The organism is Rhizobium cerradonense, from assembly GCF_030182455.1.
In the GTDB taxonomy this organism is placed as follows: domain Bacteria; phylum Pseudomonadota; class Alphaproteobacteria; order Rhizobiales; family Rhizobiaceae; genus Rhizobium.
This window is the reverse complement of record NZ_JAQJCK010000006.1, coordinates 1-55,725: the sequence shown is the minus strand read 5'-3', so window position 1 is coordinate 55,725 and position 55,725 is coordinate 1. Positions and strand designations below refer to the sequence as shown.

Below are 55,725 nucleotides of genomic sequence, written 5' to 3'. Positions count from 1 at the left end.
TCCCGACCACTCGCTCGCCTGCCATGGAGTCCATCGCATCCATGCCGTTGCGAATGAGATTGATCAGAACCTGCTGGATCTGAACGCGATCGATTGCGATGAGCGGAAGGCTGCCGTCAATCTTCACGTCCATCCGAACGCGATGCCGCAACGCTTCGTCGGCCATGAGGTTGCGCGCTTCGTTGATGACGCTCGCGAATGCCGTATAAATCCTCGTATCTATGGATTGCTTGAACAAGGCGCGTATACGGCTGACGACGTCAGCAGCCGAGTTGGCGTCCCGGATGATGCGCTCTACCGTTTTTTCCGCCCGCTCGATATTGGGCGGTTCGGCCATGAGCCAGCGCTGGCAGGCGTGCGAGTTTGCCACGACAGCCGCCAAGGGCTGGTTTACCTCGTGCGCAATGGAAGCCGAAAGCTCGGCAAGGCTTGCCGCCTGGCTCGCGCGCGCGAGGCCCTCTCGTGCCCGCTGCAGCTCTTCCTGTGCGCGAACCTCGCCGTCGATATCGATGCAGATGACATTCCACTGCACGATGGCGCCTTCGGGATTGCGCATCGGTGCGGCGCGTGTCTCGATCCAGCGATATTCGCCATCGAACCGCCGCAGGCGATGCCTGCGCGCATACGGCTCGCCGGTGGATAAGGAATGGGCATAATTCTCCTTGACGCCCTGGAGGTCATCGGGATGAACGCCGGCGTCGAGTGTGCCGGCCAGCCGGGATTTTCCAGTTCCGTCCAGGTCTTCAAGCTTATAACCAAGGAAATCACGGAGCTGGGGATTGCGATAGACCGGCTCCCCATCGGGTGCCGCACAATCGATCATCGCGGGCAGCGTTTCGACGAGCTGCCAGAGCGAGCGCTCCCGCGTGCGCAATTCCTCCTCGATGCGCAGTTGATCATCAATATCATGCGAGAGACCGTACCATTGGATGATTTTTCCGCTTTGATCGCGCAGCGGCTCCGCGCGGCCCGACATCCAGCGATAAACCCCGTCGGCACGACGCAGGCGATAGTTCAGGGAAAAGGTCTCGCCGGTGGCGAGCGAGCGGTCGAGCGCCTCCGACAGTCGCGCCGCATCATCCGGATGGACGAGAGACGCTATCGCGGCGGCGAGGCCACTCATTGTCAGCCCCTCATAAGCCTCGCTGTCCAAACCGAAAAACTCGATGGTGCGTTTGCTGAAGTAAACCGGCTCGCCGGTTGGACTTAACCGCCAGAGCAGGCTCGGAACCATGTCGGCGAGCTGCGAGAACTCCCGCTCCCGGTTGCGCAACGCCTCCTCGGCCTTCTTGCGCTCAGTGATATCGATAAAGCCAACCAGGCTCTTGTCGGCCACGGCGCCGGGGCGGGCGGTTGTGAAAAGGACGTCGATGACGCTGCCGTCCATTCGGGCCACCTTGGTCTCTTCCTGAAAGATCTCCTCACCGCGATAACGCGCCTCGATGGAACGGCGTATGGTGGCAATCCCCGGCTGCCAGTACCGGGTAATCGGCCCCCGCATCTCCCCGGTATCCTTTGCGCCGAACATCTCGATGATATGCCGGTTGACTTCTTCAACCTCCAGCGCTTCCAAGGCGCGCGGCAGGAATTCGGGGTGCTCGTCTATATAGGTTCTGAGTTCCGTCACGCCCTGCGCCCGCAACTCCTTGAACAGGGGTATCAACTTGCCGGCATCCACCTGGGCCAGCCCGATCGGCATATAGTGGAACAGGTCTCGGTAGCGGCGCTCGCTTTGCCGCAAGGCCTCCTGCGCGGTCACGAGGTCATCGATATCGAGGCAGACGCCATACCATTCCACGATCCGCCCCTCCGGATCGCGTAGCGGCTCTGCGCGCCCCTCGGTCCAGCGATAGGCTCCGTCGGAGCGATGCTGACGATACTTCATTGCAAAAGGGGTACCCATCTCGAACGAGTGTGCGAGTGCCTGCTTCACCGCCTGTCTGTCTTCCGGGTAGACATCGGCCAGCGACAGCGATCCGTCCGGCGCGACCAAGTCTTCCAGAGTGACCCCAACCGTATCCATGAGCCGCTTGTTGATGTAGGACGGCACTCCTTCAGGCGTCGCGCTCCAGATCAGAGCGGGTACGGCGTCGATGAGCTGCCGCAACTGCCGTTCACTTTCGCGCAATGCGTTCTGCGCACGCACTTCATCGTCGATGTCGATGGAGATTGCGAACCACTGCACAATCGCTCCGCTTTGATCCCGCAGCGGCTCCCAGCGGCCGTCCACCCATCGGTAAGCGCCGTCCGCGCGGCGCATGCGATATTTCATCGAGTAGGGCTCACCGGTGGCGAGGGAGTGGCGGACCGTCTCCAATAGGCGGGCCGAATCTTCGGGATGGACGAGAGTCGTAATGGCTGCCGCCAGCCGGCTCATGTTAGGCTTGTCCAATTGCGCTATGTCGTCCAAACCGAAGAAATCGAGCAAGCGCTTGTTGAAGAAGGTCGGCTCGCCTTCAGGTGTCAGACGTCTGATCTGGACGGGCACCATGTTCACGAGCTGCGAAAGCTCGTTTTCGCGCTCACGCAATGCCTCAACGCTTTGGCGTAATGTGGCCACCGCAAGCTGGTGCTGTCGCGATATGGCGGCCACGATGAGCGCTGAACATGCCGAGATTGCCAGAAAAAGCTGCAGCATGATCTGGTTGTGCTTCTGAGACCCGGGATCACCGACAAATTGGCCGGCGCCGGATATCGTGAATAGCGCCGTGATCAGGGCAAGAAGTGTCAGGGTCACGGCGGCGCCTTTGAATTCGAAACGCACCGCGGCCCAAAGAAGAGGGGGCATGACAATGTAGCTGAAGGGCAAGGCGCCGCTCAAGGAAAGGGCGGCGACACCGAGAAAGATCAGCCCCAGGAGGCAGGCTTCCAGCCATCGCGCGGGCGAGAGCTGGGCCTCACCGCGCCAGTTCTGGAACACGACCAACGCCAGCGGCGCTACGATCAAGACCCCGGTGGCATCCCCGATCCACCATAAGGGCCACGCCGTCGTGAAGGATTGCGATTGCATGTCGAACCAGGCAAGCGTCGCACTTCCGATCGTGGCACTTACGATCGGCGCGATGACAGCGGCAAAGACGACGAATGAGAGAACTTCCTGCAAGGTTTCCAGCCGAACCGGACGGCCACAGGTCCGATTCACAAGCCATGCGCCGACCACCGCCTCAAGAGCGTTGCCGGCATAGATCAGGAAGGCCGCGGGCAGCGGACTTTGGAACCAAAGGTTGCTGAACAATTCAGCCAGACACCCCGCCACTATCCACCACGGCCAACTTTGCCTGGGGGCGAGGACAAGCGTGGCGATGAAAAGCCCGCTCGGAGGCCAAATGGAAATACCGGTTCCAGGGACGATTGCGAGCGATTGAGCGAATCCGCAGCCCAAGACATAAGCCGCGATAAAAAGCCCTAAGTGCAGGAATTGAGGGCGGTACGACCAGACGCGCATCATGGGCTGCTCCTGCGGGGCAAAGAAAGCCTGGGATCGTCAGTGCTTCGAGCGGCTTCTTCTCGATATCGGGACTGGCGAGCCCATGCAGCACCCTAGTCTCGTGACAACAGCGCTGCAACTTATGGAAATCCATGTATTGATGGACACGTAGCGGCTTTGCTGCTCGCCGACACGCCGCATCTGGCGGAATGTGTGTCGAGAGCGGCTTGTCAAATAATATGAAGCCGCCATCTTTATTTTAGTGCCCATCGCCAGTCTCGCTCGCCTTTCAGGCTGGTGAAATCTGGTTAAGCAATCCGACGTTTATCTGAGGACGAGAACGTCAACATGCGAATACTTCTAACCAGGGAAAGATTTCCTCGATGATGTTGGAAGACCTGTATCGCTTACTGAGAAGCAGCCACGTCCAAGCCCAAGGTGTCGTCGATACGATGACCCAGCCGGTGGTCGTCCTGGATCAGGGGTTTTGCGTGGTGACTGCCAACAACGCTTTCATCCGCACCTTTAAAGTCGAGCGGGATGACATCTTGGGGCGCAGTTTCTTTGATCTAGGCAATGGCCAGTGGGACATCGAAGAGCTTCGGCAACTCATAGCTTCGGTAATTCCCAAGGCATCTGCCGTGATCGGATTTGAGGTGACGCACGACTTTCCTGCGATCGGTCGGCGGACTTTTCTCGTCGATGCCCGGCGCCTCGTTCATCCCGACGACAACAGCACCAACGTCCTCGTTCTTTTCGACGATGTTACCGAGCGCCAGCGCCACGAGGCCGAGCAAAACTTCATCATCTCCGAAACCCGGCATCGGATGAAGAACCTGTTTGCGGTCGTGCGCGCGATCGCGATGCAAACGGGGACCGAAGGCCGGACCGCAGAGGAGTATCGCGACGCCTTCCTTGGACGGTTGGAGGTCACTCTACGTGCCCAGGAGCTCGTTTCAAACAAGGGAACGGCTGATCTTGCCGTTTTGCTGAAAACTACAATCAGCGAAATTGGCGTGGATCGGCTTCATTTTGAGGGGCCGACAGTGCAACTATCGAGTTCAAAGGTCCTTCCGATCAGCATGATGATCCATGAGCTGGCCACCAACGCGGTAAAATACGGCGCCTTGTCCGTTCCTGAAGGCGAAATCCATGTGAAGTGGTCGCTGGAAGCCGGGCCAAAAGAACGAAAATACCTGAAATGCGAGTGGCGGGAAGAGAAAGGCCCGGGCTTGGCACCGCCGACACGCAAAGGCTATGGAACGGAATTGATCGAGGGTACTGCTGCCCATTTGGGCGGCGAGGTGGAGCTTGCCTATGGCGGCCGTGGTTTGACTGCAACGATCAAACTCCCTGTGTGAGGATGTGATGAGCGGACATGCGAGAGAGAGAGAGAGAGAGAGAGGATGTACGCGGGAACCTCGTCCTCATAGTCGAAGACGAGTTCTTCATAGCGATGGAACTGAGGGAAGCGTTGATCGAGGGAGGTTTTCGCGTGCTCGGACCGGTCGGCTCGGTCGAGGATGCCCTCGATCTCCTGCAAGACGAACGTCCGGATGCAGCAGTCCTGGATGTCAATCTTGACGATGAAAAGGTGACACCAGTCGCAATTCTATTGAAGTCGCTGGGCGTGCCCTTCGTCCTCGCGAGCGCATGCGAAAAGTCCGAACTGGCCCAGAATGCAATCCTTGCCAATGCTGTCAACGTGGGAAAGCCGACCGATATGAAAGGCCTGCTCGGTGTGATCCAGGCTCTCACGATGTAGGCCTGCAGCCGAATGCCGTCACGCATCGCTCCGGGGATGCGGCCGCCTATTCACCCCAGCCAATATCTCGGCCCTGGCCCCTTGCGTCCCGCCACATCGGCAGGGTTGGCGAGGCTGCATCGGTCGATCGACAGGCAGCCGCAGCCGATGCATTCGGTAAGCCCCGACCGCAGCCGCTGCAGCTCGGCAATGCGCTCATCGATGCGCTTTGCCCATTCGCCCGATAACTCCGACCAATCCCGACGCGATGGCATACGGTCGGCCGGCAGCTTGTCGAGTTCCGCGCCGATCTCCTCAAGCGTCAGCCCGATCCGCTGCGCAAAGATGATGAAGGCGATCCGGCGCAATATGGATCGGTGATAGCGCCGGTGCCCCGAGCCGGCGCGCTCTGAGGCGATCAGCCCGCGCTCCTCGTAGAAACGCAAGGCAGATGAGGCAACGCCGCTGCGCCGCGATACGTCCGTGATGGTGAGCATCGGATCCATGCGTAAACAAGAGCACGATTCCCGCTTGACTTCAAGTTAACTTGAACTTGTAGCAGTTGTTGGTACCCATTGAAGGAGCACCAGCAATGCAGATGAATATCGATCTTCAGGGACTTCGCGTGGCGATCACGGGCGGCACGTCGGGGTTGGGACTGGCCCTCGTGCGCCAGCTTGCGGCGAAGGGGGCGCGTGTCGCCTTCGTCGCTCGCACGGCAGCGAATGTCGAACGCATCGCAGCCGAGACGGGCGCGCACGGCATCGTGGCCGACATCGGCAAGAAGGGCGATATCTATCCGGCCGCGATGCAGGTCACCGCCAGCCTGGACGGGGTCGATGTCCTGATCAACAATGCGTCGAGCCTCGGCCCTGTCCCACTGGCGCTTCTGGCCGATACCGAGTGCGAGGAGCTGGAGGCGGCGCTTGCGGTCAATCTCCTTGGTGCGTTCCGGCTGACGAAGGCGCTGTTCGGCGCGCTTGCCGCGTCTGCACGCGAGGGCCGCGGCTCACTGGTGATCAACATCTCCAGCGATGCGGCGGTCAATGCCTATCCCGGCTGGGGAGTGTATGGCGCGAGCAAGGCCGCTCTTGCCCATCTGACGGCGATTTGGGACGAGGAAGCGAAGCCCGACGGTATAAGGTTCCTCGCGCTTGACCCTGGCGATATGGACACCCCGCTTCACGCACTGGCACTTCCCGACGCCGATCCGTCGACCTTGAAGGCTCCCGAGCTCGCCGCTGCCGAGATCATCGAGAAGATGCTCACCGCGTTGCCGGTCCGTGCCGCGCTTATAGCCGGAGGACAGGCATGATCGCCGATGACCAATCCGACCGCCACTCCGCCAAGCTGCTTGTCATCGAGGCGGATGGCACGATGCGCGACATGCCGCGCAGCAAGCTCGCGGCGCTGTTCAATCCCGGCGATCTTGTTGTCGCCAATGATGCCGCGACCTTGCCTGCCAGCTTGCACGGAATCCATGCGCCAAGCGGGAAGGCGGTCGAGATCCGCCTCGCCGGCTGGCTATCACCTCCCGATCCTACTCGCTTCGTGGCAATCGCCTTCGGCTCGGGCGATCATCGGGCACGCACGGAAGACCGGCCGGCACCGCCACCGCTGTCGCCGGGCGATCAGCTTCGGCTCGGCCCGCTCGAGGTCGTCATAGAGCGCCTTTTCGACCATCCTCGCCTTCTTGAACTGCGTTTCCTCAGCAACCAAGCGGCGGTGTTTGCCGGTCTGGCGCAATATGGCCGGCCGATCCAATATGCGCATGTTCCCGAACCGTTGGCGCTGTGGGATGTATGGACGAAGATTGCAGCCCGACCGTTCGCCTTCGAGGCGCCGTCGGCAGGCTTTGCGCTCGACTGGCGCACGCTTCAGGCATGGCGCCGGCGCGACATTGGCTTCGCGTCGCTCACGCATGCTGCGGGCATTTCCTCGACCGGCGATCCCGCACTCGACTCACGTCTTCCCTTCGACGAGCCTTACAGCATCCCCGAGCGCACCGCAGAGCAGATCGCGCGGGCGAAGCTCCAGGGCAGGCGCATCATCGCGATCGGCACGAGCGTCGTGCGCGCCCTCGAGGCGGCGGCCAATCCCGACGGCAGCGTTCGCGCCGGAAATGGCGTTGCGACGGGGCGCATCGCCCAGGGCACGCCGCTCCGCGTGGTCGATACGATTTTGACGGGCGTCCACCAGCCCGGAGAAAGCCATTTCGAGCTTCTGCGCGCCTTTGCGGATGATGCCCTGCTCGCAAAGGCCTCCGCAGCGCTTACCGCAGGGCGATATCGCACGCATGAATTCGGCGATTCCGTGCTGTATAATTTGCCAGCCGCCGCTGCGGCCGGTTCGGACAGAACCTGACCGAAACGCTCACGACGAAGCCCCCGGGGAGATCGCCATGATCCTCGGGCATCCCTGCTGTAAAATAATATTCAGCGCCAGAACTTCTTCGCGTCCAGCACCTCGTCAAGCGAAACCTGCGCGTCGTCTATCAGCGCATCCTTGTCCGCATGGGAAATAACGCTGTCGGCAGCCGGATGGTTGGTCAGACCATGCTTGCTCAGTACGTTGGGCCCGGTTGCAAGATCGTTCAGCAATCCAAGATGGTCCTGAAGCCTCCCCATTGCGCCGATAAAACGCCGGTGAAGGCGCACGCCGCGCTTGTTGTCGAACAGTGACCCGAAGAACTCGGCCGCATAACGCAGCTTCTTCGCGTCCTTGCGAGCCTCGTGGCGTTGACGATCGTCGACCTTGGCGAGCGCCTGCCCGTGCTTCTTCAGCTTCTTGCGCATTCGGTTGAGCGCCATTTCGGCAAACTCCAACGCCGACAGGCCCCGCACGTCCTCAGTCTCGGGAAGCGAAAGATATTCGCCGCACCGAAGCCATTCGTTAAAATCCAGCATGAGCGCGCGGGCACGACTGGAGTTCAATCCCTCAACCACGTCGTCGTATGCAGCCTCCCGGGCATCCGTCAGCCGGCTCCGCAGGTCTGAGTCCGTCGCCTTTGTCAGCAGCACATCCAGATTGCGCGCCTCTCCGAGGACCCCGGCCAGCCAGCGCAGCTCGTCCTTCAGTCGTTGCGGCTCATCGCCCGGAAGCATTCGCTTGAACAGCGAGAAGTCGGAGCGCAGGCGACGCAGCCCTACGCGGGCCTGGTGCAGCGTTTCAGCATTTCGCTGCCGCAGCAGGACATCCTCGTTCAAACGAAACTGCCGGAAGCACGAGGCGGCAATTGTTTGAAAGGCATCGGATGCGTGCATATTCTGATCGAGGCGAATATCCTCCGCCTTGAAAACGGACTTCTGCTGCTCGATCAGCGCGAAGCCCCTTTCCGCCTTGGAGCGAACGCCAAAACGAATGGGCGCGACCGCTTCGATCTTGCGTGCGAATACGAATAGGTCCTTCTGATTGCCATCCTTCAGCTCAAGCTCGGCTTCCCGCACGGCGGTGTTCCGGTCACCAGAGACGACCGATCCCTGGTCGATGACCACCTCAATCAGGGAACCGTTTTCCTTCACGGTCCAAACGCGCCTCTCGATTTCCACGTTGAAGGCGGGCGACACGGCAAGTTCCTCACCGAACTCGGTTTTGAGCGGATTGGAATCGTCGACGACCGGCTTGTCCCCTTCGATGGGCGTCTCCCATTCCGAACGGGCAAAAAGAGATTGGCTCTGGCCCACCGCTTTCACGGTCTGGACATGAACATCGCCGGTCTGACGGACACGGAGGGTGAACCCGTTCTGAAAAAGCTTGTGATCGTCGGTATCAAAATAGGTTGAAGTTTGTTTCAGGACCTTTTCAGGGTTGGTAAGGGGGGTGAACCGCGACAGCCGTTTTGCGGCCTCCGTGGAAAGCTCAAGCTTCAGTTCGACTTCGGGTGACATCGAAGACCTCCGGCGCGTACGCGTATTAGACTACCCCATAAGACATTATAACGCCTCAAGGGTCTGATGGTTCGGTCCAATCACCCCCTATGAAACAATAATGATGTCAGCCTGCGACATGGGTTTGCGGATGCCTGCGCGAGAGGTCGCTTCGGCGGTATGGGCTCGCCTCGCCACTATCATCTTCGCCGGCGGCGCAGATAAAATTCGCGTCTCATTCGGCCCCGGCACTCCATTCCCGGTAGGCCAGATGGAGCTTCGCTCCGATCGTGGTCAGCGGCTGCGGCGGCAGCGCAACCGGTGCTGCCAGGCGATTATAGACACGGCCGAGTTCGGACTCGTGCCCGAGCACGCGCTCGGCCGCGGCTATGCCGGCAGCGGTCGAATTCGACGCGCCTAGTCCGTTGCAGCCGCAGGCTGCGAAGACACCTCGTTCGATTTCTCCGAAGGCCGGCACATGGTTCCGCGTCAGCGCCATCGCGCCTCCCCAGCGGTACTGCATGCCGACGCCGGCAAGCGTGGGGAAACGATGTGAGAACTTGCCGTCATGCAGGCGGCCGGCGCTGCGGATCGCGGCATCGCTGATCTCAATGCTCGGATTGTAGCTGTAGCGCGAACGTATCAGAATGCGGTCGCCGCCGCGGGTATTGATGCGCCGCACCGTCGTTCCCATCGGCAGCGCAGGCGTCGCCGCCCACTTTCTTTCTCCGCCTAGCCTTGCCGGATCGAATTCCTCCGTCAGCGATGCATAGGTGAAGACGTGAAGGAGGCGTCCGCGGAAAAAGCCGAAGCTTTCCGCATGGCCGTTATTGGCCATGATGATCCTGCCCGCCTGCACCGAGCCCTTCGGCGTTTTCACCAGCCAGCCGCCGCCGAAGCGCTCGAAGGAAAGAGCAGGTGTCTGCTCGAAAAGCCTCACCGGCTCCTTCAGACAGTCGGCCACTCCGCGGATATAAGCGGCCGGCTGGATGATGATCGTGCCGGGCGAGAACAGGCCGGAGGTGAAGGCCTTCGATCCCGTCACCGCTTCGATCTCGCTGGCTTTGAGGAGCCGATGGGCTTCGCCCATTTTCGAAAGCTGCAGCGAATAGGCTTCGAGATGCTTGTCGCCTTCGGCGCTCATCGCGACGCTGTAGCGGCCGCAGGGATCGAACAGCTCCTGTCCCCAGCCGTTCTCTGCAGCGAGTTTGGTCGCGAGCGCGATTGCCGAACGCTGCAGGAGCACGGAGTCGCGGAACTTGCCCTCCGACTCGCCGCTGAAATCGTTCGAGGAGACCTCGTGCGGAAGATCGATGATGAAGCCGGAATTGGCGCCGGCCGGACCTTCGCCGACGATACCCGCTTCGAGAACAGCCACCCGGACGGTCGGGTCGAGCTGCGAGAGACGATGCGCCGCGGAGAGACCGGCAAAACCGCCGCCGATGATCGCGACGTCGACGTTGATCGCTTCGCCCAAGGCCGGGCGCGGCGTGCGCGGCGGAAGTGTCGCCACCCATCCCGACACGCCCGCGCGCTTGGGAAGCTTCGATGCGACGAAGACGTTCTTTGCGGCCTGGGTCACGGTCAAATCGCTTCCCGTTCCATAAGCGCTTCGAGGGAGCGGCGGAGAGCGGGAAGCTTTTCCGGAGCAAGCGCGCGCAGCGGCTTACGCGGCACTCCCGCCCCGTAACCGGTCAGTTCGGCGGCCGCATAGACGGACTGCACGTAGTCTCCTTCCCAGATCAGCCCCATGGACGGCTCCAGAATCTTCCAGAGCTCACGGACCTCGTCCCACCTGCGCTTCGATGCTGCCTCGACGAGCGCGACCGAGGTTCGTGGAGCGAAGTTCGCACCACCCCAGATCAAACCGTCACATCCCGCATAAAGCGCATAGGGAACGAGAGGGTCGGCGCCGTTCATCACGAACCGGCCGGTACGAATGAGTGCCGCGTGCTTTCCAAGATCGCCGCTGCTGTCCTTGACGGCACAGAATCCGGGAATTTCGTTCAGCTTCTCCAGAAGTTCGGGCGTGATCGCAACACCGACCGCCTGCGGTACGTTGTAACCGATGACCGGCAGACCCGCCTTCGCAACCTCGCTGTAGAAATCAAGGATTCCCTGATCGTCCGTCGGTCCTTCGAAGAAAGGTGGAAGAATCATAACGCCTTCGGCGCCGGCATCGCGGGCGCGCACCGTGCGCTCGACCACGTCCTCCACCAGGAGAGCCGATGTCTGAGCGATCACCTTCGCCCGACCGTTGACGATGCGCGCACCGCGCCTGACGAGCTCCTCCGATTCCTCCTTGGAAAGATAGACATGCATCCCGGTGCCGGAGCTGAACAGGAAGCTCCTGACGCCGGCTGCAAGGTAGCGCTCGACATTGTGTTCGAGACGCCCGTAGTCGATGCGGCCGGCATCGTCGAAGGGGGTGGCGATGGCAAGGTTTAGGCCTGGAAATTGAACGTTAGACATTCTTGTCATGTCCCCCGAGGTTAGGTGAAAGGTCGAGGCATTTGGCAGGCAACAAAGGGCTCTTCTTTACCCGGCTATGTTCCTGCTTGCTTGGAAGTTCGCTCATCGGCCTCTCCAGCGATGGTTTTGGTTTGTTCTTCGAGATGCCGTCCTAGAGGGTCGGCGTTTCCATACCCTCGGGGGCCGCATACATGGCCATGTTTCGACGAGAGAGTTCGATGTGCAGGCGCGCCAGCTCGGCCGAGGCATCGGCGTCGTGTCGTTCGATGGCCTCGATCATTTCGTCATGCTGCCGGGATGCAAGCTCCAGTTCTTCCTGCATGCGCGGCGTGTTCGGATGCTTGTAGAAGATCTTCCCGATACGGGCGTGGTCGATCTGCAGGCGCCGGAGACTGGGAACGAGATAGACGTTGTGCGCCATCTCGCCTATCTGTCGGTGGAACTGGTCGTTATAGAAGACGCGACCCTCGGCGTCGCAATTGTCGACCGCCTTCTGAAAGGTCCGCTGAATCTGCTTCAGAGCGTCGAGTTCTGCCCGAGTACGGTTCTCGGCCGCCAGTCTATTCGCGGTGATGTAGATCATCGGCGCCATCAGAAAGTAGTCCCGTAGCGACTGGTAGCTCATCGAGCTGACCCGAGCGGCTCGGTTCGCTTCCAGCTCGATGTAACCTTCGCCAGCCATCTGGCGCATCAGCTCCCGAACAGGCGGGCGGGATAGGCCGAACTCCTCGCTCAGCGCCACTTCGTCCAGAACTGAGCCAGGCGGCAATTCCATGGTGAGGATCCGTCTGCGCAGGGCAAGACTAAGGCTGGCCTTGCGGTCGGGGCTCGCGATGTCGGTCGTCATATCATCGTCGCTCATGTCATTATCCTTTTAGAAGACATTAAGTAGACATAAGATAGACGTCAAGTCTTTCATGGAAATTGCGGCGTCTTTCGCAGCGGTCTGTGCCGCCTGACACGCGAGATTTCAGGATTAGAAAGTGTGGACTTGGATCGCTGCCCACATCCGGCCGGGCAGTCGGCCGCGGCCCGCCAAAGCATCTTCGGGAACGGAAGGTGCTTTGGCAGCCGACGTCCATGGCCGCCCCATCATTGATGCCTTGGTGTGCGTAAGAAGGCGCGCCCCCACGCTTCAGACGGATCCTCTGGCAACCGAACGACAGAGGTAGCGATGCCGGCGTCGCCTAAAGCGGCTGATTTACCGCTCTATGACGAGATCGCTCAGAGGCTTGGAGCAGCAGGGAAGAAACAGTCCCGCGTCGATCTCGCGCTGGCGGATACCACCATTGTGTTTCATATCCACCGAGCCCGACACCAGCTTCGACTTGCAGGTGCCACAGACGCCGTTAGCGCAGGATGAGGGGATCCTTATGCCGGCTTTCTTAGCGCAGCTCAGCACCGTCTGCTCGTCGGCTACCTCGATCTTGCGAGCCTGCTTCGAGAATTCGACCTGATATACTTTTCCAACCGGCACTTCCGGCGCGGCGATTTCATTTTCGTCTATCACCGCGGCGTCAAAGCTCTCCTCGATATAGCTTGACGAAGGTACTCCGAGATCCCCGGCGATCGTGCGGGCTGCGGCCATGAAGGGCGCCGGGCCGCAGCACATCACGGTCCGTTCGGCAATGTCCGGAACGGCAAGCTTCATGAATTCGGCGGAGATCCGGCCCGTCAGGCCGGACCAGGATGGCTCTCCGGTCACGACCTCAGGAAGGAAATGCAGCCTGACGTTCTTCATCCTTATGGCAAGGTTCGAAAGCTCTTCACGAAAGATGAGATCCCGTGGGGTGCGGGCCGCGTGCATGAAGACGATATCGGTGGGGCGGCATGTGTCGCCGAAATCCCGGAGGATGGACATGACCGGGGTGATGCCCGAGCCGCCGGATAGCAGCAGGAACTTCCTGGCTGTGCTGGGGCGGACGAAGTGCCCCAGCGGCCCTTGTGCCTTGACGGTGGTTCCGACGGCCATGTTGTCGTGAAGCCAGTTCGAAACCTTGCCGTTCGCAACCCGCTTCACTGTCACGGTGAAAGCGTTTGTCCGCTGCGGCGAGGACGAGATGCTGTAACAGCGGCTTTCGGTCTCCGCACCCATGGCAAAGTCGAAGAGAAAGTACTGACCCGCCTGGAAGGCGAAATGCTTTCCTGCAGGGGACGCGAACGTGAAACTCTTCACGTCATGCGTCTCCTGATGAACGTCCAGGCACACGAGTGTGTCATCGCGCTCGCTATCCCAGAACTCCGCTCTCTGCGGAGCCAACGAAGTCTGCATCGCGTTAGTATCCATTTGCGCGCATCCGATCGATGTACCAGGTTGCGAATTTGTCGAGGGTGGTCTCCGAGAAGCGCGAGTAGGGGCCGGGAAGATAGGCCGGATCAAGAGCGCCCGCATGCGCCCTGCCTACGAGTTCGGAGTCCTGATCGGTCGTTGCGACCCAGACGTCGGTCAGCTTCTGCAGATCGTAGTCCACACCCTCGACGGCATCCTTGTGAACCAGCCATTTGGTGCGAACCAGCGTCTTTCCGGCCGAAAGCGGAATGACGATAGACACGACGGCGTGGTCGCCCATGAAGTGGTTCCAGCTATTGTGACCCCAGAGATGGGTGTCGCCGAGATCCTTTCGCGTCATGCTGCCGAGCAGCTTCGAGCACGCAGCCGTCGCGTCAGGCGTCTGGGATTCGCCGGCGCCGGCGATGATGAGGCGCTGGGTCCTGAAGTTGGTGGCGCAGTCCACGAGCTGTTCAACGGCGGCGGACGGAAAACCGTCTGCTTCCCAGCTTTTGGTGCGTTCGGCATAGAGCGCTTCGTGCTGCCTGGCCTCCTCCAGATCTTCCGGGCTCAGCGCCTCCGGATCGAAGCCGAAGTCGAGATCGACGAACGACACGCACAGTTCCGGATGGTTGGCGGAGCAGTGATAGCACTCGCGATTGTTTTCCATCGTCAGCTTCCAGTTGCCGTTCTCAATGACGTCGGTCTGGTAGGCGACCTTCGCATTCCGGATATCGTAGGGAGCCAAGCGCTCGGTCATAACCTGCTCGAGCCGGTCGATGTCTTCGGGAGGATTGTCGGAAAGGCAGGCGTAGATCAGTCCACCGATCGACTTGAAATTCACCGGTCGGAGGCTCTTGCAGCTCTTGTCGAAGTCGATGCCCATATGGGGCGCGTGCGCCAGTGTGCCGTCGAGCTCATAGGTCCATTGATGATAGGGACAGACGAGCTTCGAAATGACCGTCGATCCTGCGTCCAGGATGCGGGCGCCTCGATGGCGGCAGACGTTGTGGACGACGCGGATCTGGTCGTCGTCGTCACGCAAAATGATCAGGCTGCTGTTGCCGATGTCGACGACGGTGGCGTCGCCCGGCTCCGGAACATCGCAGTCGAGGCCGATGCAGATCCAATGCTTCCTGAAAAAGACATCGAGGTCAGCCTCGAAAACGTCGTCTCTAATGTAGAGTCCGGCGGGAAGCGAATGACCGTCGGCGCGGCTGTCGAGCAGCGAGGAAATCGACGAAGCGAATGTCTGTAGCATGAACTGACCTCATGAATTGGATGTCCAATTCTTCGCCCAACTGGCCGACCCTTCAACGGCATAAATTTGCTGCTTTCGCATAACTTGTAGTAATGCCAAAAGGAGCGGCGGAACGTCGCCGGTAGAAGCTAACGACGACAGGCCTTGCAATTCATTGAGTGGCTTAAAGCGGAGGATGGCGGACCAGGCACGAGATGACACGGATCCGTGGGAGATGGCAGCTTCGTCAGAGGTTCCCGTAGGCGCGAAATGCCTAGAGCTGACCTTCCGGCCTATTTGTAAGTAATCTTGTCGCTGGCTCTTGGACGATTGAAGAAATAGCGGTCGAAGCTATAGCCGTCCGTGCCGGTAAAAGTAGCAAAGAAGGCCGAGACGGGGGTTGTAAATGTATATTTCACCCGCGTCAGCACGACCTGCACGCCGTCTTCCTGTATCTGCGATGGTATCGTGACTGAGCTTGCCACGCCGGAACTGAGGGCGGATGTATTGAACGCGGCAGACCAATTGACCGTCGCACTGCCAGTGCTGCTGATATCGTTCACCGAGACCGTGATCGTCAGCCCTGTGGTGTCATAAGGCTGCAGGATGAAGCTCGCGCCGGTAAGAAGCTTTGCGACGTCGGACTGTGTCCAGGTGCCCTGCTGCGAAATCATATCGCCCGTGGTGGCGGCGATCTCGTCTATTTTCCGGCTGACCGTGAGCGCATGGCCGAGATCGACGGCGCCAAACAGGAGAGCTGTCAGGAGCGGCAACAGGAGAGCGAATTCCACGCCCGAAGCACCCGACCGATCGCGCGCCAGATAACGAACAGAGAATTTGGTCAACCGGCGAAAGGACAGGTTCCGTTTCGGGATCATGTTAGAAAGGCTCGTTGCGGAACAGAACGGAAGATCCGAGCAGATAGCGGCCATCGGAAAGCTCGGCGCTCGACAAGGTGAGAAAATTGACGACGGCGGTCCAGGGCAGAAACGCCTGCACCAGGATGTAGTCGCTGCCCTTGCCGATATTATAAGTCTCGGTGACGGTAAGATTGCCGCTGCTGTCGATGGGATCGGTGCTGGCGACGGTCGATATGTCGGAAAGTACGTCGACCTTTACCAAAAGATTATCGGAGCATTCGAACGACAGGAGCATGTCGTTACAAATCTTGGCCTTGAAATCGGCCAATGTGAGGTTGGAGGATGCGACCTCGCCGGTACGGATCATTCGCGAGATCTTTTGCACCGAAGCGTCCAATGCGGAGTTCACGAAAAACATCAGCGACACTTCGATGGTCGCAAATATGAACATAAACAGCGGTATGGCCAGGATCGCGAATTCGATCGCGGCCACGCCTTGGCGATCGGCGAGGAAGCGGCGCAAGAGTGCAAACGGTTTCGCTCGCCTCATTGGGTCAGCCGCACGGATGTGAGATATTGCGTAAAGAGCGCAGACAAACCGGTCGTGATGTCCGCCGACGACGAGGCAGAAATGAACAGGCTCTTGGAGGATGCGCAGTCGGCAAGCGCATAGGGGATATAGTCGCGTCTCGTGATGCTTGTCGATACGCCGCTATCCATGGTGCCGCCCCAGGTGCTCTTCCAGCTGGCGCTCGCCATGGTCGAGCCGACGGTTGCGTTATAACCCCAGTCCGTGGTGATCGGCAGATATTCGGTATAAAGAACCGCCATGGTGGCGGATTGGTTCTTGATGTAGGCACACCAATCCGGATTCAGCGGCGCCACCTTGTTCCAGTATAACCCGGATATGGCCTTGTTCTTGTACCACGTCACCCCGTTGATCACCCACTCGCGCTGCGACTGGACACCGTCCGTCAGCAGAAGAACCAGCTTGAGCGGTTTTGCCGAGGAGGTGCCATCCCCACCGGTACCGACCATCTTCTTCAGCGCCGTCAAGGAGACGTCAAAATAAGTATAGGTCGTCGACGTTGCGCTTGTGAGACCGTAGTTGTCGTCTGAAAGGCGTTTGCGCGCGGTCGTAGTATCCAGGGTGGGAGCCAGAACTTCCGTGGCCGTGTCACCCAAGCTGTATAGGCCGACTTTGATACGTTCATGATTGCTGTCGGACTCATCAATCATATCGAGCACTTCGCTGACGGCATCCACGGCAACGTCGGCGCGCAGCTTTATCTTCTTTGCGGTGCTGTAGGCGTAGTTGTTGGCGTAGTACGTGCCGCTGACAGTGTGTTCGTCGCCCGTGTGGCAGGCGAACTGGCATCCGATGCCCGAGTACATGGTCTGCTGACCCGCAGTCGTTGCCGCCAGAAGCATCGAAGGGGATTTGTCGATGACGACGTACACGTTGAGATAGGACGTGGCCGGCCCTTTGACGGCACTTGATACGCTGACGGGAACGGTAGTGATATTTGCGAGCTGCATCAAAGTCGTCGGAACGGTGCCGCTTGCCGTTGCCGTTATGCGATGGTTGCTCGTATCGATTTCGATGTCGCCAAGCGTATAGCTGCTTTCTACCTGCGCATGGAACCAGTCGGAAACCTTTTCCTTGAGAGCGTCAGTGTCTTCGGTGTCGATCTGTTTGACGGCGGCGATCAAGGCCGCGTCAAGATCGCTTTGCATGCTCTGCCTGACATTGTAGGCCCGGATATAGTCGAAACTCGCGCCGACAGCGAGGAGCATGGGCACCATGGCGAGGGCAGTGACGATGGCGACGTTGCCGCCTCTATCCTTTCGCAGACGGCGAAGGATTTTAAAGAGCCGACTAAGTGAATATGAAAAATCCGAGCTCAAAAACCACCATCACTTATTTCATAAAAATAGTGATGACGATAACGTGTCGAAGAAGGTTAACCCTCTGTGCATTCTTACGTGTTCCGGAGGCAAGCGCCGCCGTCAATCGGATATTCCTTTCGCTTATTGTATATGTCTGCGTATTCTGGATATTAGTATGATAATTCCGCGCGTCCTAAAGTGAGGTGTGGGAAGTGGTGAAACGGTCGTTTTGTGCCGCTTTTCTAGGAGCAGGATAGGGGTTCCGATCGCATGCCTTCCCTAGATGGTGTTCATCCAAAGGACCGCATTGTTGCGGTCCTTCGGCTTTTTGCTTCAAGCCCGCGCCGGGGTCCTTGCCGGCACGACGGCGTTGATCACCACCGCTACGGCGATGTTTGCCGCAAGAGCAAGCAGGCCGGTATAGATGGTGAACGGTTCTCCGCCGAGGCTGATCAGGTGCAGCGGCTTCCAGCCGGCATCCCATACGAGGAAGGTGCCGCCGATGAAGCCGACGAACCAGCCAGCAAGCAGGCCCGGCGCACGGAACCAATTGGTGTAGAGGCCGAAGACCAGGGCAGGAAGCGTCTGCAGGATCCAGATGCCGCCCAGCAATTGCAGGTCGAGCGCAAACTGCGTCGGCAGGAAGATGATGACGAGCAGGGCACCCACCTTAACCACGAGCGAGGTCAGTTTGGCGACCTTGGCTTCGCCCGCGCTGCTTACCTCCGGATTGACATAGGCCTTCCAGAAATTGCGAGTGAAAAGGTTTGCCGCGCCAATGCTCATCACCGCCGCCGGAACCAGGGCGCCGATCGCAATCGCCGCGAAGGCGAAGCCGGAGAACCAGCCCGAAAACAGCGTCTTGAAAAGCGCCGGCACGACATCATTGGGGCTTTCGAGCTTCAGGCCAGCGGCATGGCCCATATAGCCGAGCAGGGCAAGAAGACCCAGCAGCAGCGTATAGGCTGGCAGCAGGACGGCATTCTTGCGGATCGTCTTGCCGCTGTTCGAGGCGAAGATGCCCGTCAAAGTATGCGGATACATGAAGGCCGCGAGCGCCGAGCCCAAGGCGAGCGTCGCATAGGCGACATACTGGTTGCCGCCAAGGAGTAGATTGCCGGATCCCTTGGCCTGGAATGCGGCATCGGCTGCGGCGAACACATTGGCATAGCCGCCGAGTTTTGAGGGAATGAGTGCCACAGCAGTGATCACCACGATGTAGATCATGATGTCCTTGACGAAGGCGATCAAAGCCGGAGCGCGCAGACCCGCCGAATAGGTGTAGAGCGCCAGCACAATAAAGGCGATCGCCAATGGCAGTTCGCCATGCAGGCCGAGGGCCTTCAGGACCGTGGTCATGCCGACGAGCTGCAGCGCGATATAGGGCATGGTGGCGATGACGCCGGTCGCCGCCACGGCGAGTTCGAGTGGGCGCGAACCATATTGGCCATGCACGACGTCACCGGCGGTCACGTAGCCGAAATCCCTTGCCCGTTTCCAGAGAACAGGCATCACCATGAAGACGAAGGGATAGACGACGATCGTATAGGGCAGAGCAAAGAAGCCATAAGCGCCGACCGTGTAGACCAATGCCGGGACGGCAATCACCGTATAGGCCGTATAGAAATCGCCACCAACCAGGAACCAGGTGATCCAGGTGCCGAAGCTGCGGCCGCCGAGGCCCCATTCGTCGATATGGGCAAGCGTGGCTGGTTTGCGCCAGCGGGACGCGACGAAGCCCAAGATTGTTACGAGCGCGAAAAAGAAGAGGAAGACGGCGAGCGCCGTGCTGTCGATCTCAGTCGTCATGGCGCGTGCTCCGATAGGCGATAAAGGTCAGCGCCGCGGTAATCGGCACCCAGAGAAGCTGGTACCAATAGAAGAAGGGAAAACCGAACAAGGCCGGCTCGCGCATGTTATAGAGGGATGGCCAGAGCAGGCCGATGTAGGGAATGACGAGCAGCCAAAGCGCTGCCTTGCTCCGTGATTTTTCCATGTCAGATACCTTCCGGGCGCCACACGTGGCGGCAAGTTGCGGTTGTCAGCGTGGAAGGCGAGCCTGTCAGTCGCCAGCCGAGGCCAGCTTGGCTCGTGCCGTTGCAACAGGTTCCCCGGTTGAACGGCAGCAGACGCAATGCATTTGAATTCCTCCCAACGGCTCGCCCTGAAGCCAGCCGCAGTAAAGTCCTATGGTGACGATTTTCGTCAGACAAGATGGCTACGGAGTGAAATGGTCGGGCCTACCCAGAAGTGGGTAGAACGCCGATTCATCGCGTTTTGACGCTGATGCCGTGATCGAGCGCATAGCGGATGAGGCCTGCGGTCGTTGCAATGTTGAGCTTCTTCTTGACGTTCTTGCGGTGCGTCTCGGCCGTGGCGGGCGTAATACCGAGGGCTTCGGCCATCTCCTTGTTGCTCCTTCCGGAAACAATGAGGCCGAGGATGTCGCGCTCGCGCGGTGTCAGGGAATCCGTGTCGTTTCCGCTCTTCCGCTCCATCAGCACGTCGACGACACCGGACGAGAAGTATGTTCCACCCTCAGCCACCGTCTCGATGGCCAAAACGATTTCGTCGGTCGAGACATCCTTAAGAACATAGCCGGCGGCACCGCGCATCACGGAGGAGGAGATGTATTCCCGGCTGTCATGCATGGAGAGCATGACGACGCGCGCCTCGGGCAATTCGTTTCGAAAGAGCTCGATAGCGTCGATCCCATTTAGCTTCGGCATGTTGATATCCATCAGCACGACCTCGGGCCGCGTGTCGCGGCCGATGTCCAGGCCGGACTGTGCCAGCCCTGCCGCTCCTACGACCTCTATATGATCGTAGGTTTCGAGCACGGCTTTCAGCCCATCGATCACCAGCGGGTGGTTGTCAATCAGCAGTACCTTGATTTTGGGACGCGCTGTCATGCGGCTTTGACCTGATCGCGGGGTTGCGTATTGGCTGATTTCGGCATCATCGCTGTCAATGTCGTGCCAGCGGCCGTGCTGTCGATCAGAAGCAGGCCGCGGAAATGCGCCATTCGCTCCTGCATGTTGCGAAGACCTAGACCGTGGCCGCCGACGCCTGCCGTTTTGGCGTCGCCAAAGCCCGTACCGTTGTCGGAGATGGTCATGCGCGCCCGCCCGCCGTCGCTCCAAAGTTTTACCGCGAGGCGGCTCGCACCGGAATGCCGCTCGACGTTGTTGAATGCCTCCTGAGCAACGCGATAGAGAGCCGTGCTGGCCTCGGGTTTTAGCCGATCGACGAAACCGGTCGCTTCGATTTCGGTCGTGATCCCGCTCCGCTCCTCGAAGTTATGGCACAAAGCCTCGAGCGCTGCGGTGAGACCCATGTCGTCGAGCACACGCGGGCGCAGATCGTGGGACAGCCGCCGGATCTCCTTGATCGCGCCATTCAGCGCCTCCACGCCGCGCTCGATAGTGCGCGCCGCATCGTTGACGTCGGTCCTGACTTTGCGGCCGGCAAGATCCATGGCGTAGCGGACGCCGAGTAGATTTTGCGAAATGCCGTCATGCAGTTCTCGGGCAAGCCGGGCGCGTTCTTCCTCCTGCGTGTCGATCACCCGCTGGGTCAGTGCCTTGAGCCTGCCGTCGGCCATGCGCCGCTCGTGAAAAGTAAGCAGCATGCAGGTCGTGAAGACGACGATAACAGCGGGAACGGCAATCAGCGCCACGATCACAAAGGTGCTTTTGATACTGGCGCGCATGCTCGCATTTGCCGCCGCCGTCTGCGCGTAAACGTCGTCGAGATAGACGCCAGTTCCGACGACCCAGCGCCACTTGTCGAGCCCGACGACGAAGGACAGCTTGTCGGCCACCTGGCCGCTGGATGGCTTTTGCCACTTGTATTGGTGCAGGCCGCCGCCCGCCTTTGCAGTCGCGATCAGCTCGGCGATGACCTTGTCGCCGTTGGGATCAGTCAGATCGAGCCAATTGCGGCCATGCCGGAAGATTTGGCGCGGATGGACGATATTGTTGCCGTCATAGTCATAGACAAAGAAATATCCGTCCTTGCCGTAGTCGAGCGAAGTCAGGATCGCCGCTACCTTTTCCTTGGCCGCCTGATCGTCCGCGGCCGCATCTCCGTAGGTCGCCTGGATCGCCGAAAGGGCAAGATTGGTCAGGTTGAGGATTTCGGTTTCCTTGGCTTTCAGCATGTTCTGCTCGAATGTCGCGATATTGACTTGGGTAAGGCTCGCCGACTGCCAAGTGATGAAACTCGTGATCGCCAGGATCGCGACTACGAGCGGAATGATCGCAAGCGCAATGATCTGATGTCTAAGCGACAAGAGAGGTCCTCCCCAAGGTTTCCCGGCCAATTTCGTCCGCGTCTCTCCCCTTCACGGACCGCCGAAACATTTTTCACTAAAGCGGCAAGGGCAATGCGCGGTCAAGTGTGACGCCTGTCAAACGGGGTGACATGTCACTCCATGAACGGCCAAATGATGCAAGCAGAGACGCGAGCGGTGTCGGAATAGTGTTGCATTTCCGCAACGAATTTAGCTCCATTTCCTGCAATGTGAAATTGCATGCTTGCCGATTGACCGATCTCGTGTACCATACGCGCATCCGCAATCAAATCAGAGGAGGCGTGAAATGAAATCAATTGTCATGTTTAGACGCTTCTCTGGCGGAATGGCCGTGGTGGTGTCGATGCGCTGCGCTTCGAGCCCAAGCCGACATTGGCACCTGGCTTTCTAAGCCCTCGGATTCTCTGCCGTTTAGCATTTTCCCTGTTATCTTGACGTGACCGGCTACCGGAACGAACGTTCGTATTTTCGCGTCCGTTATCCGCGCGTCTTTTGACCTTCGAAAGGACCTGGTTGCGTCGTTGCGCCGGGAAAGACACTATGCGCGAAGCACAATCTTTGGTTGCTGATACCCTTTCGGCAACGGTTAATGAACTCTGCCTGAAATTCGGCGCTCGGAAGACCGCGTTTGCGTTGCTTCTCGCCGTCTGGCGGCGCCATCAAGAGGCAAACCAAACCTCTCATCTGTCCAATCGCATGCGCCAGGATATCGGCCTTCCGGACGGTGAGGATGTGTCCAAACTTCCGGTTTGGAATTTCAAGGCTTGGTGAGCGGCCGGAATGACAGGCAAGGAACAAGGGGGTGTCAGAGACGCTCTCGCTCCGACCCGTTCGGGCCGGTTTGGAACCGTCGCTATATTGGCATGGCGCGCTCGCGATTGGGGGCGCCATGTAGCTCTGCTGCAAAATTTTTGGAGGGATAAAATTAGATTTGGCCCGTTTTTCGCGGGGTGTGTACAGATAATGAATGCGTGAGAAAACGAGCCTTTGCCAAGGTGTTTTATCATCAAAATGGGCAGCCATAAAGCGTGAGTTTTGGATCAAAGATAGGCAACGACCGATCGCGACAGCCAAATACGCATCAGCGGGCTTCCTTGGCGGAAATTGCGCAAAATTGGCCATTTTGGAAGGGATCGCCCGGCCGATCGTTTTGGGCTGGCTTTGGCTCGAGAAGGTCGATCATTCAGATCCATATGATATGCGACAAGCGGGGTCTTCGCGACTGCTCGGCCAGAGCAGTCGCTTCAGCAAGAATTTCCGGGCAGAACTGACTGTCGAGAGATGGCTCGGCACTCGTTACAAAGTCCCTTTAGCCGAAACGGCGCATGTGCAGGACCAAGCTGATTTGCTCCCCTAATACATCCTGCCTTTCAGGTAAGCCGATGTCCCGCAGCTCGCGATTTGACAGCTGCAGGAGGGTTCTGCGGGTCTCATAATTCCGCCAGGCTGCCAGGAATAGAGCTGTCGCCGTTCTCCAAACACCAAATTTCCGGCATAGATCATCCATGGCCGGGTCAAGGGCGTCGGCAACCAATAATTGGGACTTGGTCATCGCTTATCCCGGTACCGCTCCGGCGGCCGGCTCCTTTCGAAAGTTGATGTGATTGATGACGGGACGAATGCGAATATGCAGACGGCCGCTCGATCAACCAGATACATTAGTTTTGTTGAGAATGCCCAAAAGGCAGCGAAAAAAGGCCTCTAGAGCTGCCAATTCCGTTGACGCAGCGGTCGCACGCAAACACGGATGCGAGGAGAAGCCGTCACAGACGCTCCGCGGAAGGAGCACAAAAACATGGTAGCAACTTGCATTTATGCCTCCCTCAATTTGATTTGCGGATGATGACAATCATACGCAAGAACGACACATTCGCAAGTATGCAATTACGCATTGTAGGCGGAAGACGAAGTTTGTGGCAACCGTGCTACAGCGTCGCAACCAACAGCTTGCTTGCTTTCCGTCAAAAGATTGAGTGAGCTCTGCCTAATTCTATTCGGCTTAGCCAAGGGTTAAGTCAGGATCCGCGCCGCCCGGCCATTCTTGCGCTCGGCGTTGTTGTAGTAGCTCGCGGCCTGCGTTATCGACTTATGCAGAGACTGCTGCATGGCCTCCGGCAGGGGAATGTCGCGGTTGGCCGCCTCGGTCAGGTAACCCGATCGCAGCCCATGCGCCGAAAACATTTCCCGATCCAGGCCCGCCTGTCCGCAGCGTGTTTTAAGGATCAGATTGACGGATTGCGGCGTCAACGCCCGCCGGTCGACATTGCCCCATTGGTCGATGCGCCGGAAGAGTGGTCCGCTCTCGATCCTGGCGACCTCAATCCAATGCTTCAGCGCCTCGACCGGCCGGCCGATCAAAAGAACATGGGCCGTGTCGTCGACGCTTGTCGTTTTGGTGCGGCCGAGGGTGATGGTGAGGCAGGGCAGCAGAGGGGAGGCGGCATTTTTCGGATCGGCATGCACCGGCTCCTCGTCGATGAGGTCCTCAACGCGCAGGGTCGCAACCTCGGAGCGTCGGCGGCCGCCGGAGGCAAACGCCGTCAACAACAAGGCTCGATCGCGAAGATCAACCAGGCGCTCGCCGGCGCACGTAGCGAGCAGCTTTGCCAGCACATCGCCGGTCACCGCTATTTTGCTTTTGCGCTGTCGTGGCCGGCCACTCGCTTTGATCGCGAGCCGCAAGGCCGTCTTCAGCGATGGCGCCGAAAATTCTCCGGTCAGCCCGCGCCAGCGCGTCAGGATCGACCAGGAGGTCAGGCGACGCCGCACGGTATCGGGGGCATGCGGACCGTTCACGCGCAACAGCCCTTGGGCGCGCAACCCAGCCTCGACCTTAGCCGGCATGCCGTGGCTCGGATCCGCGGCGCGTTCGGCCGGATCCCACAGATGGTGGGCGACGAATTTTAGCAGGAGGCTTTCCGGCGCCGGCCAGGGCAGGGGAGAGCCGGTCGCGAGGGCGGCCCAGGCCTCGAGATAACCAAGATCGGAGGTGAGCGCCCTGATCGTGTTGTCGCCCATACCCTCTTTGGCCAGATGTTTTAATGTGGCAACGTCTTCGTCGGTGAGCAGTGCTGCCAGTTGGTCGCGCCGATCGAATCGAAGAATGGCATCGAGAGAGTCGAGTTCCTCAGCACGCCTTTCGATCGAAGTTGGCGACGCGCCGCTCATTTCGACCGTCCGTTTTCGTCATAGAATTCATCGTGGTTCGAGGTCTGATCACCGTTCGTCGAGCGGCCTTCGGCTGCCAATGCCAAAAACGCATCCATCGTGCCCTCGCCCGGCTTCGCCATCGCCGTAAGAACGGCGATAGGCTGCCCGGCTCGGCAGATGAAGACCTCGTCATGACGCAGGGCAAGATCCATCAGCTCTTCAAATCGTTCGGCTGCTTCCGGAATATTCGCAAAAATCTTCATCGCGATTGCCCTCACCAAACCCGCTCATGCAAAATCGCGTCAAACACCAAATCGGTCGACATGAGCGCGCAATGTTCCAGCCGCGTCTGAGCGGCGAGGATGCGGTCCCAAGGATCGCGATGGTCCCAGTCGAAGCTTGCCGCCAGTTCGGCGTGCAGATCGGAGATGGCGAGCGTCTGCAGGCCGCTGGCGGCAACGGCGGCGCGCAATTCCTGCGGCTTGAGGTCGAGCTTCTTCAGCCGGATCTTGTTGTCGAGTTCATAGAAGGACACGGCGCTGACGAGGACGGTGTTCATCTTGTCCTCGATCAGCGATCGCGCCTTTATGGAAAGGCGGTCGCTGCCGATCGTCCACCAATAGACGGCGTGGCTATCGAGCAGAACTTTCATGCCTTGGGCCCGCGATCGGCCCGGCTGCCCCGCCAGACACCGGTATCGTCGTTAAAGTCGCCGGCGTCGATGGCCGCCTGTTCAGCATCGACATCGTCGAACAGATCGTCGGTTAAGCCACGCTGGCGTAAGAGGCCGAACGGCCGCTTGCCGCCGTCGGCCGGACCGATTCGCGCGTAGACTTCATTGCCGCGCATGATGACGATTTCCTCACCCTGGTTGGCGCGTTCGAGCACCTCGGCGAAATGTTTGCGCGCTTCGCTGATCTTGTAGCTAGTCTGGGGCATTGTGCACTCCGATACTCTCTTGTGACGCCATGGTAGCACCGCAAACGCTTGCGTACAAGCCGCATGTACTCTTAACTATCGATACTTGATCCATCTTGGCCATGTTGGAGCAGATGGGCTTGGTAAGGTCGAGCTCAACGGGCTGCCTGTCTTTCCGTGGAGTAACCAGTGACATATCGAGAGGAGAAGCGGGCACAGATGGCAGCCCTTTCGGGAAACAACGGGCAAAGAACCATGGCCGAAGCCGAGATGACAACCCCGAAGTCGGATCGCTCGACGAATGCCTTGTTGGCGCTGTGACTGGCCCCACGTCATCATGATGGACGACGCGATGCTTCACTGGAACTGTCTCGACCTTTGTTTGATGGTCAGGGCCCGTGGGCGAATGTCCTCATTTTTAACTCCTCTGGTGCCATCAACATGACATCAACCCTGAGTCCTTTCGGATCGGATTCTTCGCCTCTGCACGACAACAATTCGCTTGGCAGGAACAACGCGGCTCCCTTCGGCGTTATTTATTTTTGCGCCTGGAGCACCGTTTCATAAATTTGCGGGCATCACGATGGACCTCCGACTGACGAACAAACGTGTCCTCGTGACGGGAGGCAACTCTGGTCTCGGAGCCGCGATCTCGAGGGCCTTCGCCTCCGAGGGTGCGCGGGTTGCCATCAACTACCTGGTAAACCCGAACGAAACTGAAAGGCTCGTTAAGGCCATCACCGATGTCGGTGGCCAGGCTGTTGGGCTGATGGCTGACATCAGCGACCCCAAAGCTGTCGAGACGATGTTCGGTGAAATGGACATTGCCTGGGGCGGCATCGACATACTGGTCAACAACGGCGGTATCGACGGCGAACGTGCGCTCGGTTGGGACGCCGATGGCGACGCCTGGAGCAAGGTCATCGACGTTAACCTGAAGGGAACGTATCTCTGTGCGCACCAAGCACTCAAACGCATGGTGGCCCAGAGGTCAGGCGTTGTACTTAATACCACCAGCGTTCACGAGGTGATCGCCTGGACCGGTTACAGCGCCTACGCGGCAAACAAGGCGGGCTTATCGATGATGTCCAAAACGCTCGCGCAGGAGGCGGCGCCGCATGGCGTTCGCGTGCTTTGCGTCGCGCCAGGAGCGATCCGCACTCCGATCAATCAGGCAGTCTGGCGGGGTGTCGAGGGCTATATAGGGATTTTTTGACGAAGATTCCATTGCGCCGGATAGGCGAACCCGAGGATGTGGCGAACATTGCCATCATGTTGGCGTCGGATGCCGCCAGCTACATCACCGCGACGACGGTCTTTGTCGATGGAGGCATGACCGACTACCCCTCCTTTGCGCATGGGGGGTGACAGGGACATGGCACGACGCATCGAAGACTACGGATTGATCGGCAATATGCTGTCCGCAGCGCTCGTGGGTAAGGATGGTTCCATTGACTGGCTGTGCCTGCCGCGGTTCGATTCACCCGCCTGCTTTGCAGCGCTGGTCGGCACCCCGGACAACGGCCGCTGGAAGATCGCGCCAGTCGGCAAAGCGGAGACGAGCTGGCGCTACCTTCCGGATACCGCCATTATAGAAACCCGGTTCGAGACGGCGACCGGCGTCGTTACGCTGACCGATTTCATGCCTATCAACGAAGGCGATCAGCACGTCGATTTGATCCGCATCGTGACGGGCGTGTCGGGCACCGTCGAAATGGACATGGAGCTCGTGCTGAGGTTCGAAAACGGCCAGGCGGTGCCTTGGGTGCGGCGGAAGGATTATGGTCTCAGCGCGATCGCCGGCCCCAACGCCGTCGAGTTGCACGCTGAACTGGACTTGAAAGGCCGCAACATGAAGACATGCGCGCGCTTCTCCGTAGCAGCCGGCAACAGCGTGCCGATGACGATGTCGTACCATCCTTCGAACGAGCAGCCGCACTTCGTCCGCGATCGGTCGGAGGAGCTCGATCGAGCGACGATCTGGTGGCGTGAATGGGTAAAGCACGGCAGCTTTGAAGACATGCCCGACCATTGACGCAAGCCGGTGGTCCGCTCGCTGATCACTCTCAAGATGCTGATCTATGCGCCGACGGGCGGGATAGTCGCAGCGCCGACAACCTCGCTTCCAGAGAAGATCGGGGGGTACCCGCAATTGGGATTATCGCTATTGCTGGCAACGCGATCCAGCGCTGACGCTTTATGCGTTGCTGAATTCTGGTTATCGCCAGGAGGCGGCGGAGTGGAGGCAATGGCTGCTGCGGGCCGTTGCGGGCGCTCCTGACCAACTCCAGATCATGTACGGAATAGCGGGAGAGCGGTGGCTTCCCGAGTTCGAGGTGCCATGGCTGCAAGGATATGAGGGAAGCCTTCCGGTCAGGATCGGCAACGATGCTGCTGGTCAGGTACAAATCGACGTCTATGGGGAACTGATCGACACCCTCAACGCCGCGCGCGATGCCGAGCTTCAGCCGCAGGAGGAGGCCTGGCGGCTGCAAAAGGTGCTGCTTGCTCACCTGGTGACTGCGTGGCAAACGCCGGATCGCGGAATTTGGGAAGTGCGGGGGCCGGCGCGGGCGTTCACCCACTCGCGCATGATGGCCTGGGTGGCATTCGACCGAGCCGTGATCTGCACCGAGCGCTACGGTCTTGAAGGTCCTGGAGCAAAGTGGCGTGAGGTGCGCCGACAAATTCATGACGAAATTTGCACCAACGGCTTCAACGAGAAAAAGAACAGCTTCGTCCAGTACTACGGCGGCGATACGCTGGATGCGAGCCTTCTGCTGATGCCACAGGTCGGATTTCTACCCCCCGGCGACCCCCGCGTTGCTGGTACGATAGCTGCGGTGGAGCGGGAGCTCATGAAGGGCGGGCTCGTCATGCGCTACTCGACGAACGAGACCGACGATGGTGTCGGCGGCCGGGAAGGAGTATTCCTGGCGTGCAGCTTCTGGCTGGCCGATGCCTATGTGCTAACTGGTCGCCGGCAGGACGCACAAAGGTTGTTCGATCACCTGCTCGGCCTTCGTAACGATTTAGGCTTGCTCTCGGAGGAGTTCGATACCGTTGGCCGGCGTCTGCTCGGCAACTTCCCTCAAGCCTTCTCGCACATTGGCCTTATCAATACGGCGCATAACCTCGTCAGTGCAGGGGGACCGGCGCGGCAGCGCGCGGAAAAAACCGCGCCGAACAAGCCGCAAAAGGTTTCCCGAAACGCGTTGTAGCCGCGCCGATGCTCATCTGCTGCTGGTTCGCGAGCAGACGCTATTGAGCAGTGTGGTCACAGAATTGCGCAAGCAACTGCCGTTCGCGCTTCTTGGCCTGGATACGGACAACGACACCGTCTTCATGAACGAGACGCTGAAGGCTTACTTTGACGCCGCCATCGTCGGTTCAAGGGCTAGAGGCCGCCACGCTGCTAGCTAGCTAGGCTCTACCCGCCCGCCACGCCGCATCAGCGTCTGATTGCCGACGCTCGCACGTCCGATGTAGCTTGCTCCCGTCTGCAGGAAATCTACGCCGAGCTCGATCCTGTCTTGCCGTTGCGCGAGATTCGCGCCCTGCAGGAGCGACTCGCTGCGCTTGCCGACACTCCGCCGGCCATGCGCACTGTCGGGGTAGCTCAGCCGATCGACCTTTTCCTGGTTAGTTTGCGGACTGCCTGGAAAGATGGAGCTGCCCGGCCAACGGATCGCCCGATTGTAAAAGCCAAAAGAGGACGGCGGCGTCCTGACCCTCTCGTCAAGGCGACTGCCGACTTGCGAAATTGGTTCGAAGCCGAACCATGGCGAACCGGCAGTGAACTTCTGTCACGTCTGTAGGCCGAGTATCGCCGCCAGCCTCGTAAGGAAGTTCGCCTATGAGAACGCCGTCAGGAAGCTCTGGCCGCATGGCCTATGCCCTGTTAGAAATGATGAAGCCGTCGTGATCGCTGCCATCGTCCCCATTGTCCTGGTCATCATTCTCGTCTCCGTCAGTATATGGAGGGTCGACCGACGTAGCACGCCGTAGCCGCTGAACAAGAGGATCAAGGTCGGGGTGGGTTGGCGACGGCATCCTCGTGGTCTTGATGCTGTTCATGCAGATGCTTGGCTCGGTGGGACATTAGGTGGGCTAGATATCCCGAAACCGCGACCAGCAGGACCACGATAGCTATTGCCGGCAGGGGGCCGGCAAGGTCATATCTGCCCAGTATCAACTGCAACGGGGACAGCAGCGGGTAATGGATAACGTAGAGAGGGTAAGACATATCGCCGAGGAATTTGGCCGGGCGGCGGAGCGCCGCCGGAAGTTCGCATGGGCGGACGTTCCAGCGCCACAGCAGCCAGCCGAGTGGGAACGCAAAGCCGAGACGCGCGAGCCCGAGCGGGAATTCCGCCCATGTCGATCCGACATTTCGGATGCCGCCATGAGTCACGAGCACGCAAGCCGAGACGGCTATCACCAGCACCAGGGTCGAGCTTCGGACGCGGATGGCGGTGGCGAAGCAGAAATAGGCGATCAACTCAAAGAACAGGCTCCAAGCCGGAACATTCGCTGGGAAGAAGTCGCCAGTGACCGGCGCTGGTAAAATCGCTACGTTGAACAGAATCCACGGCGAAGGCCAGTCGGCGCCGGCACTTACCTTGGCGGCGATGACAATCGTTCCGAGGCCGAGGCCGATCAGGTAGGTAGGGTAGAGGCGTTCCAGACGCAGGGTATAAAACTGCCCCACTGTCATCCCGGACCTCAGGTCCCGCTCATAGGTCATCGCCATGACGAAACCCGAGAGCGCGAAAAAGACATCGACTGCCAGATATCCATACGGTGCTATGTGCCAGACCAACCCCATGTGGAAAAGCAAGACGGAGATTGCCCCGATGCCACGGATGGCATCTAGTGTATAGTATCGCATCTGATTATCCCCCAGATGGATCAGTACAACGGACGCAACTACTGAAAAGAACACGGCGGCGGCAACGGCAACCTCGGTGTTTCCGATGGGTTCGAACCGTCCGCGAAATGGGCACCGGCCTCGCGAAGTTTAGCGGTTCTTCCCCTGCGCCAAGTGGGCGGGTGCAGCAATGGGCTGTGTGGGGGCAACCCAGCCGATACACGCAGTCATAGCGATGAACTTGACCAAACACATTTGGCGCATTCATCACCCCAGATCACGGCAGAAGTCATGCCATGCGATCTTTCCGCGGCCATGATTTGACGCCAAACAGAGCAAATGGCAATTGCATCTTTAGGACATAGCATGGAGCCAGTTCATCCTTTTGGTGGAGCTGTGACCGCTTTTTCCTGCCCGACTGGCACAGATAGACAGCTATTCTTGCAAGTCTTCAAGTGCTCGCGTGGATGCGCCAGCGGATGTCGAATGCGGCGGAATACGGGCCGAGCTTGGGGCTGCTTGCACGCCCCTCGGTCCGAATGACTTATTTATCGCCGCCCATGCATGTGCAGTCGGCGCCGTTTTGGCGACCGCTAATATAGCTGAGTTTAAAGCATATCAATGGCTTGGAGGTCGAAACTGCTTGAACTGAAAACTTACCATAACAAGCTCTCCAAAAAATAAACTATTATAAACCTCAGAGGCTTCGTGACTCAGATGAGTCGTGCGTTCGGTCCCCATCAAGGCGGCAGTCGGCCGGCTGGCGGTCGTCAACCGATGAGACACGCAGGTATCCGATGACCAATCCCGGCTCTTCGCCGATCAACGCCTAAACGGCCGCCACTACCGGAACCGCAACGGCATGAAGTGGCGCCCTCCCTCAATCGGCCGCTGCTGTTGATCCGCGCGATCGATCCGCCGCCCCGAAATTCTGCTGCTTGAGACCAAATCATCCTCAATCAGTTATCGGAGCACGATCATGAATACGCTCACTATCTTTATCGCTTCCGCGGTTGCCTCCGCAACCTTGGCAATCCTTTCGCCGGGCGCTTCCGCTCAGTCGACGATGACTTATCCGGAAAAATGCAAGTCCCAAGGAATGGACTTGTCGAAGATGAACATGCCGTCGGAGAGCATGCCGATGGGCGACATGACCGATTACCAGAAGGCGTCGATCGAAGGCATGAAAAACATGCACATGAACATGATGCAGGGAATGATGAAGAATGACGCCGACGTTTCCTTCGTCTGCGGCATGATCGCCCACCACATGGGCGCGATCAGCATGTCGGAGGTTGAGCTCAAGTACGGCGACAACGACGAGGCCAAGCAGATGGCCCAGAAGATCATCGAAGCCCAGAAAAAGGAGATCGAGGAGATGTCCAAGTGGGTCGACAAGGAAGCCAAATAGGAGATTTCGCCATGCATCACATGTCGACTGAGATGAAGGCCTGCATCGACAACTGCCTGGCCTGCTACAGTGAATGCCTGTCGGTGGCGATGGGGCATTGCCTGGAACTCGGAGGGGAGCACACGAAGCCCCCGCACTTCAAGCTGATGATGGCCTGCGCGGAGATCTGCCGGACCTCCGCACATTTCATGCTGATCGGCTCGGAGCACCACAAGCATGTCTGCCGCGAATGCGCCGAAATCTGCGCGCAATGCGCCGACGACTGTAAACGGATCGGCGACATGCAGAGCTGCGTCGACGCCTGCCGCCGTTGCGCCGATAGCTGCCGCAAGATGGCTTTGTGATCGGTCATCTCAGCCATATTGCGGCGAATGGATTGAAGGTGCAGAAAACCGCAATCTATCTGATCGGTGTCTATGCGTCTGGATTCGCCTACGACGTGCCACGGGCGGCCGCGAAGTTATGGACCAGGTCAAGACGAGTTTACGTCATTCTCCAAATGAACCTCTGGAAGGCGCTCCTGCACCGTACGTCAGAGGCGTCCGCTGGAGCACTAATGGAGTTTTTTTGATCAAAAACCGAGTTCGCGCTTCGCCATCATAAAGCCGCGCGCATCGTTGATGCAGTCAACGGCAATCAGCGCGTTTTCCTTGAAGTAAGAAACCTTCAGTCCGCCTTCGTGGGCGCTTGCCCCTATCTCCGCGCGATCATAACCGCGGTTGAAGCCCGCGATCTGCAGTTTCGTCTGGTATTGATCCGACCAGAACCAGGGACGCGGACGATAGGGTTTTGCCTCACCGAAAATATTCCGCGCCACGTGCTCCGCCTGATCGATTGCGTGGGGCACGGATTCGATACGGACCATTTCGCCGTTATGGATAAAGGAGGCGCAGTCTCCGGCTGCCCAAATCAGGGGATCGGTTGTGCAGCCAAATTCATCAACGACAATCCCGCCGTCAACTTTCAGGCCGGCCGCTTCTGCTAGATCGGTGTTCGGGCGCACGCCGATACCGGCCACGACCCCATCGATGATAAAGGAAGATCCATTGTCGAGAACAGCCTTGATCGCTGCACCTTCCGACTTCAGGTCACGAAGACCGACGCCTTCGCGAATATCGACGCCTTCAGAGCTGTGGAGCGCTCTGAAATAGTCTGCCGTTGGTTCGGCAGCGACCCGGCTTAGGATACGCGGCGCCATTTCCACAAGCATGACTCTGGCACCGGCCTGTCGCGCGGCGGCAGCCACTTCGAGGCCGATATAGCCACCGCCGACCACCAACAGTCGGGCGCCCGGCTTCATGATCGTGCCAAGACGATCTGCATCCGTCTTGTTGCGTAGATAAAAAATGTTGGCGACACCGGCGCTGATCCGGGCCGGCAGGCGGACCGGATCAGCGCCGGTCGCCAGAATAACCCTATCGTAAGGGACGCGGACGTTGACAGTGATGACCTGCCGGCCGACGCGATCGATTTTCAGAACCGGTTCGTCGTGGAGGATCTTGATGTTATGCTCTGCGAAAAAGGCTTCATTGCGAAACGAAAGACGGTCGGCTTCAAGCTTCCCAAGCAGATAGGCCTTACTGAGAGGTGGCCGCTGATAGGGCATGATGCCCTCGTTGCCGAAAATCGTGATCGAGCCTTTGAACCCGAGCTGACGAAGCTTCGCTGCTGCGGCGAAACCCGCTTGCCCAGCACCGACAATCACTACCCGCTCCGCCATGGTTTACATCTCCGACGCAACGCGGACGACCGCGCCATTGAGACGCCCGTCAATCCGGATCTGGCAACTCAGCCGGCTGCCCGGCTCCCGCGGTGCGTTCGTGAAGTCAAGCATGTCGTTCTCATGATCGCTGATCGGATCGAGGCTGTCGATCAGGGTATCGTCGACGATCACGTGGCACGTGCCGCAGGCGGCCGCGCCATTGCATTCCGCAATGATGCCCGGCACCGAATTCTGCAGAGCTACTTCCATGAGACTGAGGCCCTCGCTGGCCGTGCAGGCTTTTTGCCCTCCGTTAGGAAGAATGAATGTGATCTCGGTCATTTTTGTTCTCCTCCGATGATTTTGGCTTCACGCGTCCCAGATCACCGACAAATTAACCGGGCCGCGGAAGACCCAACCCTGAATTCGAGATGCTTCGGTGTCCTTCAGGCGCAAATTCTTCAACCGCTCGAAAAGGCGCGGCACGACGAGGCGACCGACCAAATGGCGGGCGACCCAAGTGCCGGCGCAGAAATGCGCCCCCGCTCCGAAGGCGAGGTGGGATTTCTTTTCGCGAAAGACGTCGAAACGATCGGGATCGGTGAAACGACTATCGTCGCGGTTAGCAGCGCCAACGCACAGTCCCACCTGATCGCCGGCGCGCAATTGGACACCGGAAAAAACGACGTCGCGTGTAACCCGGCGGGGATACATGCCGATCGGCGAAATCCAGCGGACGGACTCCTCGAAAGCCGTCGGCCATAGGTTCGGGTCGGACTTGATTCTTTCCAACTGATCGGGGTTTTCGAGCAGGCCAAGCACCATGGTCAGTATGGAGTCGCGCGGCTCGTTGAGTCCGCCGCCGACCGCCACCTTTATATTGGCATAAATCTGCTCGATCGTGTGCGGGTCTTCCGCATGGATCATCGAGGAGAGGGCCGATGTGTTCGGATTTTGACGATGATGCGGCAGGGCGCGGTTAATGGCATCCTCGACACCTTTCGCCGCTTCCGCCGCCTTGCGTGCAATCTCCGGATCGCCGGAATAGTTGCCGGCGCCGTCGATCAGCGACTGTGACCAAAGCGCCATTGTCTGCCAATCAACGCCGAAAAATCCCAGTACCTCGGCAAGTGCACGCCCGGCCATAGGCGCAGCCAGCGCATTGAAGAGGTCTGCCTCGCCGTCCTTTTCGAAATCGGACACGATCTCGTCGAAGATGATTTCGAACTTCGGACCCCAACAGGATTTGACCGCGCCGGGGCGCAGCGCCGGCTCCACCGCCTTGCGCTCGCGGGCATGGGCTTCGCCATCCTTGCGCATCATAGTGTGGCCCATAACCTTGTTGACCAGCGACTGTGGATTTTCGGACGAAAAAAGTTCCGGATCGCGCTCCATCGCCATAATGTCCTCATAGCGGGTGGCAACGAGGATATTCGCTGCCTCGATGCGGACCACCGCAGCCATGTCGCGCGCGCGTTTGAATGTGGGGTAAGGATCAGTCAGAAGTTCAGCGAAGGTCACATCGGAAATGACCGGCGGGGCAACAGATGTCTCTACGACCGACATTGCTTCTCCTCCCATCTTGCCCTCCCAAGCAAATTGATACCCGTTGACGCTAGGCGGTAGCTTTCATTCTGCCAATTGGGTGGATACGATAGAGGTCATCGAGAAATTTGATGACCTGGAGGCGTCCTGTGATTCCAGAAGATCTAGCGCAGATCGATCTTAGATCGATGCAATTGCTGGTGACCGTTTATGACGCCGGTTCCTTCTCGGCCGCCGCCATGCAGATGGACGTCAGCCAGTCAACGGTCAGCTATACGATCGACCGTCTAAGACGCGCATTCGGAGATCCACTGTTCGTTCGCCAGGGCAACCACATCACGGAGACAGACAAGTGCCGAGATCTCGTCAGCCATGCGCGCGAGGTGGTCAACCGCATGCTGGCGATCGCCGTTCCGGCGGAATTTGATCCGGCGACAGCGGAGGGCGTGATGACACTTTCGTGTAACCACCATGAGCGCTTCCTGCTGATGCCGGCCTTCATCGAGGCGATGCGTCGACTTGCGCCAAATGTCGTCGTCAACATTCTGGAATCGGCGGTTAACGGCAAGCAGCAGCTCAAGGAGAATATCGCCGATATCGTGCTCGGCCCCGTCCGCATCCTAGGGGAAGGCTATTTTCGCCGGCACATTTTTTCGGATCACTATTCCTGCGTCATGGATCCCTGCAACCCGCTAGCGGAGGGAGAGATGACGCTGGAGCGCTTTCGGGAAGCGACCCATGTGGCGGTCACGCATAACGGCCAATGGCAAGCGCTCTACTTCAGCGCCTTACGCGAGCGCGACATTGTGCTGAATCCGCAGCTCACGCTTCCGAGCCATGATAGTCTGGAACTGATGATAGCCGGAACCGATCTCGTCGCGACTATCCCGAACCGTCTGGCCACCACCTACGCGGGGCGGTTGACGGTACGCCGCTTCCCCATCCAAATCCCGATCGAGATCGACATGTATTGGACGGAGCGGACCCACCGTTCGGGACTCCATCGTTGGGGCCGCCAGCTTCTCGCAGATGTCGCAAGAGCGGAGGCGCCCGAGCAAACGGCGCGTTCCTGAAACACGAAGGCGCCGGGAACTCCCGGCGCCTTCGCAGTCTTGGGCAAAGTGCTTTTACTTGGCGCCGACAAGCACAACGGCGATCGTCGCCGGATCGCCGGTCGGATTGCGCCAGGCGTGGCGGGCGCCATGTTGGACGAAGGTATCGCCCGGCTTCAGCTCTACCGTCACACCGTCGTCGAGTTCGAGCGTGATCGTCCCGCTGATGACAACGCCATAGTCGAGAGTCGGCGTGGTGTGCATGCCCGGATTCTCCATCTCGAAATGCTCGATGATACCAGGAGCCGCGACAGCATGTTCCGGCCCCGCAAGCTCCGGCCGGAAATCCGGGGACATCATTACGGCGTCCGGTGGGAAGGTGATCAGGAAGAATGTCGAGGAACCCGCAGACGGATGGAGGAGCGTGCCACTTTCCTCCATGGGATCTTTGCCATCATAGGGCAGTGAGGGCGGCGTGGCCACCGTCCATATGGGCGCCGAAACGAAACCGGGCGTGTGTTCGAGCGCCATTTCGCGCGGTGATGCGCCATCGCTGACGACCACGGATTTTCCGGATGCATTTTTGGCCGTAACGACACGTCTGAACGTCATAAAATCCTCCCAATAACGAACTGGAGAAACGGTGGGCTCCCCGTCTGGCAAGGAGAAACCCGCGAAAGCCATCAGGGGCAGATAACGTAGTTCGAAAAACCGCCGTGGCGTTGCTCGATACCGGAGATGGCGCTGTTGACGTCCGCAAGCGGGAAGCTTTTCGTTTCGAAGATCGACAGGTCAACTATGCCGGCTGCCACCATATCCGCCATCTCCTGGCCTTCCGCAGTGGTTAGCCAAGCGGAACCGTAGAGTCGTTGGTTGCGGTCCATCAGTCGGTGTACGTCGATTTCGACCGGCCCGGCAATCGCGCCGATGTCGACTGCAATGCCGCCGCGTCGCATGCTGAGCAGGCCTTGGCGGAAAGTATCATGCCCGGCACCCGGACCATTGCAATCGAGGAACGCGTCAACACCTTCACCGTCGGTCTGCGCCATCACCCAGTCGGCGACCCCGCCATCCTCAATCGAGAAAATGTCGATACGGTTCGGTGCAAGAGACTTGATTTCCTCAAGCAGCGCCTTGTTGCGCGCGGTAATGAGGAGCTTCTTCACATTCAAGGCAAGGCCGAAAATGACCGCGCCGATACCGAGCGTACCCGTGCCGCCATTGACCAGAATCGTATCCCCCGGGCCGGCGTTTACCTTCTTCAATGCAGAATAGGCCGTACCGAGGTAGCCGAGGCGGGCGGCCTGACCATAGTCCATATTGTCGGGGATCTTTACGATCGCGGAGGCCGGAGCAACCATGAATTCACTAAGTCCGCCGATCGGATAGTCGGTAAAGGTCTGCATGGCGTGTTCGGAGAAGCCGAAATAACCCTGGAACGCGTAGTGCTTGCAAGAAATCGAGTCGCCGCGGCGACAATGGCGGCACGAACCGCAACTGCGGCCGGGATTGACATAAACACGGTCGCCGACTTTGAGGCCATGGACCTGCTTGCCAACACCGGCAATTTCCCCTGCCGGGTCGAGGCCGAAGACAGCCGGAAGCGGCGGTTGCGGCATGTGCGGGAACCACGTCGGCCAGTTGGCAAGTATGTTGTGCAAATTCGGTACGATGCCGCAGGCCTTCACATGGACGAGAACATCCATGTCGCCCGGAGTCGGCATTGGCAGTTTCTCGATCTTCATTTCCCCGCCGATGGTGTGCATGCGGGCAGCGGTCATGGTTTGGGCAATCGTCATCAGTTCCTCCTCAGCATCGCCCCGCAGGCCGGGGCGTTCCTCCACCTGAGAAAAGTCGTAATCGCAAAATTTCGAAATTTCAACTGATTTCGTAAAAACAAAATATATCAGACATTACTCTCTAATGCGCAGCGTTCCCGCGGGTTGCTCGCAACACGGCATCCCACGGCAATTCCGCAAGTCAAATCAAAGTTCATGCAAGATCATCGGGCGTCGCCTTCATTCGGCGGCAGAAAGCGACTTTCGCCTTTTGGGCGCAACAGGCTTCAGTTCGGGGAACAGGTGCCCGGCATGTTCGATGACGTTTTCGGTTGTCTCGCGAATGTGCTGCTCAATCAGCCTGAGGGCGTTTTCCTCGTCGCGATCGAGTGCTGCGTCGACGATCATTTTGTGCTCAGCCCCTTTCTCACGCCAATAGGGTCTGAATTGCGAGGACATTCGCCGGTAACGATGCGCGCGCTCGAAAAGCTTGCTCCTTATCTCCAGCAGCACAGGCGATGCACACGCCGAAACCAGCGCATGATGAAACTCGCCATGTACGGCACTCCATTCCTCGGAGAGGTAGTATTCTCGCCCCAGCCGCTGCTGCAGCTTATCCATCCGATGGTAGGTCGCGAGAATGTTGCCTTCCCAGCGGTCGTCACCGCGCCGGACCGATTTTGAAAGCGCTTCGCACTCGATCAGAACGCGGACGTTCGTCAGATCATTAAGATCGGCGATGGAAACTGGCGCGACCACAAAGCCGCGCTGTCCTTCGGCGATAACGAGATTTTCCGCAGCAAGTCGCGATAGCGCCTCCCGCAGGGTGGAAAAACTGACGGCGTACATAGTGCGCAGGGTTTCGAAGCGCAGCTTCTCTCCCGGCTTCAACACACAGTTGATGATGTCCAGTCGCATGCGTTGCAGCACATCGCCGGCGCGCGTCTCGCTCCCTGCCTTCCGATCTTCCACCAGGCTCTCCCGATCAGCTCTCCCGCACGGCGCACATGCAGGTCATCCTCCTCAGATATGAAAAATTTCGAAAAAAATCAATATCGCTGAAATTTTCCACCCGTTGAGCCTTTTCCGGGGCTTGTCACATCACCGCGGCTCATGTTTACGATAATTCACCGATTTTCGAAAATATGTGAGGGCTTATTGCGATATTTGAGTTTTTCGCATGGAGGAGAGGTCAGCTTCGGTTGCGTCGTTGGGAACGCGGTCACCGATCTCAAAAGGCGCAGCAGGCTGCCGGACCTCGCGAGCTACATAGCACTCAACGCGTCGAGTCTCGGTAAGGAGACGGACCTTACCGCGGATTATGCGCTGGCCGACATCCGCTACCTACCTGTCATCCCCAATCCCTCTAAAGTTCTGTGCGTGGCAACCAACTATTGGGAAGCCGAAAACGAAGGCAGGGAGAGACCTGATTATCCCCTGACTTTCTCGCGGTTTGCCGCTTCGCAGACAGGTCATGGCGAAGCTTTGCTGAAGCCGGATCTCTCCCAAAAGTTCGATTATGAAGGTGAGCTCGCAGTCATAATTGGCAAGGCCGGTCGGCGAATTGGTGAGGCAGACGCGCTTTCGTACGTAGCAGGTTATAGCTGCTTTAACGACGGCAGCGTGCGCGACTGGCAGAAACATTCAACGCAATTCACACCGGGCAAGAATTTCTTTCGGAGCGCGGGCTTCGGCCCGTGGATGATATCAGCAGATGAAATACCGGATCCGACGGGGCTTTCTCTCAAGACTCTGGTGAACGGCGAAGTTCGCCAGAGCACTAATACCAGCCGGTTTATCTTCTCGATTCCCTGGCTAATTGCCTATTTCAGCCAATTCACCCTCCTGGAGCCCGGCGACGTCATTGTCACCGGCACCCCGAGCGGTTTCGGTTCGTCCCGCACGCCGCCTTCTTTCCTCGAGGATGGCGATGTAGTCGAAGTGCAGATCGAGCGTATCGGAACGTTGCGCAACGTGGTGGCAGGTGACTCAGGCGGCTGTAATAATTTCGATATTCTGTAATATTTCGAAATAACTTGCGAAGACCTGATATCTGGCGTATCAAGGCCGCAATCGACAAGCTTTGCATGAAATCCAAGGGAGGAGCACAAGATGCACATCGCGCACGCCGTCGGCCACATGAAGGTCAACGTCTCGGACCCGGATGCCGTGATCCGCGATTCCACGGAAATTTTGGGGCTGAGGGTCACCCATCGCGACGAGGGCCAGACTTGGCTAAGCTCCAACGGGCGCGCAGCCGAGTTGGTGCTGATCCACAACGACGAAAACTCGGCCCATACGATCGGTCTGGAAGCTCTTCACGTGGACGACGTGGAAGAGGCAGCCTCGCGTATCGAAGGTACCGGCTGCCGTATCGTTTCGCGCGAGCCGAGCCTCTCGTGCATGGATAAAAGCGTCACCTTCGTCACGCCGGAGAGCCTGCGTTTCGAGATCCACACGCCGGTTCGCAACGACATCAAAGGGCAACGATTCTCGACAAACGGTATCATGCCGCGACGCATTGACCACATTAACCTGATTTCGCCGGAGCCGGCCAAGACCCGCGCGCAATTAACCGCAATTGCGGGGATGCAGCTGTCCGAACGCATGGTCAACGATGCTCTGAGCTGGATGTATGGCGGCAATCGACAGCACCATATCCTCGGCGTCGTCAAGGGAAAGGCCGCCGGCTTGCATCACGTCTCCTTCGAATTTACCGAATTCAACATGTATTGCCGCCTCGGCGATATTCTGGACCGCTTCGACAGGCAGTTGATGTGGGGCCCAGGCCGTCACCGCCCGGGCGACAATACATATGCCTATTACACCGATGCCAGCGGCATGATGATCGAATGCTCGGGTCCAATGTCGCACATTGCCGACGACGAGCATTTCGAGCCGAACATGATCACCAATCTCGATCGGCCTGGCAACGTCCGCGACATGAACGTCTGGGGCACTCCGGCGCCGCTTGAGTGGCGCGAATATTTCCATCCCTTCACCAAGATCGTCTGACCGAATTCGAGGTAAGAGACCATGCAAGAAAAACTGACTTTCATGTCGGATGGACTGAAGCTTTCCGCAGTCCTGCACATTCCGGACAACCGAAAGCCCGGCCAGAAACTTCCAGCCTTCATCGTGTGCCACGGCTTCGTCGGTTCGAAGGATGAAAGCCATGCGCAGATTCAGGCCGAGATGATGGAATCTTTCGGCTACGTGGCGTTGCGCTTCGATTTTCGGAGTTGCGGCGAGAGTGAAGGCGAACGTGCGCAGGTGCGCTGCTTCGATCAAGTGGCGGATGCCAAGAATGCGCTGACCTTTCTTGCAACTCGAGAAGAGGTCGACCCGAACCGTATCGGTATCACCGGTCATTCCTTTGGCGCCGCGATTTCCGTCTATACCGCCGGCGTTGACGACCGCGTCGCCTGCTGCCTTTCTTCCTGCGGCTGGGGCAATGGTGAGCGCAAGTTTCGCGGCCAACATCCGACTGAAGAATCCTGGAACAAGTTCATCGGCATTCTGGAAAACGGCCGCAAACATAAGCAGGAGACCGGTGAGAGCCTTTGGATGTCACGTTTCGACGCCGTTCCGATCCCGGAAGCGCTGCGCAAAAATCTCTCTCCGAAGGCAATCATGGAAATCCCCGTCGAAACGGCTTGGTCCATGTATAATTTCCGCGCCGACGACGTCGTGGCTAACATCGCACCGCGGCCGCTTCTGCTCTTCCACACTGCCAACGATATCATCACGCCAACGATCGAATCCGTCCGCATGTTCGAAAAGGCCGGCCAACCAACTGAACTGATGTTGATCGACACGACCGCCCATTTCCCGCTTGCGCCGAATGATGCGCCCCGCACCAAGGCGATAATGAAGGGATGGCTCGACAAGTTCTTCCCATCGCCGCTGAGTGCCGCGTCATGACTGAGGCTCCGTCGAAGAAGGTGATTTCGAGCGAGGTGCTTAAGGATTTTTCCGCAGGTCTCCTGGAGGCCGGCGGCTTCAGCCCTGCTTATGCCAGGCAATCCGCAGAGCTGCTTGTCTGGGGAAACCTGCGCGGCGCCGATTCCCATGGCGTACTACGCATTCCACGCTATCTCGAGATGGTCGAACTCGGCATTGTCAAGGGCGGGGCCAAGCCGAAGGTCGCGCGCGAATTCGGAGCCATCGCCCGCATCGACGGGGATCTGGTCCCAGGTGCGTCAGGGATGTCGATGGCATCAGACAAGGCAGTGGAGCTCGCCGGCAAGTTCGGTATTGGCCTCTGCGAGATCACGCGTACCAGCCATTCGGGAGCTATCGGTTATTTTGCCGAGAGGATCGCCAGGACGGGTATGATCGCTATCGTCATGTCGGCATCCAAGCCTTTGATGGTCTATCATGGTACACGAGGGGAGGGCGTTTCGACCAATCCGATCGCGATCGCCGCCCCCACAGGCACAGATTCCGATCCGCTGCTTTTCGACATGTCGACCGGCGCCGTGGCGCTCGGTAAGGTCATGGCCGCTAAAGATGCCTGCAAACCCATTCCTGGAAACTGGGGCGTCGATGCCGAGGGTGTTGCGACCACCGATCCCGCCAAGGTAAAAGCCGTTCTGCCGATGGCAGGACCAAAGGGTTCCGGCCTGTCGCTCATGATCGAAGTGCTGGTGAGCCTACTCGGCGGCAACGCTCTCATCGCGCCGGCTTTGGGTGAGAAGAAGGACAATGGCTTTAATGGACTGGCGATTGCCATAAATCCTTTGGCATTTGGCCTCCCTGGGCCTCTAGATGGGGATATTGCCGATCTGGCAAGAGCCATCAAGGCGCTGCCGCCAGCAGCGGGCGTCGAAGAGGTGTTCCTACCTGGTGAGCGTGGGTTCACGGCGGCAAAAAAAAATCTTGCAGTAGGCATTTCGCTGGCCGCTGGAACAGCCAAACGGCTTGCGGAAGAGGGTGCCCGGCGAGGCGTGCCGGTGCCCACCGAACTCCTTTAAGTGACTACGCCCAGCGGTCGATGGCCGTTGGCATTCAATCCACTCTGGGCGATGGTCGACGGCGTTCCTTTTCTTGAAAGATTTTCCGTTGCTTGTCCCGGAAACTGAAATCACGATCGATGCGCCACCACAGCTTGTCTGGAACGTTCTTGACGATTTGAACCACTATTCTGAATGGAATGAGGTTCTGCCCGAACTGAAGGGATGGACCACCGTCGGTGAGCCGGTCAAGGGCATTTTGCGCCAGGGCGCGCCGGTGCCAGATATTCCGATCGCCCCGACTATCCTGCGCATCGTCGGCGCCCGTGAACTTAGGTGGCTGAGCCAGGCACAGGACCCGAAAGCCTTCTACGGTGAGCACTATTTCGTCCTTCAAGCATTGGATGGTGGCCCACCCATCTGGTCCATGGTGAGAGCTTCAGCGGGACAGTCGCGGAAGAACGCTGGTCACGAGCTCGCTCACGCAGGTTTCGTCGGAAAGGGGATGCTCATCGCGGCTGATTGTGGAGACGTGTTTGTGTCTCCCAGCGTCGATGCGATTCTCGCCGGTATCCTAGCGGTCACCGGACCGGCCGGCTGCTTGCTCATTGTAAAGAATTATACCGGCGACCGCCTCAATTTCGGCCTGGCGGCCGAACGCGCCCGCGCCTTCGGTTTGAACGTCAGCATGGTGATCGTCGACGATGACAGCGCGCTGCCCGATCTGCCGCAGTCCCGCGGCGTGGCCGGAACGCTTTTCGTTCATAAGATCGCGGGTGCTCTGGCAGAGAGCGGTTCAAACCCCATGTTGTCCTCGTCAACAATCTTGGCGGCACGTCGATCCTGGAAATGTCGGTCGTAGTTCATGAACTCGCCCAATCGACCATCGCGCAAGATCTCGCACATCATTGGGCCGGCTGCGATGATGACGTCGCTCGACATGCAGGGCTTCTCCATCTCGGTCTTTCCCGTGCAGGCGCCCGGTGCGTTGCGCCGCGAATGCATCGATTAGGCCGAACAGATTGACGACGAGGCCGATCTGTGCCGAGGTGTATTTGTCAAAGGCAGGGGTTGCGCCCTTGCCGTGGTACAACAGTCCGTCCGACTTCCGGAATACGAAATTATGTTCGTTCCAGAAGCGATCCGCGACCTTGGCCGAGAGCTTTTCTGCCGCCATGTCGTGAAGGGCATAATGGTTTCCTTCGTCCACTGGCGGATCGTCTGCAGTGCTGACCAGTAGAGGTCACCTTCCTCGGTGTCTGCCGGGATTCAGGCATTCTCCCTATGGGTCTCAGGCGAGAGCCGCTCACGAAAGCGGTTGGCGATCTTCATGCCCTTGTCATAGAGCCGTGCACCCGGCGCTCGCGATCCATGATGAGTGACGAGTGCCGTTTCGCCGGTCGACTTCATGGTGCCGACATAGGCGAAATGATTGCCGTCACCCTGGGTCGCGAAGTGCTCGATACCAAGGCTGAGTGCGTTGTCGCCCAGATAAGGGTTCTGCTCGAACGCCGAAAGTGTCGCGTCGGAAGGCTTTACCTGTGCGCCGCGCGCGCGTCCACCCGGACCGAAATGCTTCACGGCATGCACGGCATCCAGGAGTGACTTCGGATCCACGCCCGGAAAGATCGAGATCGCCATGGAGCAGCAGATATCGGCTGAATGCATGCCGGGGTGGATTGCTTCGGAAGCAACCACGCCACCAACCGGAATTATCCCGACCGGGCCTGCCGGGCAGGCGTCCGGCATGATCGCCGCGGAGCGGACAACGGGTGTGCGGACCAGCGCGCGCATCGTTGCGTTGACCTTCTCGACATTGTCCTGTTCGAAGGCGTTTTCGGCGCGAATATCATCTTCTGCAGGTGATCGAGGATCTTAAGGGGTGGGGGATCCATTTCTGGTCGCTCCGCGATCCGATCGACACCTCCACACCGCAGGGCATGTTTTCCTTGCAGGTGCTCGGCGCCGTCGCCCAGCTCGAAAGAGCGCTGATCTCCGAACGTACGAAGGCGGGCATGAAAGCTGCCAAAGCGCGAGGCAAGCTCGCTGGCAATCCAGGACTACGGGAGCGCCGGCCGGAAGCCAGGCGCGCTGTTTCGAAGGCGCGCCAAAAGGCATACCTCGACGAGCTCGTCTCTTCAGCGCAAACTTGGTTGCCAACTGTGCGGCAGCTCCGGCCTCAGCACAGTTGGGAGAACGTGGTGCGAATCCTCAATCGCCGCGGCTACGAATGGACCGTTGAGCGGCTGCGCCGTGCGGTCCATAGCATGGTCCGTGAAAAACTGGCGGAGCCGGAACTGCTAGCCCGCTCTCCACGCCGCGCTCCGCAGGACCATCTGATGACGCTTGTCGCTGCGATCTCGATCGCGGATCCCGATCTGTCGCTCCGCGACATTGCAGCGCAACTGGATCAGATGGGGGAACGACCCGCGCGTGGTGGACGGAAATGGCAGCCATCGTCCGTCAGGGCACTGTTGGACGAAGCGCACCGATTCGGCCTTCTTAGCAGATGATCCTGGCTCGTTCTTCCTGTCTGCTTTAATTGAGCCAGCATGCTGACCTCGATCTCGCGTATATACGCTTGACATATACGCGGCCGAGATATACATTGTGTATATACCTCCTGGAGGCCAGATAATGTCACGAACCACCATCTTTCAATCAAACCGAACCCAGGCAGTCCGTCTGTCAAAAGATGTCGCTTTTCCCGACAATGTGAAGGAAGTGGCAATTCTGCGAGATGGCAACCGCCGTGTAATTGTACCAGCCAACAGCATCTGGGATGATTTTTTTGATGCGCCCGGTGTTGATCTCGGCGAGCGGAATCAACCTGCAGCACAGGTCAGGGAAAGTTTCTGACATGTTGCGCTATATGCTCGATACCAATTTGTGCATCAGGCTCCTTCGTGACAGGCCGAAAGGCTTGCGCGATCGTTTCAATGAAAATGCAGACGCACTTTGCATTTCAACAATCATCCTGAACGAGCTTCTGTATGGCGCCGAAAAATCTGCCGATCCCGTGAAGCATCGTTCCAGTGTCGAGAATTTTGCTGCCCGTCTCGTAATTCTCCAGTTTGACGAGGCTGCCGCCGCCCATGCTGCGAATATTCGAGCAGTTTTAGAGCGAAAGGGACAAATGATTGGCGGTTACGATGTACTTATCGCCGGACACGCCAGAAGTGCCGGGCTTTCAATCATAACCGGGAACCTGCGTGAATTCACACGTGTTGACGGGTTGATCGCTGAAGATTGGCTTCCCGAAAATCCACACTCCAATTGAGTTCTAACAAAGTCGAGGGGATATCCCAATGTCGAAACGAGATATCCATAGCTTGTGAATATTCGTGAGGAAAGTTTTGTACGCAGTCGAGTCTATCGCTTTTTGGTTTGACGGCCCGAACCTCCTTGCCCTTCGCAACTCGTGGTGGGGATCATCGGATCGAACATCTATGGAGAGATTGCCGCGGAAAGTTCTGCCGAGATCGGAAACGATTTCTATTTCGCAAGCTGCCCTTGCAAACTGACAATGGAAACCCGGATGGTGGAGTGGAGTCGGCGAGCCACTTTCGAGGCATTGCATTGACCTGCATCATCCGATCGATTGCGCCTCGATAGTATATAGCGGAAAGACCGAAAGCGGCGTTGTCAGGGACCACCACTAAACTAGCTCCGTTGTTGCAGTTGCAGGCTTAGTTCATCCCAGGGGCAGGCAAGCCTGGTTGCCTTCCCCAAGTTCTACTGACGCTTCTTGCGCCAGGGTGCGTTCTTCTGCCAGTCCCCGGCCATAATGCTCCCGTACGGGATCACTTTCATCGATCACTTCGGCCAGGCCGTAATGCTCGATCTGCGCCCGCACGTTGGCAGCGTTCTTGTAGGCGCTCGGCAGTTCCGACGCATCCGCAAAACCGGAGAAGAAGCGCACATCGAGCCCGCTTGTTTCCTTCTCCAGAATGGCCGCGATGTTGTTGGGGCTAAGCCCACGCGAATCCGCCCCATATTCCGTCGACAACTGCCGCATATGCGCCGTGCGCGACACGTTGCGGCCGGCACCATGCGGCGAGAAGCCGAGACCGTGGACGGCATTGGATCCACGAACGATCAGGACCGGTTCCGCCATGTTGAGCGGAATGATGGTTAGAGAGGCGAACTGAGGAGGAAGGTCAGCCCTGATCAGAACATCATGAAAGCCACGAAGAGGTTGGCGCCGATGATCAGCGTGGCCCGTGCCGGCCGAGACCCGCAACGGCGCCGACGATCGACCGGAGGAGTTGGCCGTAGGGAACGGATTGTCGCCGCCCGTCGTCAGGCAGCTTCTTTGCCAGCACTGTGGCAAAGACGATATTGATGACGGCCGCGGCGATGTAGATCGCACGCCAGCCGAAGGGGTCGGCGACGAGGCCGCTCAGAAAGCGCGATAGCATGATACCGATCAACATGGTCGATGCGATCGCGCCGATCACGTCGCCCCTCTGGTCGCCGCGCGCCAGATCGCCCGCGAGCGGAACGAGCAACTGGCCGGAAATGGTGGTCACGCCGAGTGCGGTCAGGCCGCCGAGCAACGCCCAATAGCCGGGTGCAAAGGCACTGAGGAGCAACGCCAGCACGGACAAGCCTATCATTATGGGGATGAAGCGTCGGCGATTGAAGGCGTCGCCCAGGGGGACGAGCAGAAGGACGCCCACCCCATATCCGAGCTGGGTCACCGTGACGAGCGTTCCACTGGAGGCCACGGAGATATTCAGGTCCGTCGCGATCTCGGTGAGTAGCGGCTGTGCCCAGTAAAGGTTTCCGACCGCCGAAGCGCCGGCCAGGGCGAAGAGCAGCGTCATTCCTCGAGACATGCCCCCGGCAATCTGGGTGTCCATTTTCTATAACCTCGTAAGCCGGGATGACTGTGTGGATGGCGCTATGCGCGGGAGTCTTGGGGTTGAGCCGCTAAGCCCGACCCGCGGGCCGGCGTCTGCACGTCTATTGTTTGTTGCCGCTATGCGAGCGTGAGGAGAAGTTCGAGCATGCGGGGATCCTGATGGGTGAATCCAGCCAACGGCTGTTGTCGATCGAAGCTGCCGATGATGCTCATCTCGCCTTCGCTGAGATGGAAGTCAAAGATGTCTATATTCCCACGTAGGCGCGCGACGCGCGTGCTCTTCACGACCATGGTGACGTCACGCTGAACAAGCCAGCGGAGAATGACTTGCGCCACGGTCTTGCCATGCGCGGCCGCGATGTCCGCCAGCGCGCTGCTGGTCAGGACCCCCTGATTGCCTTGGGCCAGTGGTCCCCAGGCCTGAAGAACCGTACCGTGCCGCTTCAGCAGTGCCAGGGTATCGACCTGCTGGTTGAGCGGATGCGTCTCGCGCTGGTTCACCGCCGGAATGACGCGGTTGTGAGTCACAAGATCGAGGAAACGGTCGGCATAGAAGTTGGAGACGCCGATCGCCCGAACTCTGCCTTCGTCCAGAAGCTCCTCCATCGCCCGCCAGGCGCCGTAGTAGTCGTTGAACGGCTGATGCATCAAATACAGATCGAGGTAGTCGAGCCCGAGATTGTCCAGCGAAACCTTGAATGCCTCCCTGGTTTTCTCGTAGCCGTAATCCTTGAACCACAGCTTGGTCGTGACGAACAGATCCGTGCGGGCTACGCCCGACTCTGCCAGTGCGGCCCCCACCGCTTTCTCATTGTAGTAGCGGGACGCCGTGTCGATCAGCCGATAGCCTTCCTCGAGCGCAACGGGCACCGTTTTCCTGACCTCGGCATCGTCCATCCTGAACACGCCCAGGCCGAGCTTGGGCATCTGCACTCCGTTGTTGAGCGTGACATATTCCATTGCCGATCCTTTCTGTATCGGTTGAAGCTGAGCCTGGCCGTCAGTTCGCCGGCGGGGTCGGGTTGCTGTTGAAGATGTCGGCGATGACTTTCCACTGGCCGCGGATCTTCTGCCAGACGAGAACATACTTGCCCTTGTCGGTAATCGGGCCCTGCGGAAGCGTTGCCGCGAAATCATAAGTGCCGCGATCATGCGCGAGATCCCCCGACGCCGAGACGACCACCTGTTCGGGATGCAGGCTGAAGGCAAGGTCTTTCAACTGGAGCTGGCGCGTCCACCGAGCGCCGATCGCTGCGTTGCCAATGACGGCGGCTTCGCCCGGCGCCAGCAACACGGCATTATCGGCGTAGAGTTGCTCGATCGCCGCCGCATCCTTGGCCTGGAGCAGCCCGGCCCAGCGCTCATGGATGGCATTGATCGCCTGCTTATCGGCTGATGTGCCGGCTTCGGTGGCAATAGCCGTTTGAGCGGAGCTCATCGTTGGGAGAGCGGGGCTCAGTAGGATGGCGGCCGCGAGAATGAGTGCGTTGCGCATGAGTTCTCCTTGGTTCACGAGGATGATGTTGCGTTAAAGTCAGAGACGGCGTTGCTCGGGACAGGAGCATCGGCGGGCTCAGCCGTCTGCCGAGGCGCAATGGCGCCGGTATTTGCTCAGGGGATCAGGTAGAGTTTGCCTTTAGCCCGGCGGTTCTCGATGTCCTGGTGGGCATCTGCCGCACGATCGAGCGGATAGCCGGTTGCCTCGTCCAGCCGCAGCCATCCGGCTTGCACGGCAGCGATTACATCGGACGCCCGCTTCTGCAACTCTGCCGGATCGGCCACATATGCGAACACCGACCCACCGGCGAGGCGCAGACCGCGCTGGGTTAGCAGCGTCGGATTGATCGCCGGAATAGGCCCGGAAGCGGCGCCGATGGCCACCACCGTTCCGCCACGACCAAGCGTCGCGATGGTCTTGAGGAGCGTCTTTTCGCCCAATCCATCGAATGCAAGGTCAACGCCGTTGCCCCCGGTAAGCCTGGTAACTTCGTCGGCGAAGTCATAGTTGTCGCCGTAGACGATGACGGCATCGGCGCCCAATGCGCGAATGCTCTCCGCCTTGCTGTCGCTGGACGTCGTGCCGACGACCCAGGCGCCGAGATGTTTCAGCCACTGGACCAGTAGCTGCCCCAGGCCGCCGGCCGCCGCATGCACCAGCACGCGGTCGCCGGCACGGATATTCCGATACTCGTGGACGAGATAGTGGGCGGTCAGGGCCTGGAACAGCAGACCCTCGCTGACCGTGAAGGTGTTCGGGATAGGGATTGCACGTTCCGCGGAAACGACCGCCTGGCTCGCATAGGAGCCGCGTGCATCCATCCAGGCAACACGGGCGCCTACAGAAAGACCGGAAGACGTTGCGATGCCTTCCCCCAACTCCAGAACACGGCCGACGCCTTCAAGGCCGGGGACAAACGGCAGCTCGATCAGGTGGACCCGAGAGGCGCCACTGCGTTGCGTGAGGTCCAGATAGTTGATCCCGGCGGCTTCCACTTCGACCAGAACCTGACCGGAGCCGGGATGCAGGTCCTCGGTGGTCTCGGCGACCAGTTGCTCAGGCCCGCCGAACTCCGTGATTGCGATGTGTCGCATGGCATTTCTCCCCGGGCATGCCGCCCGTTCGACTGGAATGGATGTTGCTCGCCAGGATCCCGGCGCGAGGCGGCGTTAGAGCCGGGAGCCGCCATCGATGTGAAGGACTTCGCCGTTCATGTAGCCGTTGGTCATCAGGAACACGGCTGCGGAGGCGGTCTCCTCGGCGGTGCCAAAGCGGTGAAGCGGATGCTGTGCTTCGATTGCGCGCACAAAGCCATCCCTGGCTTCGCCCATGGTCTTGCCGAGGAGCGGCGTGTCGATGGGACCGGGCGACAGGGTGTTCACACGACGCGGAGCAAGCTCGAGGGCCAGGCCGCGACCGAGCACTTCGACCGCAGCGCAGGCGCTTGCGATGATCGCGGTGCCGTTGCCATCAGGGCGGTGCGTCAGGGCGCCGGAGACCAGTGTGATCGAAGCGTCCTGGGCCAGCTTGTCGCCGAGCGTGCGCAGAATATGCACGACCGACCAAATGCGCTCCTCATAGGCGAGGCGGAGGAGGCTGATGTCGGCTTCGAGAACCTTTCCCATAGCAAACGATCCCGCGAGCAGGACGAGATGATCGACCTGTCCGACATCGGATAGCGCTTCGCGGATCGCTTCTGGATCGGTCACGTTGGCGGCCCGCCAGTCGGCAAAGCCATGTTGCTCCGCGGCGCGGCGCGAACGGTCCCGGTCGAGCCCGACCACGGTGACGCGAGCTCCAGCTGCCTTCGCCTGGAGCGCGGTGGCGAGGCCGATACCAGAAGTCCCGCCGAAGATCAGGATGTGCTTGTCTTCAAGGGGAAGTCGGGCTTCGTTTGCTTCCGCGGCTGCAATGGTCTGCGTCATGTTCTTGGTTTCCGGTTCTGTCGTCGATTGCGATGACCCGAAAGATAGACCTTGGCCCTACGTTTGATAATTATGCCCAGTATCCTTATAATAGTGCCGTCATGGAACAGATCGGAATTGACCGCCTCACCGGGATCATCGCTTTTGCGCGTGCGGCTTCGCTCGGCAGCTACAGCGCTGCCGCGCGTTCGCTGTCGATCTCCCCGTCTGCTGTCAGCAAAAGCGTTCAGAGACTGGAGGAGCGTCTTGGCGTGCGCCTCTTCGCCCGAACCACGCGATCTCTGACCCTCACCCCGGAGGGGCGTGACCTGCACGACCGGGCACTAAAACTCCTGCATGACGCGGAGGAATTGGAACAGGTGGCCGTGGCCGCGCGGGGCGAGCCTTCAGGCATACTCAAGGTCACGGTCTCGGTGCCGATCGGGGTTCATCTGATCGCCCCCAATCTCGCGCGCTTCAGGGAAAGCTATCCTCGGCTGGCTGTCGATCTGCGCGTGAGCGATGGGTTCGCAGATCTCATTCAGGAAGGCATTGATATTGCGATCCGGGTGACCGGCACGGAGGATTCACGGCTGATTGCACGGAAGCTGGCGCCCAATCGGGTGGGCGTCTTTGCTTCGCCCGGCTATCTGGAAAAACGGGGGCGGCCCGAACGGATCGAAGACATCGAGGGGCACGAATGCGTCAATGTCCGCCTGCAGAGCAGTGGACAGCTCATAAGGTGGCCTTTTCGGGTCGGTAAACGTGTGGTCGAGATTCTTCCGACGGCCGGTCTCGTGTTGGAGAATACCGATGCTGCCGCGGCCGCGCTCGTCGGCGGCGCGGGAATTGGCCTGTCGCCCACCTATATCGCTGCACCATTCGTGGCGCGTGGCGAACTCGTCCCTCTCCTGGTCGACCATTGGGTCGAACGAAACCACATCACCGCCCTTTGGTCGGAGAGCCGCAAGGGAAATCCGAACGTCCGCGCGTTCGTCGCTTTTTTGCGCGAACTCTTTCCCGATCCGGCGCCGTGGGACGCGATTGCGGGCGTAACCTGACCAGGTAGGGCAGTTTCGCCATGTTGTTTGGCATTTAAACGTGAGAATGCGACCGCTTCTTTGGGAGCGGGAAAAACGTGGGGGTAAGGATCTTCAGGTAATCGGGTGCCTTTTGTGAAAGGGCCATTCGTGACAGCGCAATTGCAGATGATCGTCTCGGTAGAGTTTGTTGGGATGGACGGCGTTCTGCAGCGTCGCGAGGTTGCCAACGTCGAACGGATTGTCGATGTGGCCTGTCTCGATAATTTTGGCCTCTCCCTGGAAGAAGGCAAAGAAATACAGCGGCGCCTGCAAGGGAAACTGACGCAGTTTCGTAAGCGCGCGTTTTGCGGCACCTTTTGGCATTGAAAGATGTGAGGCATGAGGTGTGCACCAGAAAAGAGGTGGACACCATATTATGGCCAATGAGGATGAGAAACTTCGTGTGAAGCTCGTGGGTCGGGACGGGCGGCGGAGCTTTGATCGGCTGTCGAAGGCACGGTTGATCGAAAGTTGTTTGCAGCCAGGCACGTCGGTCGCGCAACTTGCATTGGACCATGGGATTAATGCGAACCTTCTTTGGAAATGGATCCGCCAACATCGGCAGGCGAAACAGGAGGCGCTGTCGAGTTCGCCAGCTTCCTTGCCAGCGTTTATTCCAGTTCAGATTGGGTCGACTGAGGTCGTGTCGAGCCCGGATGATTGCCGCGCACTGGACCTGCGGCCGGATAAAGCTTCCGTCCGGCTGTCGGAGCCAGTGGGAACAGGCCAACTCTCTTCACCAGCCAGGCTGAGCGCGTCACTGCCGAACGGCGTGAAGGTGACGCTGGAATGCGGCGATGCGTATGCGGTGACGGCGATGATCGGAGCGTTGTGCAATGTTCAGACTGGCCGCTGACGTAAAGGTTTACCTTCACCGGCAACCGATCGACTTTAGGGCCGGGATCAACAGCCTCGCGATTTTGGTCGAGCAGTCTATGGGCCTCAACCCGTTCGAGCGGGCGGTGTTTGCCTTCTGCAACCGTCGTAAAACCCGGATGAAATTGCTGTTTTTTGATCGATCGGGCTTTGTGCTAATTTTGAAAGCGCTGACCGAAGACAGGTTCCGCTGGCCCCGGCGACAGGAGGCTGTGGTGTCACTTGATGTCGAGCAATTGCATTGGCTGCTTGACGGCATTGATCTCGACGCGATGGTCCGCCATCCAGTGCGGCAATATGAATTTGTCGGGTGAATTCGGCACAAACGCAGAGCGTTTGTCGCGGGGCGGTTGACGCAGAGGGCCGGTTCAGATTCAAGAATGCGATGACGAGAACTGGCACCCCGACCGTTGAAGAATTGATGGCGCTTTTGGCGGCGAATGCTGCCGAGATTGCCGCGCTGAAGGCCGAGAAGGATATCCTTGCGCAGCGCGTCTTCAAGCTCGAGGAAGAGCTGGCGCTGGCGCAGTTGCATCGTTTTGCGCCGCGCAGCGAAAAGCACGTGGATCGCATCTTCAACGAAGCCGAGCAGGCCACCCTTGAGGGGGACGAGGGCTGCGACCTCGCCGACGCGGCGGTTACCATCGATCTTCCGGACACGGGATTGCCGCAGACCGACAAGCCGGAACGCAAGAAACCCGGCCGCCGGCCTCTGCCGGCAAACCTGCCGCGCCAGCGCGTCGAATATGACCTCGCCGACGATCAGAAGGTCTGCCCGTGCTGTAGCCACCCGATGCATCGCATGGGCGAGCTGGTGACCGAGCAGCTTCATATCGAGGTGAAGGCGAAGGTTCTGCAGAATGTCCGGGCCAAGTATGCGTGCCGCAACTGCGACCGGACCGGGATCAATACGCCTATTGTCATCGCGCCGATGCCGAAGCAGCCCTTGCCCGGCAGCATCGCCACGGCCTCGACGCTTTCCTTCGCGCTTGTTCATAAATACGTCGATGGCACGCCGCTCTATCGTCTGGCGCAGGCCTTTGAGCGTGCAGGCGTTCCTGTCAGCCGCGGCGCTCTCGGCCATTGGGTGATCGGTTCGAGCGAGAAACACCTCGTTCGCATCTATGACGCGCTGAAACTGCGGCTGCGATCGCAGACCGTCATCCATGGTGACGAGACCACAGTCCAGGTGCTGAAGGAAGAGGGCAAGGACCCCACCAGCATCTCTTACATGTGGGCATATCGTAGCGGCGAAGACAGTAAACAGCCGATCGTGCTGTTCGACTACCAGCCCGGCCGCGGACAAGAGCATCCGCAGGCCTTCCTTGGCGACTACCGCGGCATCCTGATGAGTGACGGCTATCAGGCCTGGCGCACGTTGAAAGGTGCCACGCATGTCGGGTGCATGGCCCATGCCAGGCGGCGCTTTGTCGATGCCCTCAAGGCGCGCAAGAAACCCGGTGGGCCTCCGGCGCAGGCCCTCAAGTTCTTCGACCAGCTCTACCGGATCGAAAGGCAGGTGCGGGACGAAAAGCCCGATGACGGCGAAACGCGAGATCATTACATGCGTCGCTTTCGCCAGAAACACAGCATCCCGGTGCTTTCCGCCCTCAAGGAATGGCTCGACAAAATCGCGCCAAAGGTCGTGCCCGACACCAAACTTGGCGATGCCGTTTCCTATACGTTCAATCAATGGGACTATCTGACGCGCTACACGGAAGACGGCCGAATGCCGATAGACAACAACATTCTCGAACGGGACATCAGAATTTTTTGTACCGGACGAAACAGCTGGCTGTTCAGCGACACACCTGCCGGCGCCAAAGCCAGCGCCGTCATCTATAGCCTGATGTTGACTTGCCGGGCCTGTGGCGTCGAGCCATTCGCATGGTTGAAATACGTCCTCACCGTACTGCCGCAGCGTCCAAACGACACCGATATCGAGGACCTGCTGCCCTTCAACTTCAAAAAACAGACCGCCTGACGCGCGCCCCTTCGAGCCACTTTACGGCGTGCACCCAAATGCGCGCTTAC

Annotated in this window: 55 protein-coding genes and 7 pseudogenes (1 of these 62 only partly in view); 28 read left to right on the top strand and 34 right to left on the bottom strand. The window is 59.1% G+C overall.

Translation table 11 applies throughout. The annotated features are described in order from the left end of the window. Positions 1 to 3,448, bottom strand: partial view of a PAS domain-containing protein gene (locus PH547_RS15515; RefSeq protein ID WP_285168779.1) — the 5' portion only. 245 nt of this gene lie to the left of the window's left edge; 3,448 of the gene's 3,693 nt are visible here — the first part of the coding sequence; it begins with the start codon at positions 3,446 to 3,448; its stop codon lies beyond the left edge, outside the window. A gap of 362 nt (positions 3,449 to 3,810) precedes the next feature. Here PH547_RS15515 and PH547_RS15510 point away from each other — a divergent pair, with 362 nt between their 5' ends. Further along, positions 3,811 to 4,788, top strand: a complete 978-nt coding sequence (locus PH547_RS15510) for a sensor histidine kinase (RefSeq protein ID WP_260304802.1) — start codon at positions 3,811 to 3,813, stop codon at positions 4,786 to 4,788. Positions 4,789 to 4,805: 17 nt separating this feature from the next. Continuing rightward, positions 4,806 to 5,192, top strand: coding sequence for a response regulator (locus tag PH547_RS15505; protein WP_283053422.1), 387 nt, complete (start codon positions 4,806 to 4,808; stop codon positions 5,190 to 5,192). A 50-nt stretch (positions 5,193 to 5,242) separates the two neighbouring features. On the opposite strand, the gene soxR is transcribed toward PH547_RS15505, so the two are convergent. Beyond that, complete coding sequence (gene soxR, locus PH547_RS15500) at positions 5,243 to 5,677, bottom strand: redox-sensitive transcriptional activator SoxR (protein WP_104826265.1); 435 nt, start codon at positions 5,675 to 5,677, stop codon at positions 5,243 to 5,245. Positions 5,678 to 5,763: 86 nt separating this feature from the next. Here soxR and PH547_RS15495 point away from each other — a divergent pair, with 86 nt between their 5' ends. Together PH547_RS15495 and PH547_RS15490 are read left to right on the top strand one after the other, a co-directional pair. Next, positions 5,764 to 6,486: an SDR family NAD(P)-dependent oxidoreductase gene (locus tag PH547_RS15495; RefSeq protein WP_260304804.1), complete on the top strand. Its 723-nt coding sequence runs from the start codon at positions 5,764 to 5,766 to the stop codon at positions 6,484 to 6,486. After that, the gene (locus PH547_RS15490; RefSeq protein ID WP_260304805.1) at positions 6,483 to 7,535 is read left to right on the top strand and encodes an S-adenosylmethionine:tRNA ribosyltransferase-isomerase; all 1,053 of its coding nucleotides are present in this window, start codon (positions 6,483 to 6,485) and stop codon (positions 7,533 to 7,535) included. The genes PH547_RS15495 and PH547_RS15490 overlap by 4 nt, the downstream gene beginning before the upstream one ends. Positions 7,536 to 7,606: 71 nt before the next feature. Here PH547_RS15490 and PH547_RS15485 read toward each other — a convergent pair whose 3' ends face one another. The 13 genes from PH547_RS15485 to mctS form a co-directional block, all read right to left on the bottom strand. Next, positions 7,607 to 9,058, bottom strand: coding sequence for a CYTH and CHAD domain-containing protein (locus PH547_RS15485; RefSeq protein ID WP_260304807.1), 1,452 nt, complete (start codon positions 9,056 to 9,058; stop codon positions 7,607 to 7,609). A gap of 214 nt (positions 9,059 to 9,272) precedes the next feature. Then, entirely contained in the window at positions 9,273 to 10,619 is a 1,347-nt protein-coding gene (locus tag PH547_RS15480) for an NAD(P)/FAD-dependent oxidoreductase (RefSeq protein ID WP_260305286.1), read from the bottom strand. Positions 10,620 to 10,621: 2 nt separating this feature from the next. Then, positions 10,622 to 11,509, bottom strand: a complete 888-nt coding sequence (locus PH547_RS15475; protein WP_285168778.1) for a dihydrodipicolinate synthase family protein — start codon at positions 11,507 to 11,509, stop codon at positions 10,622 to 10,624. Between the two features lie 151 nt (positions 11,510 to 11,660). After that, complete coding sequence (locus PH547_RS15470) at positions 11,661 to 12,356, bottom strand: GntR family transcriptional regulator (protein ID WP_260305287.1); 696 nt, start codon at positions 12,354 to 12,356, stop codon at positions 11,661 to 11,663. Between the two features lie 354 nt (positions 12,357 to 12,710). Beyond that, complete coding sequence (locus PH547_RS15465; protein ID WP_285168777.1) at positions 12,711 to 13,796, bottom strand: FAD-binding oxidoreductase; 1,086 nt, start codon at positions 13,794 to 13,796, stop codon at positions 12,711 to 12,713. Beyond that, the gene (locus tag PH547_RS15460) at positions 13,786 to 15,039 is read right to left on the bottom strand and encodes an aromatic ring-hydroxylating oxygenase subunit alpha (RefSeq protein WP_285168776.1); all 1,254 of its coding nucleotides are present in this window, start codon (positions 15,037 to 15,039) and stop codon (positions 13,786 to 13,788) included. Before PH547_RS15460 ends, PH547_RS15465 begins: the two co-directional genes overlap by 11 nt. Before the next feature lie 272 nt (positions 15,040 to 15,311). Further along, a complete protein-coding gene (locus PH547_RS15455; RefSeq protein ID WP_285168775.1) occupies positions 15,312 to 15,896 on the bottom strand; it encodes a TadE/TadG family type IV pilus assembly protein in 585 nt (194 codons plus the stop codon). Position 15,897: 1 nt separating this feature from the next. Beyond that, on the bottom strand, positions 15,898 to 16,428 hold the full coding sequence (locus tag PH547_RS15450; protein ID WP_285168773.1) for a TadE/TadG family type IV pilus assembly protein: 531 nt from the start codon (positions 16,426 to 16,428) through the stop codon (positions 15,898 to 15,900). After that, entirely contained in the window at positions 16,425 to 17,786 is a 1,362-nt protein-coding gene (locus PH547_RS15445) for a TadE/TadG family type IV pilus assembly protein (RefSeq protein WP_285168772.1), read from the bottom strand. Before PH547_RS15445 ends, PH547_RS15450 begins: the two co-directional genes overlap by 4 nt. A 315-nt stretch (positions 17,787 to 18,101) precedes the next feature. Beyond that, the gene (gene mctP, locus PH547_RS15440) at positions 18,102 to 19,577 is read right to left on the bottom strand and encodes a monocarboxylate uptake permease MctP (protein ID WP_285168771.1); all 1,476 of its coding nucleotides are present in this window, start codon (positions 19,575 to 19,577) and stop codon (positions 18,102 to 18,104) included. Further along, a complete protein-coding gene (locus PH547_RS15435) occupies positions 19,567 to 19,764 on the bottom strand; it encodes a DUF3311 domain-containing protein (RefSeq protein ID WP_260304815.1) in 198 nt (65 codons plus the stop codon). Before PH547_RS15435 ends, mctP begins: the two co-directional genes overlap by 11 nt. A 271-nt stretch (positions 19,765 to 20,035) precedes the next feature. Continuing rightward, on the bottom strand, positions 20,036 to 20,680 hold the full coding sequence (gene mctR / locus PH547_RS15430) for a two-component system response regulator MctR (RefSeq protein WP_285168769.1): 645 nt from the start codon (positions 20,678 to 20,680) through the stop codon (positions 20,036 to 20,038). After that, positions 20,677 to 22,062, bottom strand: coding sequence for a two-component system sensor histidine kinase MctS (mctS, locus tag PH547_RS15425; RefSeq protein WP_285168768.1), 1,386 nt, complete (start codon positions 22,060 to 22,062; stop codon positions 20,677 to 20,679). The genes mctR and mctS overlap by 4 nt, the downstream gene beginning before the upstream one ends. Before the next feature lie 561 nt (positions 22,063 to 22,623). Here mctS and PH547_RS15420 point away from each other — a divergent pair. Next, on the top strand, positions 22,624 to 22,854 hold the full coding sequence (locus PH547_RS15420) for a DUF1127 domain-containing protein (RefSeq protein WP_285168767.1): 231 nt from the start codon (positions 22,624 to 22,626) through the stop codon (positions 22,852 to 22,854). 196 nt (positions 22,855 to 23,050) lie between these two features. Beyond that, complete coding sequence (locus PH547_RS15415) at positions 23,051 to 23,440, top strand: hypothetical protein (RefSeq protein ID WP_283053448.1); 390 nt, start codon at positions 23,051 to 23,053, stop codon at positions 23,438 to 23,440. Here the strand turns inward: PH547_RS15415 and PH547_RS15410 are convergent. From PH547_RS15410 to PH547_RS15390, 5 genes are all read right to left on the bottom strand, one after another. Next, positions 23,393 to 23,590 carry a YjiS-like domain-containing protein gene (locus tag PH547_RS15410; protein ID WP_285168906.1) on the bottom strand — a complete coding sequence of 66 codons (198 nt, stop codon included), beginning with the start codon at positions 23,588 to 23,590 and terminating at the stop codon, positions 23,393 to 23,395. The genes PH547_RS15415 and PH547_RS15410 overlap by 48 nt on opposite strands. 503 nt (positions 23,591 to 24,093) lie before the next feature. After that, positions 24,094 to 25,251, bottom strand: coding sequence for a site-specific integrase (locus PH547_RS15405; protein ID WP_285168766.1), 1,158 nt, complete (start codon positions 25,249 to 25,251; stop codon positions 24,094 to 24,096). Then, positions 25,248 to 25,496: a type II toxin-antitoxin system Phd/YefM family antitoxin gene (locus PH547_RS15400; RefSeq protein WP_285168765.1), complete on the bottom strand. Its 249-nt coding sequence runs from the start codon at positions 25,494 to 25,496 to the stop codon at positions 25,248 to 25,250. Before PH547_RS15400 ends, PH547_RS15405 begins: the two co-directional genes overlap by 4 nt. 11 nt (positions 25,497 to 25,507) lie before the next feature. After that, positions 25,508 to 25,885, bottom strand: coding sequence for a type II toxin-antitoxin system VapC family toxin (locus PH547_RS15395; protein WP_285168764.1), 378 nt, complete (start codon positions 25,883 to 25,885; stop codon positions 25,508 to 25,510). Then, on the bottom strand, positions 25,882 to 26,172 hold the full coding sequence (locus tag PH547_RS15390; protein WP_283053453.1) for a type II toxin-antitoxin system Phd/YefM family antitoxin: 291 nt from the start codon (positions 26,170 to 26,172) through the stop codon (positions 25,882 to 25,884). Before PH547_RS15390 ends, PH547_RS15395 begins: the two co-directional genes overlap by 4 nt. A gap of 168 nt (positions 26,173 to 26,340) precedes the next feature. On the opposite strand from PH547_RS15390, the gene PH547_RS15385 reads away from it, so the two are divergent. The 5 genes and pseudogenes from PH547_RS15385 to PH547_RS15365 form a co-directional block, all read left to right on the top strand. Continuing rightward, positions 26,341 to 26,472 carry a hypothetical protein gene (locus PH547_RS15385; RefSeq protein ID WP_285168763.1) on the top strand — a complete coding sequence of 44 codons (132 nt, stop codon included), beginning with the start codon at positions 26,341 to 26,343 and terminating at the stop codon, positions 26,470 to 26,472. Between the two features lie 262 nt (positions 26,473 to 26,734). Further along, the gene (locus PH547_RS15380; protein WP_285168762.1) at positions 26,735 to 27,367 is read left to right on the top strand and encodes an SDR family NAD(P)-dependent oxidoreductase; all 633 of its coding nucleotides are present in this window, start codon (positions 26,735 to 26,737) and stop codon (positions 27,365 to 27,367) included. A gap of 11 nt (positions 27,368 to 27,378) precedes the next feature. Then, complete coding sequence (locus tag PH547_RS15375; RefSeq protein WP_285168761.1) at positions 27,379 to 27,519, top strand: SDR family oxidoreductase; 141 nt, start codon at positions 27,379 to 27,381, stop codon at positions 27,517 to 27,519. 7 nt (positions 27,520 to 27,526) lie between these two features. Further along, positions 27,527 to 29,372: pseudogene (locus tag PH547_RS15370) on the top strand (glycoside hydrolase family 15 protein). A gap of 19 nt (positions 29,373 to 29,391) precedes the next feature. Then, positions 29,392 to 29,966: pseudogene (locus PH547_RS15365) on the top strand (ISNCY family transposase); the annotation flags it as partial. 209 nt (positions 29,967 to 30,175) lie between these two features. Here PH547_RS15365 and PH547_RS15360 read toward each other — a convergent pair. Continuing rightward, positions 30,176 to 31,042: an acyltransferase family protein gene (locus PH547_RS15360; protein ID WP_285168760.1), complete on the bottom strand. Its 867-nt coding sequence runs from the start codon at positions 31,040 to 31,042 to the stop codon at positions 30,176 to 30,178. 958 nt (positions 31,043 to 32,000) lie between these two features. Between PH547_RS15360 and copM the strand changes: the two genes are divergently transcribed. Beyond that, positions 32,001 to 32,432, top strand: a complete 432-nt coding sequence (gene copM / locus PH547_RS15350; protein ID WP_285168759.1) for a CopM family metallochaperone — start codon at positions 32,001 to 32,003, stop codon at positions 32,430 to 32,432. Positions 32,433 to 32,443: 11 nt separating this feature from the next. Next, on the top strand, positions 32,444 to 32,776 hold the full coding sequence (locus PH547_RS15345; protein WP_285168758.1) for a four-helix bundle copper-binding protein: 333 nt from the start codon (positions 32,444 to 32,446) through the stop codon (positions 32,774 to 32,776). 227 nt (positions 32,777 to 33,003) lie between these two features. Here PH547_RS15345 and PH547_RS15340 read toward each other — a convergent pair whose 3' ends face one another. The 3 genes from PH547_RS15340 to PH547_RS15330 are packed head-to-tail and all read right to left on the bottom strand — an operon-like array spanning position 33,004 to position 35,700. Then, positions 33,004 to 34,152, bottom strand: a complete 1,149-nt coding sequence (locus tag PH547_RS15340; RefSeq protein ID WP_285168757.1) for an NAD(P)/FAD-dependent oxidoreductase — start codon at positions 34,150 to 34,152, stop codon at positions 33,004 to 33,006. Positions 34,153 to 34,155: 3 nt separating this feature from the next. Next, entirely contained in the window at positions 34,156 to 34,476 is a 321-nt protein-coding gene (locus PH547_RS15335; RefSeq protein WP_285168756.1) for a 2Fe-2S iron-sulfur cluster-binding protein, read from the bottom strand. A 27-nt stretch (positions 34,477 to 34,503) separates the two neighbouring features. Further along, positions 34,504 to 35,700: a cytochrome P450 gene (locus PH547_RS15330; RefSeq protein WP_285168755.1), complete on the bottom strand. Its 1,197-nt coding sequence runs from the start codon at positions 35,698 to 35,700 to the stop codon at positions 34,504 to 34,506. 128 nt (positions 35,701 to 35,828) lie between these two features. Here PH547_RS15330 and PH547_RS15325 point away from each other — a divergent pair, with 128 nt between their 5' ends. Continuing rightward, positions 35,829 to 36,752 (top strand): LysR family transcriptional regulator, encoded by a 924-nt coding sequence (locus PH547_RS15325; RefSeq protein WP_285168754.1) that lies wholly within the window; start codon positions 35,829 to 35,831, stop codon positions 36,750 to 36,752. A gap of 54 nt (positions 36,753 to 36,806) precedes the next feature. On the opposite strand, the gene PH547_RS15320 is transcribed toward PH547_RS15325, so the two are convergent. The 3 genes from PH547_RS15320 to PH547_RS15310 all read right to left on the bottom strand — a co-directional run bounded on the left by PH547_RS15320 (position 36,807) and on the right by PH547_RS15310 (position 39,481). Continuing rightward, positions 36,807 to 37,343, bottom strand: a complete 537-nt coding sequence (locus tag PH547_RS15320) for a cupin domain-containing protein (protein ID WP_285168753.1) — start codon at positions 37,341 to 37,343, stop codon at positions 36,807 to 36,809. A 71-nt stretch (positions 37,344 to 37,414) separates the two neighbouring features. Then, positions 37,415 to 38,530: an alcohol dehydrogenase catalytic domain-containing protein gene (locus PH547_RS15315; protein ID WP_285168752.1), complete on the bottom strand. Its 1,116-nt coding sequence runs from the start codon at positions 38,528 to 38,530 to the stop codon at positions 37,415 to 37,417. Positions 38,531 to 38,749: 219 nt separating this feature from the next. Further along, positions 38,750 to 39,481, bottom strand: a complete 732-nt coding sequence (locus PH547_RS15310) for a GntR family transcriptional regulator (protein WP_285168751.1) — start codon at positions 39,479 to 39,481, stop codon at positions 38,750 to 38,752. A gap of 186 nt (positions 39,482 to 39,667) precedes the next feature. On the opposite strand from PH547_RS15310, the gene PH547_RS15305 reads away from it, so the two are divergent. The 6 genes and pseudogenes from PH547_RS15305 to PH547_RS15285 form a co-directional block, all read left to right on the top strand. Further along, complete coding sequence (locus PH547_RS15305) at positions 39,668 to 40,531, top strand: fumarylacetoacetate hydrolase family protein (protein ID WP_285168750.1); 864 nt, start codon at positions 39,668 to 39,670, stop codon at positions 40,529 to 40,531. A gap of 90 nt (positions 40,532 to 40,621) precedes the next feature. Then, the gene (locus PH547_RS15300; RefSeq protein ID WP_285168749.1) at positions 40,622 to 41,524 is read left to right on the top strand and encodes a VOC family protein; all 903 of its coding nucleotides are present in this window, start codon (positions 40,622 to 40,624) and stop codon (positions 41,522 to 41,524) included. A 21-nt stretch (positions 41,525 to 41,545) separates the two neighbouring features. Then, positions 41,546 to 42,433, top strand: a complete 888-nt coding sequence (locus PH547_RS15295; protein ID WP_285168748.1) for an alpha/beta hydrolase — start codon at positions 41,546 to 41,548, stop codon at positions 42,431 to 42,433. Next, positions 42,430 to 43,485 carry an Ldh family oxidoreductase gene (locus PH547_RS15290; protein ID WP_285168747.1) on the top strand — a complete coding sequence of 352 codons (1,056 nt, stop codon included), beginning with the start codon at positions 42,430 to 42,432 and terminating at the stop codon, positions 43,483 to 43,485. Before PH547_RS15295 ends, PH547_RS15290 begins: the two co-directional genes overlap by 4 nt. Before the next feature lie 73 nt (positions 43,486 to 43,558). Further along, a pseudogene (locus PH547_RS33835) lies at positions 43,559 to 43,729 on the top strand (SRPBCC family protein); the annotation flags it as partial. 126 nt (positions 43,730 to 43,855) lie between these two features. Further along, a pseudogene (locus PH547_RS15285) lies at positions 43,856 to 44,440 on the top strand (dihydroxyacetone kinase subunit DhaK); the annotation flags it as partial. A gap of 48 nt (positions 44,441 to 44,488) precedes the next feature. Here the strand turns inward: PH547_RS15285 and PH547_RS15280 are convergent. Continuing rightward, positions 44,489 to 45,315 (bottom strand): annotated as a pseudogene (locus PH547_RS15280) (RtcB family protein); the annotation flags it as partial. Here PH547_RS15280 and PH547_RS15275 point away from each other — a divergent pair. The 3 genes and pseudogenes from PH547_RS15275 to vapC all read left to right on the top strand — a co-directional run. Beyond that, positions 45,309 to 45,977, top strand: a pseudogene (locus tag PH547_RS15275) (recombinase family protein); the annotation flags it as partial. The pseudogenes PH547_RS15280 and PH547_RS15275 overlap by 7 nt on opposite strands. A gap of 124 nt (positions 45,978 to 46,101) precedes the next feature. Beyond that, positions 46,102 to 46,323: a type II toxin-antitoxin system VapB family antitoxin gene (gene vapB / locus PH547_RS15270; protein WP_285168746.1), complete on the top strand. Its 222-nt coding sequence runs from the start codon at positions 46,102 to 46,104 to the stop codon at positions 46,321 to 46,323. Between the two features lies 1 nt (position 46,324). Further along, entirely contained in the window at positions 46,325 to 46,744 is a 420-nt protein-coding gene (gene vapC, locus PH547_RS15265) for a type II toxin-antitoxin system tRNA(fMet)-specific endonuclease VapC (protein WP_285168745.1), read from the top strand. 455 nt (positions 46,745 to 47,199) lie between these two features. Here the strand turns inward: vapC and PH547_RS15260 are convergent. From PH547_RS15260 to PH547_RS15235, 6 genes and pseudogenes are all read right to left on the bottom strand, one after another. Next, positions 47,200 to 47,602: pseudogene (locus tag PH547_RS15260) on the bottom strand (RtcB family protein); the annotation flags it as partial. A gap of 73 nt (positions 47,603 to 47,675) precedes the next feature. Continuing rightward, positions 47,676 to 48,329 carry an MFS transporter gene (locus tag PH547_RS15255; RefSeq protein ID WP_285168744.1) on the bottom strand — a complete coding sequence of 218 codons (654 nt, stop codon included), beginning with the start codon at positions 48,327 to 48,329 and terminating at the stop codon, positions 47,676 to 47,678. 119 nt (positions 48,330 to 48,448) lie between these two features. Next, positions 48,449 to 49,291: an aldo/keto reductase gene (locus PH547_RS15250; RefSeq protein ID WP_285168742.1), complete on the bottom strand. Its 843-nt coding sequence runs from the start codon at positions 49,289 to 49,291 to the stop codon at positions 48,449 to 48,451. Between the two features lie 40 nt (positions 49,292 to 49,331). Further along, positions 49,332 to 49,826: a YybH family protein gene (locus tag PH547_RS15245; protein WP_285168741.1), complete on the bottom strand. Its 495-nt coding sequence runs from the start codon at positions 49,824 to 49,826 to the stop codon at positions 49,332 to 49,334. A 116-nt stretch (positions 49,827 to 49,942) separates the two neighbouring features. Continuing rightward, on the bottom strand, positions 49,943 to 50,923 hold the full coding sequence (locus tag PH547_RS15240; RefSeq protein WP_285168740.1) for a quinone oxidoreductase family protein: 981 nt from the start codon (positions 50,921 to 50,923) through the stop codon (positions 49,943 to 49,945). A 75-nt stretch (positions 50,924 to 50,998) separates the two neighbouring features. Further along, on the bottom strand, positions 50,999 to 51,754 hold the full coding sequence (locus tag PH547_RS15235; RefSeq protein WP_285168739.1) for an SDR family oxidoreductase: 756 nt from the start codon (positions 51,752 to 51,754) through the stop codon (positions 50,999 to 51,001). Between the two features lie 101 nt (positions 51,755 to 51,855). Between PH547_RS15235 and PH547_RS15230 the strand changes: the two genes are divergently transcribed. From PH547_RS15230 to tnpC, 5 genes are all read left to right on the top strand, one after another. Continuing rightward, positions 51,856 to 52,794, top strand: a complete 939-nt coding sequence (locus PH547_RS15230; RefSeq protein ID WP_285168738.1) for a LysR family transcriptional regulator — start codon at positions 51,856 to 51,858, stop codon at positions 52,792 to 52,794. 129 nt (positions 52,795 to 52,923) lie between these two features. Next, on the top strand, positions 52,924 to 53,142 hold the full coding sequence (locus PH547_RS15225) for a hypothetical protein (protein WP_483315549.1): 219 nt from the start codon (positions 52,924 to 52,926) through the stop codon (positions 53,140 to 53,142). A gap of 49 nt (positions 53,143 to 53,191) precedes the next feature. Next, on the top strand, positions 53,192 to 53,671 hold the full coding sequence (gene tnpA, locus PH547_RS15220; protein WP_285168737.1) for an IS66-like element accessory protein TnpA: 480 nt from the start codon (positions 53,192 to 53,194) through the stop codon (positions 53,669 to 53,671). Continuing rightward, the gene (tnpB, locus tag PH547_RS15215) at positions 53,652 to 54,005 is read left to right on the top strand and encodes an IS66 family insertion sequence element accessory protein TnpB (RefSeq protein ID WP_285168736.1); all 354 of its coding nucleotides are present in this window, start codon (positions 53,652 to 53,654) and stop codon (positions 54,003 to 54,005) included. Before tnpA ends, tnpB begins: the two co-directional genes overlap by 20 nt. A 71-nt stretch (positions 54,006 to 54,076) precedes the next feature. After that, positions 54,077 to 55,675, top strand: a complete 1,599-nt coding sequence (gene tnpC, locus PH547_RS15210) for an IS66 family transposase (RefSeq protein ID WP_285168735.1) — start codon at positions 54,077 to 54,079, stop codon at positions 55,673 to 55,675. Positions 55,676 to 55,725 lie beyond the last annotated feature (50 nt).

What these genes read in the sequence shown, in the direction of transcription:
- PH547_RS15510 (WP_260304802.1), top strand. Translation starts at nt 3,811, where the DNA reads ATGATGTTGGAAGACCTGTATCGCTTACTGAGAAGCAGCCACGTCCAA.
- PH547_RS15505 (WP_283053422.1), top strand. Translation starts at nt 4,806, where the DNA reads ATGCGAGAGAGAGAGAGAGAGAGAGAGGATGTACGCGGGAACCTCGTC.
- soxR (WP_104826265.1), bottom strand. Translation starts at nt 5,677, where the DNA reads ATGGATCCGATGCTCACCATCACGGACGTATCGCGGCGCAGCGGCGTT.
- PH547_RS15495 (WP_260304804.1), top strand. Translation starts at nt 5,764, where the DNA reads ATGCAGATGAATATCGATCTTCAGGGACTTCGCGTGGCGATCACGGGC.
- PH547_RS15490 (WP_260304805.1), top strand. Translation starts at nt 6,483, where the DNA reads ATGATCGCCGATGACCAATCCGACCGCCACTCCGCCAAGCTGCTTGTC.
- PH547_RS15485 (WP_260304807.1), bottom strand. Translation starts at nt 9,058, where the DNA reads ATGTCACCCGAAGTCGAACTGAAGCTTGAGCTTTCCACGGAGGCCGCA.
- PH547_RS15475 (WP_285168778.1), bottom strand. Translation starts at nt 11,509, where the DNA reads ATGTCTAACGTTCAATTTCCAGGCCTAAACCTTGCCATCGCCACCCCC.
- PH547_RS15470 (WP_260305287.1), bottom strand. Translation starts at nt 12,356, where the DNA reads ATGACGACCGACATCGCGAGCCCCGACCGCAAGGCCAGCCTTAGTCTT.
- PH547_RS15465 (WP_285168777.1), bottom strand. Translation starts at nt 13,796, where the DNA reads ATGGATACTAACGCGATGCAGACTTCGTTGGCTCCGCAGAGAGCGGAG.
- PH547_RS15460 (WP_285168776.1), bottom strand. Translation starts at nt 15,039, where the DNA reads ATGCTACAGACATTCGCTTCGTCGATTTCCTCGCTGCTCGACAGCCGC.
- PH547_RS15455 (WP_285168775.1), bottom strand. Translation starts at nt 15,896, where the DNA reads ATGATCCCGAAACGGAACCTGTCCTTTCGCCGGTTGACCAAATTCTCT.
- PH547_RS15450 (WP_285168773.1), bottom strand. Translation starts at nt 16,428, where the DNA reads ATGAGGCGAGCGAAACCGTTTGCACTCTTGCGCCGCTTCCTCGCCGAT.
- mctP (WP_285168771.1), bottom strand. Translation starts at nt 19,577, where the DNA reads ATGACGACTGAGATCGACAGCACGGCGCTCGCCGTCTTCCTCTTCTTT.
- PH547_RS15435 (WP_260304815.1), bottom strand. Translation starts at nt 19,764, where the DNA reads ATGGAAAAATCACGGAGCAAGGCAGCGCTTTGGCTGCTCGTCATTCCC.
- mctR (WP_285168769.1), bottom strand. Translation starts at nt 20,680, where the DNA reads ATGACAGCGCGTCCCAAAATCAAGGTACTGCTGATTGACAACCACCCG.
- PH547_RS15420 (WP_285168767.1), top strand. Translation starts at nt 22,624, where the DNA reads ATGCGCGAAGCACAATCTTTGGTTGCTGATACCCTTTCGGCAACGGTT.
- PH547_RS15415 (WP_283053448.1), top strand. Translation starts at nt 23,051, where the DNA reads ATGCGTGAGAAAACGAGCCTTTGCCAAGGTGTTTTATCATCAAAATGG.
- PH547_RS15410 (WP_285168906.1), bottom strand. Translation starts at nt 23,590, where the DNA reads ATGGATGATCTATGCCGGAAATTTGGTGTTTGGAGAACGGCGACAGCT.
- PH547_RS15405 (WP_285168766.1), bottom strand. Translation starts at nt 25,251, where the DNA reads ATGAGCGGCGCGTCGCCAACTTCGATCGAAAGGCGTGCTGAGGAACTC.
- PH547_RS15400 (WP_285168765.1), bottom strand. Translation starts at nt 25,496, where the DNA reads ATGAAGATTTTTGCGAATATTCCGGAAGCAGCCGAACGATTTGAAGAG.
- PH547_RS15395 (WP_285168764.1), bottom strand. Translation starts at nt 25,885, where the DNA reads ATGAAAGTTCTGCTCGATAGCCACGCCGTCTATTGGTGGACGATCGGC.
- PH547_RS15390 (WP_283053453.1), bottom strand. Translation starts at nt 26,172, where the DNA reads ATGCCCCAGACTAGCTACAAGATCAGCGAAGCGCGCAAACATTTCGCC.
- PH547_RS15380 (WP_285168762.1), top strand. Translation starts at nt 26,735, where the DNA reads ATGGACCTCCGACTGACGAACAAACGTGTCCTCGTGACGGGAGGCAAC.
- PH547_RS15360 (WP_285168760.1), bottom strand. Translation starts at nt 31,042, where the DNA reads ATGCGATACTATACACTAGATGCCATCCGTGGCATCGGGGCAATCTCC.
- copM (WP_285168759.1), top strand. Translation starts at nt 32,001, where the DNA reads ATGAATACGCTCACTATCTTTATCGCTTCCGCGGTTGCCTCCGCAACC.
- PH547_RS15345 (WP_285168758.1), top strand. Translation starts at nt 32,444, where the DNA reads ATGCATCACATGTCGACTGAGATGAAGGCCTGCATCGACAACTGCCTG.
- PH547_RS15340 (WP_285168757.1), bottom strand. Translation starts at nt 34,152, where the DNA reads ATGGCGGAGCGGGTAGTGATTGTCGGTGCTGGGCAAGCGGGTTTCGCC.
- PH547_RS15335 (WP_285168756.1), bottom strand. Translation starts at nt 34,476, where the DNA reads ATGACCGAGATCACATTCATTCTTCCTAACGGAGGGCAAAAAGCCTGC.
- PH547_RS15330 (WP_285168755.1), bottom strand. Translation starts at nt 35,700, where the DNA reads ATGTCGGTCGTAGAGACATCTGTTGCCCCGCCGGTCATTTCCGATGTG.
- PH547_RS15320 (WP_285168753.1), bottom strand. Translation starts at nt 37,343, where the DNA reads ATGACGTTCAGACGTGTCGTTACGGCCAAAAATGCATCCGGAAAATCC.
- PH547_RS15315 (WP_285168752.1), bottom strand. Translation starts at nt 38,530, where the DNA reads ATGACGATTGCCCAAACCATGACCGCTGCCCGCATGCACACCATCGGC.
- PH547_RS15300 (WP_285168749.1), top strand. Translation starts at nt 40,622, where the DNA reads ATGCACATCGCGCACGCCGTCGGCCACATGAAGGTCAACGTCTCGGAC.
- PH547_RS15295 (WP_285168748.1), top strand. Translation starts at nt 41,546, where the DNA reads ATGCAAGAAAAACTGACTTTCATGTCGGATGGACTGAAGCTTTCCGCA.
- PH547_RS15290 (WP_285168747.1), top strand. Translation starts at nt 42,430, where the DNA reads ATGACTGAGGCTCCGTCGAAGAAGGTGATTTCGAGCGAGGTGCTTAAG.
- vapB (WP_285168746.1), top strand. Translation starts at nt 46,102, where the DNA reads ATGTCACGAACCACCATCTTTCAATCAAACCGAACCCAGGCAGTCCGT.
- vapC (WP_285168745.1), top strand. Translation starts at nt 46,325, where the DNA reads ATGTTGCGCTATATGCTCGATACCAATTTGTGCATCAGGCTCCTTCGT.
- PH547_RS15255 (WP_285168744.1), bottom strand. Translation starts at nt 48,329, where the DNA reads ATGGACACCCAGATTGCCGGGGGCATGTCTCGAGGAATGACGCTGCTC.
- PH547_RS15250 (WP_285168742.1), bottom strand. Translation starts at nt 49,291, where the DNA reads ATGGAATATGTCACGCTCAACAACGGAGTGCAGATGCCCAAGCTCGGC.
- PH547_RS15245 (WP_285168741.1), bottom strand. Translation starts at nt 49,826, where the DNA reads ATGCGCAACGCACTCATTCTCGCGGCCGCCATCCTACTGAGCCCCGCT.
- PH547_RS15240 (WP_285168740.1), bottom strand. Translation starts at nt 50,923, where the DNA reads ATGCGACACATCGCAATCACGGAGTTCGGCGGGCCTGAGCAACTGGTC.
- PH547_RS15235 (WP_285168739.1), bottom strand. Translation starts at nt 51,754, where the DNA reads ATGACGCAGACCATTGCAGCCGCGGAAGCAAACGAAGCCCGACTTCCC.
- PH547_RS15230 (WP_285168738.1), top strand. Translation starts at nt 51,856, where the DNA reads ATGGAACAGATCGGAATTGACCGCCTCACCGGGATCATCGCTTTTGCG.
- tnpA (WP_285168737.1), top strand. Translation starts at nt 53,192, where the DNA reads ATGGCCAATGAGGATGAGAAACTTCGTGTGAAGCTCGTGGGTCGGGAC.
- tnpB (WP_285168736.1), top strand. Translation starts at nt 53,652, where the DNA reads ATGTTCAGACTGGCCGCTGACGTAAAGGTTTACCTTCACCGGCAACCG.
- tnpC (WP_285168735.1), top strand. Translation starts at nt 54,077, where the DNA reads ATGACGAGAACTGGCACCCCGACCGTTGAAGAATTGATGGCGCTTTTG.